Genomic DNA, 54,559 nt, shown 5'->3' with positions numbered 1-54,559 from the left:
TCACCGACCGCCAGCGCGCACGCCTCGACAAGGCGATCGCCGCCGACGAACGTCACGACGAGGTGCTCGTCGCCTGGCTGTGTGCCCAACAGCTCCGGTCGGCCTACAAGGCCACGAGCCCGGTCGAAGGCCGGCGGATCGCCGAGAAGGTCCTCGCCAGCCTGCCGACCTGCCCGATCCCGGAGATCAAGCGACTCGGGAAGACCCTCAAGCAGTGGCGGGAAGCGTTCCTGGCCTACTTCGACACCGGCCGCGCCAACAACGGCGGCACGGAGGCGATCAACGGCCTGATCGAGCTCCACCGCCGCATCGCCCGCGGCTTCCGTAACCGCGAGCACTACCGGCTACGCATGCTGCTCATCGGCGGCGGGCTCACTCACCCCCACCTCAGGTAGGAAGAGCCCTGTTGCACGATCCGGGCCGCGTAGAGCTTCTCGATGGGACTCATCTCTGCTCCCGGTACAGCGCGAATCGCTTCGTCCACCGTGAGGATGAACTCGCGTGTAATCGGGTTGTCCCCCACGACGTACACGGGGTAGATCGGCACGTAGTAATTCTTCGCGATCTTGTTGAAACGGATGACTGGGAGGTTCAGCTCGAGCGCTCGACGGAGCTTGAGGTTCTTCCCGCCATCCGGTCCCTTCTGATAGCTGTACGTCAGCAGTCCGCCCGACTCCCGGTCAGCGTAGGGGCCATCGGGACTGGTGACGATCGCGAGAGTCGCAAGGAAATCCTTGGGATTCCAGATGCCACCTTTGCCCGGATCAAAGAGCCTCTGGCGTGAGCCATCTGGCAGCTCGAAGTCCGCAAGCTCAGAGAGTGGAATAGCTCCGCCTCGCTCCTCCGCGCGAACGCGCAGGGCGGCAGCTATGACTTCCCGCCGCAGCAACTCGGCGTCGACGGCAGCGTCCATGGCCTGAGACTAGTGTGACCGATGGCGCCAGACCTTCGTTCCGACCCAAGGGAGCGGCGTCGAACCTGAGCCAACTCGGCCATCAGACGGGCCGGTGCCACCCCCTCGAGCAGGCTGAAGTAAATCACCGCAGTGATCACCGAGACCAGCCCCCGGCGTCGGCTGACCCCTTCGTTCCGTTCCATCGGAACGAAGCCTTCGAGGCTCGTCGCTGCGCTCCTCACACCTCGGGCAACATGCCCGGTGAGAAGGGAGCGTCAGCCCAGCACCAGGGTGATCTGCTGCGCCACGAGGGCGGGACGTTCCACCCCTTCGATCTCGACGACGTACTTGGTCGTGATCTGCACGCCCTTCTCGAGCTGCTTGACCCCCTCGAAGGTCGCCGTCGCACGCACCCGAGACCCGACGGGCACCGGGTTGGTGAAGCGGACCGAGTCGCAGCCGTAGTTGAGCTTCGCGTCGCCGAACTGCAGGTCGAAGATCTGCTGCGCGAAGACCGGGATGAGCGACAGCGTGAGGAAGCCGTGCGCGATCGTCCCGCCGAAGGGGGAGTCCTTCGCCCGCTCGACATCGACGTGGATCCACTGGTGGTCGCCCGTCGCCTCGGCGAACTGGTCGACCTGCTCCTGGGTGATCGTCAGCCAGTCGGACGTGCCGACCTCCTGGCCTTCGAGGGCGAGCAGGTCGTCGAGAGAGGTAAAGGTGCGCATGGGTCGAGTATCGGGGATCAGCGGCCAGCCGGGAGAGCCAGGACCGCCTCGTCGGCGAGCTGCGCCCCCGCCCCTTCGTAGACCTGGAGGACGACGTCCGCGCCGGCGTCGGTGAGCTGCCGGACGTGATCGGGGTAGCGGGCCATCGCGGCGACGGTCCCGGTGAAGCCGGTGCCGCGCAGTACCCGCAGGACGTCCAGGCTCGTCTCGTGCGACGGGAGCGCGACGACGATCATCTCGACCCGCGACCCGCGGAGCGACTCCCACAGACGCAGGTCGCTGGCGTCGGCCTCCAGGACGCGCCACCCCTTCGCCGCCAACGCCGAGATCCGCTCCTTGTCCTGCTCCAGACCCAGCACGCTCACACCGTGCTCCTTCACGAGCTGGCGAGCCGCGCTCTTGCCGACTCGGCCCATCCCGAGCACGAGCGCCCGCGCGTCGCCGAAGTCCACCTGCCGGCACTCCTCGTGCAGCCGGTCGGGCGGCGGGTCGCTCGGGAGGATCTTCGCGTACGTGTCCGCCAGGCGCTCCGAGCGGTTCGCCGCCGCCGAGAGGACGAAGCTCAGGGCGACCGCGAGCGCCCCGATGGTCAGCCAGTCCTCCGTCACCCACTCCACGCTTACCGCGACGGCGAGCACGATGAGCCCGAACTCGGAGAAGTTCGCCAGCGCCAGACCGGCCCGGCTCGTCGTGTGCCGGCTGATCTGCGACATGCGCAGCAGCAGGCTGTACCCCAGCCCCTGCAGCGGCACGAGCACGAGCAGCAGCACGGCGTCGAGCACGTGCTCGGGCTGGGGCACCCCGGTCATGCCGATGTCGATGAAGAAGGCGACGAGCAGCAAGTTCTTCACCGGCGACAGGTGCCGTGTCAGCTCCGTCGCCGCCGGGTGGCCGGCCAGGAGCAGGCCCATGATGAGGGCCCCCAGGTCGCCCTTGAGCCCGACCGCGTCGAAGAACGCGTACCCCGGGACGAAGGCCACCACCACGCCGAAGAGCACCTGCATCTCCCCGTGGCCGATCGAGGCCCACACGCGCCGCAGGACCCGCGAGATCGGCCAGACGAGCAGGAGCGCCGGCACCCACGGCGAGGGCAGGTCCGCGCTCGACGCGACGATGAAGGCGACAGCCGCGACGTCCTGGAGCACGAGGACACCGATGGCGATGCGGCCGTAGAAGGCCTGCGACTCGCCCCGCTCCTCGAGGATTTTCACGACGAGCACGGTGCTCGAGTACGAGAAGGCGAAGCCGATGATGAGCAGCGCCGGCCACGGCAGCCCGTCGAGGAAGGGCAGCCCGAGGAGCATGAAGAGCTTGAGCAGCCCCGCCCCGACGACCGTGAAGATGAGCATGTGCGCGGTCGCGGTGAACCACACCTCGCGCCGCAGCAGCACGCGCACGTCGAGCTTGAGCCCGATCGTGAAGAGCAGCAGCGTCACGCCCAGGCTCGCCGCGGTGTCCAGCCCGGGCAGCTCCGGCGCGTCCATGCCGGCGAGGACGAACCCCGCCGCGAGGAAGCCCACGAGCGGCGGCAGCCGCAGCACCATCGCGACCAACGCACACGCGAAGGTCACGAGCAGGTAGGTGCTGGCGATCTCCATGGCGAGGACATTATGTCACACGACGAAGGGGTGCCGATCGAGGCTCGCTGGCGCTCGCACCTTCGGTCTCGAGGCTCGTCGCTGCGCTCCTCGCGCCTCGACCAGCATGATCAGCAAGGCCGATAGCCTGAACGCATGAGCGATCTCGCGGGCGTCGTCGAGCGGCTTCGCGTCGACGCGGCGGACGGGTCGCTGGCCGATCTGTGCGTGCGCCTGGGTGTGGACCTGCTCGTGCTCTTCGGCAGTGCGGTCGACGACCCGTCGGCCGCTGGGGACATCGACCTCGCCTACGGCCGGCTCCGTGGCGGGCCGAACGCCTCGCACCTCGACGTCGTCAATGCACTGGGAGAGAGGTACGGCGACCACGTCGACGTCATGTCGCTCGACGACGCCGGCTCTGTCGCCCGCTACGAGGCGCTCCACGGCGTCGACGTGCTCGTCGAGCTCACCCCGGGTCGCTACGCCAACGCCCAGATGGCGGCCTTCGGCGAGTACTGCGACACCCAGCGCTTCCGCGACCGCGCGCTCGAGACGCTGACCCGATGAGCCCGCGCGACTTCTCCAGGGAGGTGCTCCAGGTCAGGCTCGGCCTCATGCGCGAGCTGCTCGACGACCTGGACGCGATGGGCGACGTCACGGTGGGGTCGCTGACGCAGGACCGCATCACCCGCCGGGCTGCAGAGCGCATCCTCACCCAGCTCGTCGACCTCGCGGCCGATATCAACACGCACGCCGCGACGAGCCTCGGCGGGCTGCGACCGACCGAGTACCGCCAGAGCTTCGACGCGGCCGTCACCGCCGGCCTCATCGAGCAGGAGCTCGCGGATGCCCTCAAGTCATCGGTCGGGATGCGCGACGTCCTCATCCACGAGTACGTGGCGACCGATCTCGAGATGGTCGCCGCTGCCGTGCCCCTCGCCCGACGCGACTAGCGGTGGAGATACTCGATTGGGGCGGCCTTGTATGGCTATTCGGCTTTTCACCGCGGGGAGTGCAGGACGAGGTAGCCGCAGCCTTCGATCTGAGGGCACCGCAACTCGAGTCATGGCTGAAGTCACTCAACATCGTCAGGAACGTCTGCGCCCACCACGGCCGCCTGTTCAACAGGGCATTCGCGCTGAGGCCGAAGTTGCCCCCGGCGCACAGAGCCAGGGAGCTCGATGTCTCGGCTGACTTCACCAGGAGCTTCGGTCAGTTGACTCTGGTGCAGTACTTGCTGCGTGCGTCCGGCGAGCGGACGACCCTGTTGCCCGCGGTGATGAGGTCCTATCCGGACGTCACCAGGATCCCGGTCACCCACATGGGCGCACCGCGAGACTGGCCGCACCTCGATCTGTGGAGATCGTGACTCAGAACGACGGCCGAGGGCAGTAGCCCATGCGGCCCGCCCCTGCGGCAAGATGACGCAGACAGTCGTCGTCTTGCCGTGAGGGGTCCTGTTGAGCACGCTCGGAAGCTTCATCTGGTCAATCGCTGACCAGCTGCGGGGGCCGTACCGGCCGAACCAGTACGGCAACGTCATCCTCCCGCTGACGATCCTCCGGCGCCTCGACTGCATCCTCGCTCCTGACCGCGAGACCGTCCGTGATCTGGCGGCCAAGTTCGACAACCCCAACCGGCTCAAGGTCGAGGTGAAGAAGGCGACCGGGCGGACCTTCTACAACACCTCGAACTACTCCTTCGCCAACCTGCTCAAGGACGCCGACGGGCTGGCGGACAACCTCAACGACTACATCGACCGCTTTTCCCCGGACGTCGACGTCTTCGAGTACTTCGACTTCAAGAAGGAGATCGTCGCGCTCGAGAAGGCCGAGCTGCTGCGCGAGGTCGTCAGCTCCTTCGCGGCGATCGACCTGCACCCCGACCGGGTCTCCAACTCGGACATGGGCGACGCCTTCGAGTACATCATCCGCAAGTTCAACGAGGCCGCGAACGAGACCTCCGGTGACCACTACACGCCCCGCGACGCGATCAAGCTGCTCGTCGACCTGCTCTTCGCCGAGGAGGACGCTGGCCTGGGCGAGGCAGGCATCGTGCGCACGCTCTACGACCCCACGGCCGGCACGGGCGGCATGCTCTCGCTCGCCCAGGAGCACCTGCTCGCGCAGAACCCCGACGCGCGGCTGAGTCTCTTCGGGCAGGAGTACAACCCGCAGTCCTACGCCATCTGCAAGTCGGACATGCTCGCCAAGGGCAACGACCCCACCAACATCGCCTTCGGCAACACCCTGACCGAACCTGCCTTCACCAATCGCCAGTTCGATTTCTGCATGTCCAATCCGCCCTACGGCGTGGACTGGAAGCAGTACGCGAAGACCGTCAAGGAGGAGCGCGAGCAGGCTGGCCCTTTCGGCCGCTTCGCTCCGGGCCTGCCCGCGACGTCGGACGGTCAGATGCTCTTCCTGCTCCACCTAGCGCACAAGATGCGCGATCCGCAGGACGGCGGCGGCCGGGTGGGCATCGTCATGAACGGCTCGCCACTCTTCAACGGCGCTGCCGGCTCCGGTCCCTCCGAGATTCGACGGCACCTGCTGGAGAGCGACCTCGTCGAGGCGATCGTCGCGCTGCCGACGAACATGTTCTTCAATACCGGCATCGCGACCTACATCTGGATCCTCGACAACTCCAAGGTGGACGAGCGCAAGGGCAAGGTCCAGCTCATCGACGGCACGTCCTATTGGACGAAGATGCGCAAGAGCCTCGGCTCGAAGAACCGCGAGATCAGCGACGCGGACCGCGCCAAGGTCCTCAAGCTCTACGACGACTTCGAGGACGCGGACCCAGAGCACTCCAAGGTGCTCCGCAACGAGGACTTCGGCTACTGGACGATCACGGTCGAGCGGCCTCTGTTGGATGACGAAGGGGAGGTCGTCACCGACCGCAAGGGCAGGCCCAAGCCGGACAGCAAGAAGCGCGACACGGAAAGCGTCCCCTTCACCTACGGGCTGGCCCCCGACGATGACGATCGCTCGGTGAGGAGCGACGAAGGAGCGTCTCGAAGCGAGGTCATCGAGGCCTACTTCGACGCCGAGGTCGTGCCCCACGTCCCCGACGCTTGGATCGACCACGCCAAGACGAAGGTCGGATACGAGATCCCCTTCACCCGCCACTTCTACAAATATGTCCCACCCCGGCCTCTCGCCGAGATCGACGCGGATCTGGAGAAGCAGGTTGCCAAGATCCTCGAACTGTTGCGCGAGGTGGAAGCCTGATGCGCGAAGGCAATCGCTGGGGCGTCGGCCGGATCAAGTGGGACGCGACGATGGCAGCCGGCGCCACTCCCCCAACGGACGATCTCGACCTGTGGTTAGACGGAGATGACCCGGGCGGCACCCCGTTCGTAGCTATCGCGGACATGAGTCGCCGCGAGCGGGTGACGAGCACGGCGAAGTCATTGTCGCCAGAAGGGTTGGCCTCGCGAGGTATGCCGATTGGGGAACCGGGAACGCTTCTCTTCGCGATGTACGCGAGTGTCGGCGAGGTTGCGTTTCTCGATCGCCGGGCAACCTGGAATCAGGCGCTCTTGGGCATCACACCAAATCCTGAGAAAATCGATTCTCGATTCCTTCGATACGTCCTGCTGAACATGAAGGACGAGCTCCTGCGGGAGGTCCGGAGCAACACACAGGCCAACTTGAACGCTGGCCAGGTGGGCAACATCTGGTTTCAGCGTCCCAAGGTGGAGGAACAGCGGGCCATCGCTGACTACCTCGACCGCGAGACCGCCCGCATCGACACGCTCATCGAGGAGCAGCAGCGCCTGATCGAACTGCTCCGAGAGCGGCGGACTGCGGTCATCTCGACGACTTTCGAGTCGGGTCCTGCGACGGTGACTACCAAGGTTGGCCGGCTTCTGGCGTCCCGGCCTTCATACGGAGTGCTGGTGCCGAGGTATGTCGATGAGGACGCCGGAGTTCGGTTCGTCCGAGTCGGTGACATCCTGCATCTCAGTTCAGAGAGGCCCATGCGGGCTATCGAATGCGAGCAGTCGGATGAGTACGCCCGAACCAAGGTTGCCGGCGGCGAGGTCCTCTTGGGTGTCGTGGGCAAGATGGGTCAAGCGGCGCTTGCGCCTGCGTGGCTTGCTGGGGCAAACGTGGCTCGGGCGGTTGCGGTGCTTCGGTGCAAGGACCCGTCGATCGCCCCACTGCTTTGCGCCTGGTTCGGGTCGGACAGTTTTCTCCATCAGGCGCAGTTGGCGACCAGTGGCGACAGCATTCAGCCGACTCTCGGGATGCAGGATCTCGCGAGGTTCGAGATTCATCTACCGACAGACGCCGACGCGCCAGTGGTGCTCGCCGATCGCTTGGCGAAGATTGACGATCTCATCGCGGGGACGGAGCGGTTCATTGAGCTGTCGCGGGAACGGCGTGCGGCGCTGATCACAGCGGCGGTGACAGGGCAGATCGACGTACGAGAGGTGGCGTGATGGCTGACCACAACGAGGTGGTCTTCGAATCCGAGATCTGTGCGCATCTCGAGGCGCACGGCTGGCTGTACTCCAAGAGCGACCAGGGTTACGACCGGGAGCGGGCGCTGTTCCCGGCCGACCTCTTCGCGTGGTTGGAGGAGACGCAGCCGACTCCCTTCGCCAAGGCGTTGAAGGCTGCGGGGTCGGAGGCGAAGTTCCTCGACGTCCTCGCCACCGCTCTCGACAAGCCGCTCGAGCACGGCGGCGGGATGCTCAACATCCTGCGCAACGGTGTGCAGTTCGTCGGTGGCGGGCGGTTGAAGATGGCGCAGTTCCGCCCCGACACCACGCTGAACCCGACGACCGTCGAGCAGTACGCGGCGATGCGGGTGCGGGTGATGCGTCAGGTGCACTTCTCGACGGCGGACCAGCGCAGCATCGACCTGGTGTTCTTCGTCAACGGGCTGCCGGTGGCGACGGTGGAGCTGAAGACTGACTTCACGCAGTCGCTGGACGAGGCGGTCAGCCAGTACAAGAAGGACCGCCACCCGATCACCAACGGCCGGGTCGAGCCGCTGCTGTCCTTCGGCCACCGGGCCCTTGTGCACTTCGCGGTCTCCAACGACCTCGCCGCGATGACCACGCGGCTCGAGGGCGACAAGACGCACTTCCTCCCCTTCAACACCGGCAACGAAGGCGGCGCCGGCAACCCGCCGGCCGCGGACGGCACGTCCTCGACGGCATATCTGTGGCAACGCGTGTGGGAGAAGCACGCCTGGCTCAACATCATCGGCCGACTGATGATCCTCGAGACCAAGGAGGAGTGGGACGTGGCGACGGGGACTTCCCTTCGCCGCACGTCCATGCTCTTCCCCCGCTTCCACCAGTGGGAGGCCGTCACCAACATCGCTGCCGCCATCGAGGACGAGGGCGTGGGACAGCGATATCTCATCGAGCACTCGGCGGGGTCGGGCAAGACGAACACGATCGCGTGGACCGCGCACCGGCTGGCGCGGCTGCACGTCAACGACCAGAAGGTCTTCGACTCGGTGATCGTCGTCGTCGACCGCACGGTCCTCGACGGGCAGCTGCAGGACGCGATCCGGCAGATCGACGGCGGCAAGAAGATCGTGGCGACGATCAGCCCGGAAGACGTGCACAAGGCGGGCGCGACCTCGAAGTCGAACCTACTGGCCAAGGCGCTGAAGAACGGTGAGCTGATCATTGCGGTGACGGTGCAGACCTTCCCGTTCGCGCTGGATGAGATCCGCAAGGACTCGGCGCTGAAGGGCAAGAAGTTCGCGGTGATCGCTGACGAGGCGCACTCCTCGCAGTCCGGGCAGGTCTCCGCGAAGCTCAAGGCGGTGCTCACGGCGGAGGAGGTCGAGGACATCGAGGAAGGCGGGCAGGTCGATGTCGAGTCGGTCCTAGCCGCAGAGATGGGGGAGCGGGCGGAGTCGCCGAACATCTCCTACCTGGCCTTCACCGCGACGCCGAAGAACAAGACGCTGGAACTTTTCGGCCGGAGGGTCTCGACAGGCTCGACCGGCGATGGCAGCGGGAAGCCGGTGGAGTTTCACCTGTACTCGATGAAGCAGGCCATCGAGGAGGGGTACATCCTCGACGTGCTCAAGGGGTACCAGTCCTACGACACCGCGCTGAAAATCGCCGGCAAGGCCAACGCCACCGGCGAAGGGGAGGTCGAAGAGGGGACTGCGCGCAAGGGGCTGATGCGGTGGGTGCAGCTGCACCCGACGAACATCAGCCAGAAGGTGCAGATCATCGTCGAGCACTTCCACGCCAACGTCGCGCACCTGCTCGACGGCAAGGCCAAGGCGATGGTCGTGACGGACTCGCGCAAGTCCGCGGTGAAGTACAAGAAGGCGATTGATGCCTTCATCGCCAAGCGTGCCGCGGAAGATCCCTCGTACAACTACCGCACGCTCGTTGCCTTCTCCGGTGGGGTGACGATGGATGAGAACGAGGTGTGGACTGTCGAGTGGGGGCCGGCGCCGAGCAAGGACGACGAGTTCACCGAGGCGAACATGAACCCCGGCGCCGGCAGTGACCTGGCGGCGGCGTTCAAGGGCGACACGCACAAGATCATGACGGTCGCCAACAAGTTCCAGACCGGCTTCGACCAGCCGCTGCTGTCGGCGATGTACGTCGACAAGCGCCTGTCCGGGGTGACCGCGGTGCAGACGCTGTCGCGGTTGAACCGCACGCACCGCACCGCTGGTGGGGAGCAGAAGCGCAAGACCTTCGTCATCGACTTCGTGAACAAGCCGGAGGACATCCGGCAGTCCTTCGAGCCGTACTTCACGGCGGCTCGCCTCGAGACCGAGACCGACCCCTATGTGGTGGTGCACCTGGCGACGAAGCTGGCGCACGCGGGGATCTACACCGAGGACGAGGTCCGCAAGACCGCCGAGCTGTGGGTTCGGCGCAAGGGCAACAACGCGCTGACCGCGGCGGTCTCTCCGGGGAAGACGGCGTTTGCGAAGCGGTACGAGAAGGCGCTCGAGACCGACGACAAGGTGTTGCTCAACGAGCTCGACCTCTTCCGCAAGGACGTGTCGACCTACGTGCGGCTGTACGACTTCATGAGTCAGATCGTCGACTACGGCGACCCGTACATGGAGATGCTCTCGATCTACCTGCGGCTACTCGAGCGGGTGATCAAGGACGAGTCCTGGTCGGCCGACGTCGACCTGTCCGACGTCGTGCTCGTCGGGGTCAAGCACACCAAGGCTGCTACCGCCGACATCTCACTCACCGGCGACGGGGAGCTGAAGGGGATCAGCGCCGCCGGGTCCGGGTCGAAGAAGGAGCCGAAGTACGTCGCGCTCCAGGTGGTCATCGACCGGATGAACGACCTGTTTGGCGCGGAGTCCTTCGCTGAGTCGCAGATCCGGGAGTTCGTCAACGGGCTCGTCGAGCGGCTGCTCGACTACCCCGACCTCGTGGCGCAGACGCGGGTGAACTCGAAAAAGCAGTTCATGGAGTCGCAGGACTTCCAAGCCGCTGTCACCGAGGCGGTCGTGGAGAACCAAGACGCGCACAACACCATGGCGGACTACTTCTTCAGTGATGGGCCCGGCGCGCACGGCGTGGTTGTGGCGCTGGCGGACGCGTTCTACGAAACTGCCCAGGAAAGCGGGGTCCACACCTGAAGACGTGCAACTGCTCAAATCGCCACCAGTCCCGTGGCGCCGCGGCCTGCCGTGCACCAGTCACAGCGTCATCCCGGTTGTCGGCTCGGACGGCTACGGTTGAGCATCGAAGTGTTCAATCAAGTGAGGGGCCCAAGCGTTGTCAATCGAGCCGAGCAAAGCCGACGCCCGAAAGGTGTTCGTGATCCACGGTCGAAACGAGCCAGCTCGTCGGGGGCTCTTCGCCTTCCTGAGGTCAATCGGTCTTGACCCCATTGAATGGTCAGAAGCAATAGCGATGACCAGTAGCGGATCGCCGTACATCGGGGAAGTGCTCAACGTAGCCTTCAGCGCCGCACAAGCAGTGGTCGTCCTCCAGACTCCGGACGACGTGGCCCATCTCCATGAAAGCCTTGCTCCTCCCGGGGACCCTGAGACGACCCCTCAGATGCAACCTCGACCGAACGTCCTCTTCGAGGCAGGCATGGCCCTAGCTCGGGATGAGGATCGTACGATCATTGTCGAACTGGGGCGCGTGAAGTCCTTCAGCGATATCCATGGACGTCATGTGGTGCGTCTCGACAACGGCGTGGGCAAGCGACAGGAGCTGGCGAACCGTTTGAAGACGGCTGGGTGCGCCGTAAGGACGGATGGCACTGATTGGCACCACGAAGGAGACCTCACGCCCCCACCTGCGCCAGGTGGGGGACTGCCACTAGGGCGCAAACTCCCTTCGTCGCAAACTGATGGCCAGCCGCGCCTCAGGGCAGAGCTCTCGTCGTCAGGTAAGAACAGTCAACGCATGACCATCACGAACCATGGGCCGGGTGACGTCTACAGCTTGGACTTTGAGATGCCGGACGACCACACCGCGGGTCGCGAATGGCGCGAGGATGGATTTCCAGTGCCGCGATTGCCTGCAGGGAAGTCGGTCTCAGCCGCGCGGATGTTGCGCCTGTCGTCCTCGCTTCCGGCGTACTTCACGGTAATTATTACGGGCAAGACAGCGGACGGCGTTGAGATCCGACAGGAGGAGTTCGTCAATGGACGATGAGTACGAGGTCGAGATTTCTATCGAGATCCCAACTGACTCTGATGGGTTCATTCGTCGTGAGTGCCCGACCTGCACCCGACAGTTTAAGTGGCATGACGGGCCAGCCAACCAGGAAGCCGAACAACACCCATCGCCGAGCGCCTACTGGTGCCCCTTGTGTGGCCAGCCGGCAGGCGAAGACTCGTGGTTTACGCCCGAGCAACTGGACATAGCGCAGCAGAAGGCCATGCCTCAGATCATGGGGATGGTGAACGACGATCTGGACTCCATGTTCAAGCGCATGAAGGGCTTCACCTTCCAGCGGGGCAGCCAAGAGGCGCCAGACGAGTCGTTGCCGTTGACTGAACCAGACGACATGGTCATCGTCGCTTCGCCATGCCACAGTTTCGAGCCAGTGAAGGTTCCGGAGGACCACGCCGGACAGCTCCACTGCCTCGTGTGTGGCACACCCTTCGCTGTGTGAGTGAGCTTCCCGTTTAGGACCTGCGGTTGCGGACCACTCGTGTTCCGTAGTTGGGTGCGCAAGCGATGAGTGAAACAGCCTGCAAAAACCCATTGTTATGAGGCTCTTCCCAGATGAGGGTGTAGTTCGGCCGGGCGCGTCGGTCCGCAGATAGACGTCGAGATCTCCCGACGATGGAGGTTCCTACGCCATCCATCCGAAAGACCTCGACGTGACCGACGCTACCCCGCCGGCCGGCTTCGGCCGCCCCTGACCTGACCGCCTTCGCGTCTTATCCCAATCGACTCTGATCGGGTCTGCTGATCCTCTCGACGAGAACGCAGCGACATCACAGCCACCCAACCCCGACCGTCCGGGAAGCCGGGACACGCACATGGCCTGTGCGGCGGGCGTGTCGAGTGGGTCGTCCAGGGGCGACGCAGGAGCGTCGACGCGACGTGCTGAGAGGTGGTTCCAGTCGCGCACTAGGACACCGGCTACAGGCATGGCGAGAGGTCAGGAACGGTGTCGCTCCCTGCGCAGGAGGGAGCGCAGAGTCTCGGCGTTCGCGTAGCCGACTCGTAGCGCGATGTCGGCGGAGGTGAGGTCCGTGGTTGCTGAGAGGTGCCGAGCTCGTTCGATGCGAAGCCGTTGGACGAAGCCGAGCGGAGTGAGGTTGAGCGCCGCACGGACTCGTCGTTCGAGGGTGCGCCGGCTGGTGCCGAGTGACTGCGCGACGAAGGCGACGTTGAACGGTTCGTCCAGGCGGGCGCGCACGAAGCGTTCGAACTCGACGACGATCGGGTCCTCGTGCCGGAGATGTTCGTAGGCGACGAAGGCCGCCTGCGACGGGCGCTCGTCGATGATGAGGAGCTTGGCGACATGTTGGGCCAGGTCGGGGCTGATCGATCGCACGAGTGAGAGGGCGAGGTCGATGTGGGCGAACGCGGCGCCGGCGGTGACGAGGTTCCCGTCGGCCACGACCATGGTGTCGAGATCGAGGGCGACGGTCGGATAGCGCTTCAGGAACTCCGGCCCCAGGAACCAGCTGGTGGTCGCCCGCCGATGATGCATCCGTCCGGTCTCGGCGACGGCGAACACGCCGGTGCACGCCGCGGCGATCCGGGTGGTCGCCTCGTCGAGGCGCCCGAGCGAGGCGATGACCGAACGAGCATCTCGGCTCTGGAGGGCGTCGTTGGTAGCGGCGGCCGTGAGGGTTCCAAGCGCAGGGACGACGACCACGTCGAACTCTGCGGACTCCGACAGCGGGTGGTCCACCGACAGGGTCATCGATGCCGTCGTGGTCACTCGCCGTTTCGGTCCGAGGATGGCGAGTTCGATCGGGTCGATCCGCGGGTCGACATCGCCGCGGGCTCCGTCGGCCACCCGCACGATGTCGATGATCGACGCGATAGCCGAACCGAAGCAGCCGTCGATCGCGATCAGTCCGATACGCATGACGTAAACAATAGCAATACTGCCGTATACGCCACTCCCCACCGGCCCTCGCTCGTCATACGCTGAACTCGTCCCACGAAGAACCCCGATTCAAGGAGAGTCCCTCATGTCCACACCCGCATCACTTCCGTATGCCTTTGTCGCCAAGATCGTCGCGGCCGATGGACAGCACGACGCGCTCGCCGATCTGCTCGCCGGCGCTGTCGCACTCGCCAACGAAGAAGTAGGAACGATTGTCTGGTTCGCGGTCAGGACCGACGCCGACACCTTCTGGATCTTCGATGCATTCCCCGACGAGGCCGCTCGCGACGCCCACGCCAACGGCGACATCGTCGCAGCCCTGATGGCCAACCAGCACCTCCTCGGCGCAGCACCCGAGATCCTGCCGGCCGACGTCCTCGCGTCCAAGCTCCCGTAGTCCGCCAACGCACGAGACGATCGCGCCCCGCCGAGCCGTCGCCAGGTCGCGACGCAACGCCATGCTGCGTTGCCGAGCGGTGCGAGGCCTATCGGCACACGGACAGGATGCCGGCCGCGAGCGCTCAGCCGGCGAGGGGTCCGTCGCAGAGGAGAGCGACGTCGGTGTCGGGCAGAGCCGTGAGGCCAGCGCATCGCGCGACCACCAGAACCGAACAGCCCCTGACCTGCATTTCCGCAGGTCAGGGGCTGTTCGCCGGAGCCGCCTGTCGGAATCGAACGGACGACCTCATCACGTCGGCTTTGCGTCTATCGCTTGATGCGCCCACGGGGCGAACGAGCCGCTGACCGGGCCGAACTATGCGATCTCGGCGACCACGACGACGGCGAGCACCATCGCGACCGCGGGGGCATGACGTGCCGCCACCGCGGACAATCCGGATCATGTCGGGTTCGGTGACACGCGCTTGACTCGGCCGTGACGCACTGTGAGTGTGAAGGAGTCAGAAGTTCACCACGCACAACCATTGGAGACTCGCCATGAAGGCTGTCGTCTATCAGGGGCCCAGGGATGTCGCGGTCACGGATGTTCCGGACGCGAAGATCGAGCGCCCCACCGATGTGCTGGTCAGGATGACAACGACCAATATCTGCGGCTCGGACCTGCACATGTACGAGGGACGGACCTCCTTCGAGGAGGGCCGCACCTTCGGCCACGAAAACATGGGGGAGGTGGTAGAGATCGGTAAGGGCGTGGAGAAGGTCCAGGTCGGCGACCGGGTCGTGCTGCCCTTCAACATCTCGTGCGGGTTCTGCAAGAACTGCGAGCGCGGGCTCACGAACTACTGCCTCACCACCCAGCCTGACCCGTCTGCCGCCGGTGCGGCCTACGGTTTTGCAGAGATGGGCCCGTACGGCGGCGGCCAGGCCGAGCTGCTCCGGGTGCCCTTCGGCGACCACAACGCACTGCGCCTGGGCGAGGACGCGGAGGAGAAGGAGAATGACTACGTCATGCTCTCCGACATCTTCCCCACCGGTTACCACGCCACCGAGATGGCTGGCGTGATCCCGGGCGACAGCGTCGTGATCGCTGGAGCCGGTCCGGTGGGTCTGATGGCTGCGCTGTCCGCGACGATCAAGGGCGCCGCGAAGGTCATGGTGGTCGATCGCCACCCCGACCGGCTCGCGCTGGCCGAGCAGATCGGAGCGATCGCCATCGACGACTCCAAGACCGACCCCGTGCAGGCTGTGCTGGACGAGACCATGGGGCTCGGAGCCGACCGTGGCTGCGAGTGCGTGGGCTACCAGGCCCACGACCCGCAGGGGAACGAAGACCCGGCTGCCACCTTGAACATGCTCATCAACTCGGTGCGTTTTACCGGCGGGATCGGCACCGTCGGCGTGTTCGTCCCCGAGGACCCGGGGGCCAAGGGCGAATTGGCCAAGCAGGGCAAGGCGGCCATCGACTTCGGCACCCACTGGTTCAAGGGACAGACCATGGGCAACGGTCAGTGCCCGGTCAAGAGGTACAACCGCCGGCTGCGTGACCTGATCGCGGCTGACAAGGCGAAGCCGTCCTGGATCGTCTCCCACGAGATCTCGCTGGACCAGGCCGCCGACGCCTACAGGAACTTCGACTCCAGGTCCGAAGGCTGGACCAAGGTCGTCATCAAGCCGGGTATGTCCGACGGAAAGAAGGCAAACTGACATGGCAGCAGATCTGCAGGGCAAGAGAGTCGCGATCCTCGCCGCGGACGGGGTCGAGCGCGTCGAACTCGAGCAACCCCGCGAGGTTCTGGACAAGGCCGGCGCTCGGACCGAGGTCCTCTCGCTCGATGAGGGCGAGATCCAGGCCCGCGAAAACGACCTGGACCCGGCGGGGACGTTCGGCGTCGACGGGCTGGTGGCTGAGGCCTCGGTGGCCGACTACGACGCCTTGGTGCTTCCGGGCGGCACGGTGAACCCCGACCAGCTCCGGGTCGACAAGGACGCTGTCGCCTTCGTCCGGGACTTCGTCGAGAGCGGCAAGCCGGTGGCGGCGATCTGTCACGGACCGTGGACGTTGATCGAGGCGGGCGTGGCCACCGGTCGCACCCTGACGTCCTTCCCGAGCATCCGCACGGATCTGCGCAATGCCGGCGCGAACGTCGTTGACGAGGAGGTCGTGGTCGACAAGAATCTCATCACCAGTCGTTCGCCGGAGGACCTGCCGGCGTTCTCCGCGGCGATCGTGTCCCAGCTCGATGGCACCACGACGAAGGAAGAGCAGCAGTCATGAGTGTGACCAAGGGACTGCTGGTCAGGTTCGACGCGCTGCCCGGCAAGGAGGACGACGTGAAGGAGTTCCTTGACAGCGGCCGTGCGCTTGTCGGGGAAGAGCCGGCGACCACTGCGTGGTTCGCGATCCGCCTCGGGCCCTCCTCCTTCGGGATCTTCGACGTGTTCCCCGACGACGCCGGACGTGACGCTCACCTGTCCGGTGCTGTTGCGGCAGCTCTCGGCGAAAACACCGGCACGTTGTTCTCCGAACCGACGATCGAGAAGCTCGACGTGTTGGGCTCCAAGCTTCCCGCCTGACACGACAAACCGGGATTACTGACCCCGACATGAGGGGCCGCTGCGCGCGGTGACTTCGGGCTGACACAGTCCGTTGACGTCGTGGCAGCGGCCCCTTCTCATGCGGCCTATCGCACATCCCTAACAGATCGAGGAACCGCGATGACAGGAACTGACAACGACGTTGCCACGACGCGTTCACCCGAGGTAGCAGTGATCGGGGGCGGGATCGTCGGTCTGTCGACGGCGTACGCGCTGCGGGAGCAGGGCGTTCCGGTCCGCTTGTACGAGGCCGGTGTGCCCGGCACGGGTCAGTCCGCAGGCGAGTCGCGGATCTTCCGGCACGCCCACGACGACCCGCGACTCGTCGCTCTCGCGCGCGAAAGCCGCGGCGTATGGGATGAGTGGGCCGAACACTTCGACGTCGAGCTGGTCTCATCAGATGGTGTCGTGGCGATCGGCGACAGCGCCCTGGCGCGGCTGCGGGTGCTCGACCAGGTCGGCGGCGTGGAAGCGCACGAGATCGATGCCGCCGAGCTCGCCCAGCGAATGCCGCTGCTCGCTGGGTACTCGGGGCCAGCGGTGCTCGACGAGTCGGGCGGCGCGATCCGCACCCGCACCGCGATCACGGCACTCGCGGGTGGCCTCGCAGATGCCGTCACCACCTCAGAGGTCATCTCCATCGATCCCCGTGCCGATGGGACGGTCGAGGTGCGCAGCGTCACCGACCGGGCTGTCTACTCCAAGGTCGTCGTGTGCGCCGGCCGCGAAACCGCCCGCCTGGCCCGCAGCGTCGGCCTGTCGCTGCCGGTTCGCCTTGCCGCACACGTCCGGCTGACCTTCGACGTGAAAGCCGCCGCCCCGGCACGAGTCGCGTGCCTGCAGGACAGCAGCGGCGTCTTCGGCGAAGTCGGCGTGTACGCGACCCCGCTACCGGGTAACAGCAGTTATTCGGTCGGACTCAGCGAAACCGTCGGCGTCCGCGACGACGGAACGTTCATCGACCCTGCGGCGATTCGATCGCTGGACGAGCGCGCACGCGAATACGTGGCACGGGCGCTGCCCGGTCTCCACCCAGAGCCGCGCGATTTCCTTCACTGCTGGGTGACCGACCTCCCGTGGAGCGAGGACGGCGTGGCCGTGTGGGAGGCAGGCTCTGTCTTTTTTGTGGCCGGTCACAATCTGTTCAAGCAGGCACCTGCGCTGGGTCGCGCTCTTGCCCGGGCTGCGACCGGCGGCGGTCTCAGGGGCGAGCTCACGCCCGACGCGCGCCTCGGCGAAGCCCAGGACTAGTGGCCGTTGACCCACGGATGCGACGCCAGCGCTAGCTGGGGCGAGGTGGTGGAGTTGGTCCGCGGGCAGGGGCAAGGCCACCATCGCCCACGAGCTGATGATCAGCCTCAAGACCGTGCGCAACCACGTCTCCAACATCTTCGCCGAGCTCCACGTCTCCGACCGCTCCGCCGCCATCGGTTAACTGCCCGAAACGAGGGGGGTGCCATGATGCGTGGATGCCTGACCCACGGACACTTCTCGACGCAGAGCGAAGGGAGACCCTCGCTCGTCTCGCGACCCTCACCGGTGACTTCGACGCGCTCGTCGAGGCCAGCGAGGGGAGCAACGCCGACGACGAGCACGACCCGGAGGGGGCGACGATCGCCTTCGAGCGCTCGCAGGTCGATGCGCTCGCTCGGCAGGCGCGCGAGCACCTCCGCGAGATCGACGCTGCTCTGGCCCGCCTCGACGCAGGCGACTACGGCACCTGCGAGCGGTGCGGTCGCCCCATCTCGGCGGGTCGGCTCGAGGCGCGACCCACGGCGCGGACCTGCATCGATTGCGCTGCCCGCTGATCGCAGGTGGTGCGGATCAAGGACATCCCGTGCGCGAGCACGCGGGATGCCTGTGTCTCATGGGCCAAGCGGCCCATCATGCCTCCGGGATCTCCCGGCCAAAGCTCTCCAGCGTGATGTCCTCCGGCTCGGGGCCACCGCGCTTGCCGGTGTCGAGGCCGTCGATGGCGGCCAGCTCGGTCTCGGAGAGCTCGATGTCGAAGACGTCGAAGTTCTCGGCGATCCGCGCGGGGGTCACGGACTTCGGGATGACCTGGCGGCCCTGCTGCAGGTGCCAGCCGAGCATGACCTGCGCGGGCGTCCTGCCGTGTGCGTCCGCGATCGAGCGGATCGTCTCGTTCTCGAGTGTGCTCGTGTGGCCGGAGTCGCGGTAGAAGGTGATGCCGCCGATCGGGGACCACGCCTGGCTGACGATCCCGAGCTCGTTGTTGCGGTCGAGCAGCGCCGACTGGCGGAAGTACGGGTGCACCTCGATCTGGTTGACGGCCGGCACGACCTCGGTCTCCGCGAGGAGCCGGTCGATGTGCTCGTGCATGAAGTTCGAGACGCCGATGGCGCGCACCCTGACGTCGGCGAGCAGCCGCTCCAGCGCTCGGTAGGCGCCGATCGTCGTGTCGAACTCGCCCGGCAGAGCCTGGTGCAGGACCAGCAGGTCGATCTGCTCGACGCCGAGCTTGCCGGCGCTCTTGTCGAAGGAGTGCAGCGTCTCGTCGTAGCCGTAGTCGCTGATCCAGATCTTCGTCTCGACGAAGACCTCGTCGCGGGCGAGACCGAAGCGGCGGATCGCCTCGCCGACCTCGCGCTCGTTGCCGTAGGCGGCGGCGGTGTCGACATGCCGGTAGCCGACCTCGAGCGCGGCCTCGACCGCCGCGATGGTCTCGTCCGGCGGGGTCTGGAAGACGCCGAGGCCGAGGGCAGGCATGGTCACGCCGTTGTTGAGGGTGATCGTGGGGATGCTCATGGTCTCGACGCTAGCCGGAGAGGTCCGGGAGGCCGCCGAAGGTGCGTGGTCGGGCATCGGTGTCCTGCTCGCGGGTGTTGCGCTGCTGCGTGGATCACGCTTCGGGACCACCCGAGCCCCTTGCCGAGGGGCTCACAGCCGCTGACTCCCTGCCCTCTCGGGCTGGCCACGGGTGTGTGCGCTCAGCCGCGCAGCTTCGCCGCGCTCCGCTCGGGTGCCAGGTCCAGCCGCCGCAGCAGTTGCGCGTTGAGCGCGACGACGATCGTCGAGAGCGACATCAGGATCGCGCCGACGCTCATCGGCAGGACGAAGCCGATCGGGGCGAGCACGCCGGCGGCCAGCGGCACGGACAGCAGGTTGTAGCCGGCAGCCCACCAGAGGTTTTGCTTCATCTTGCGATAGGTCTCGCGCGAGAGGTCGATGACCGACAGGACCGAGCGCGGGTCGGAGCTGGCGAGCACGACTCCGGCAGAGCCGATCGCGACGTCGGTGCCCGCGCCGATCGCGAGGCCGACGTCGGCCTGCGCGAGGGCTGGGGCGTCGTTGACGCCGTCGCCGACCATGGCGACCTTCCTCCCTTCGTCCTGCAGTTGCGCGACCTGGGCTGCCTTGTCCTGCGGACGCACGCCGGCGAGGACGCGGTCGATGCCGAGCTCGGCGCCGACGGACTCGGCGACCGCCTGCGCGTCGCCGGTGATCATGACGACCTGGGCGCCGACGGCGTGCAGCGCGTCGACGGCTTCGCGGGACTCGGGGCGGATCTCGTCGGCGAGGCGCAGCGCCCCGATCACGTCACCGTCGGCGAGGACGTGGAGGATGATCGAGCCCTCCTCCCGCCAGGCGTCGGCGACGGGCAACTCACCGAGAGAGTGCTGCTCGAGCAGGTAGGGGCCGCCGACCTCGACGGTCTCGCCGCCGACCTCGGCCCTGACCCCGACCGCCGGCGACGAGGTGAAGCCGCTCGCGGACGGCACCGTCAGCCCGCGGCGCTCGGCCGCGCCGACGATGGCCCGGGCGAGCGGGTGCTCGCTGTCGGCCTCGGCGGCCGCTGCCAGCGCGAGGACCTCCCCTTCGTCGCGCCCGTGGGCCTCGATGCCGGTGACCGTGGGCTCGCCGCGCGTCAGCGTGCCGGTCTTGTCGAAGAGCACCGTGTCGACCGTGCGCATCGACTCCAGCGCGAGCCGGTCCTTGACGAGCACGCCTGCGCGAGCGGCGCGCTCGGTCGCGATCGAGACAACGAGCGGGATCGCCAGGCCGAGTGCGTGGGGGCAGGCGATGACGAGGACGGTGATCGTGCGCACGACCGCGTCGTCGGGCAGGCCGATGAGTGTCCAGACGAGTGCGGTGATGATCGCCGCGCCGAGGGCGAACCAAAAGAGCCAACCGGCCGCGGTGTCTGCGAGGCGCTGGGCCCGTGACGATGAGGACTGGGCGTCGGCGACGAGACTCTGGATGCCGGCGAGCATGGTCTCGTCGCCGGTCGCGCTCACCTCGACCCGCAGGCCGGAGTCGGTGGCGACGGTGCCCGCGACGACGGTGTCGCCGACCTCGCGCCGCACCGTGCGCGACTCGCCGGTGACCATCGACTCGTCGATGCTCGCCGATCCCTCGACGACCCGCCCATCGGCGGGGACGGACGCGCCGGGCCGGACCACGACGACGTCACCGACCGCGAGGGACGAAGGGGGGACCGTCACGATCTCGTCGCCCTCCACGCGCTCCGCCTCGTCGGGCAGCAGTGCGGCGAGCGAGTCGAGGGCGGAGGTCGTCTGGGCCAGGGAGCGCATCTCGATCCAGTGGCCCAGCAGCATGATGACGACGAGGAGCGCCAGCTCCCACCAGAAGCTCAGCTCGTGGTGCAGCAACTCGAGGCTCGCGCCACACGACGAGACGAAGGCGACGGTGATCGCCAGCGCGATGAGCAGCATCATCCCGGGCCTGCGAGAGCGGATCTCGTCGACGGCGCCGGTGAGGAAGGGGCGTCCGCCCCACGCGTACATCACGGTGCCCACGAACGGTGCGATCCACGTCGTCCAGCCGTGGTGCGGCAGGTCGTAGCCGACGAGGTCGGCAAACATCGGGTCGAAGCCGACGACCGGGACGGCCAGCACGAGCATGATCCAGAAGAGTCGGCGGAACTGCGCGACGTGGTCGCCGTGCCCCGCGTGCCCACCGTGGTCGCCGTGCCCACCGTGCCCGGCATGGGTGTCGTGCTCGGCGTGCTCGTGGTGCAGGTCCTCGTGCATGTCGTGGTCCGGTTGGGCGGTGCTCATGCCCAACGAGTATACCCCATATGGGTATGTTCCCAGCCGGCGGTTGTCCACAGCCGGTCCATGAGAATCCGTTGAATCAACAGGGGTTGAGGGGGTTCCCGGCGACCCCATGTCGAACATATGATCGAAGCATGTCAGTGGCGACGCAGTGGGAGGGTCTGGGGCTTGTGTCGGGTCTGCGGGACTCGGTGCGAGCCCTGACGATCGCTGCCCTGGAGATGCCGGACCTGTGGCAGGCACCGGAGGAGGAGCTGGCGGAGGGTCTGGCTGCGATCGGTCGGGCGAGGGCGGTGCTCGAGGCGGCCGAGGTGGCGTTGGTGCGCGAGGGCATCGCGCGGGGTGTTCCGGAGCGTGAGTCGTGGTCGGAGACCGACTGGGTCGGGGTGAGCGAGGGTCGGTCCGCTCCGCGGCCGGCGGTGCGCCACGTGACGTCTGTGGTGCGGGTGGCCAGGGCAGGTCTGCGGGCCGGAGCCGCGCTCGTCGACCGCACGCACGACGAAGGGGGCAGCGTCCCCCTTCGTCCGGACGCACCTGAGCAGGTGGCCGGCGAGGTGCAGCCAGAAGCAGAGGAGTGGGGCGATCGGCCGCCGCCGGCCGGCCTCGCCGGGGTGCTCGCCGATCTCGAAGGTGGCCACCTGCCGCTGGGCAAGGCCGATCAGCTGGTGCGCTTCCACGAGGGGATGTGTCGGGTTGCCGACCCCGAGCTCCTCGAGGCGGATCTGGGGGTCCTGCTCGGTGCGGCCCGCGACGAGGTCGTGCGCACCGGCCCGGGTGGGCGCGTCTCGGGTCGGGTTCCGGGGCTCGACGAGCGCAAGCTGGCGGCGGCGATCACCCAGACGACGCGGATGTTGAGCCCGGCCAGGGATCTGGCGGCGGATGACGAGCGGGCGCGGTCGGCGCGGTCGTTGACGAGCCACACCGATGCCAGCGGGCTGACGCGTTACAAGCTGGTGCTCGATGCGGAGGGCGCGGCGATCATCGACGCGGCGGTGGCGGGGTTGTCGAAGCCGGTCCCCGGCCCTGACGGCGAGCGTGACCCGCGGCCTGCGGCGCGGCGTCGCGCGGACGCCCTGGTGTCCATCGTGGGTCGTGGGGTGTCCAGCCCGGGTGAGGTGGGCACGAGTGACAAGGCGCAGGTGATGGTGACCATCGCGATGTCCTCGCTGCTGATGGCCACGGACAGCACGTGCGGAGTCTGCGGGTCTCAGGGGGTCGGCGGCAGCGGTGTCGCAGGGCAGTTGGGTGCTGGTGGTGTGGCCGGTGGCGGTCACGCCGGCGGGGTCACGGCCTCAGGGGCGGTGCTCTCGCCGTCGAGCGTGCGCAAGCTGGCCTGCGAGGCCGGGGTGATCCCGGTGATGCTCGGCAGTGGTGGTGAGCCGCTCGAGCTGGGGCGCGCGACCAGGTTCTTCACCCTTGGGCAGAAGCGGTTGCTCTGGTTGCGGGACGGGGGGTGCACCTTCCCGGGGTGCACGATGCCCGCGCACTGGACCGATGCGCACCACGTGCGGTACTGGTCTCTGGGTGGGCGCACCGACATCGGCAATGCGGCGTTGCTGTGCGAGCGGCACCACACCCGCGTGCACCAGCAGGAGCTGGCGTGCACGGTCCGTGACGGCGGGGTGACCTGGCACCTGTAGCCACCCCGCCCCGCGCCCGACCCCGCGGTCGGGCGCTGCGGCACGCCCCCGCGGCCCTGAGTTGGGGGCCCGTGAGATCGCATTTCCTTCAGGTCGTGCGGAGTTGGGCGGGGGAAGCCGCATTGCCCAACGGCAATGCAGGGGTGCGGGCATTCGGGCTGGCCGGCCCCCCTGCCCACTGCCCCCTTCGCTCGCGGCGCCCCTGCGGTGGCGGTGGGGTGCGGCCGGCCGCTCTCCGAGCTTGCCGACCTCGGGAGGGCGACCCCGGTCGGGTAGCCGTCGGCGTGCGCCGACGCGCTGGTCGAGGCGAAGGGGGAGCCCGCTTCCTTCGTCGTCTTGTGGATCGTCATGCCGGCGACGCTCAACAGATGCTGCCGGAGGCGCGCCGCGTGCTGGCCGAGGCCGACCGCTTCACCACCTACGTCCGCAGTCGTCACGGCCGCCTGCGGATGGGTTATGCGTGGGCTGCGCTGCGTCGGCATCACGGCGTCGGCGACCGCCGACCACGACCCGGGCCGGGCGTCGTCTACCGCCCGGTGGCCGACGGTCCGCAGGATTCCCGTGCGGCTGGCCTGGTGGCGGGACGCGCGGCCGCGCGGTCCCGACGACTTCGTCGACGCGGTGACGGCGCGCTACGTCGGGGCCTGACGGGCCGAAGGGGGCCGCAGCCCGAGCAGCCGTCCACAGACCGGATGCGTGGTGGCCGGGCGTCCACAGCCGGTGGTCGTCGTCGGGCAGTGACGGGGGAGCGGCCTACGGTGGGGACATGCCGATCCTCCCTTCGCCCTCGCAACGGGGCTGACCCGTGGTCTGGGACGTCGACGACGCCGCGTGGGTGCGCGGGCTGAGCGATGTCGCCATCGTCGAGGCGACCGACCCGGGGTCCTTCGAGCGGGGCGTCGACTACGCCGAGAGCGGCATGGTGCAGCAGGTCGCCACGCTCAACCGTGGCCGGGTCCTCGTGGCCCGGGTGTCCGGCTCGGGGCGCGAGGCCTACCAGACGATCGTCTCCCTGCGCGGGGACCCGGCCGACGCCGTCGTCGAGTGGGGCGCGCGCTGCAGCTGCCCCGTGGCGCACGACTGCAAGCACGCGGTGGCCGTCGTGCTCAGCGTCCGCGACGCTCTCGGGGGCATCCAGCAGGTCGAGCCGAGCCGACCGTGGGAGGACGCGCTGGCCTCCCTCACCACCGAGCCGCCACCGGAGTCGCTGGACCAGGGGTCTCCCGTCGCGCTCGTCGTCGAGCGGGTCCAGTCACCGGTGCACACGTGGGGGCGTGAGCGCGCACCACGCGTGCGGGTGCGTCCGACCCGCCGCACCAAGGCGGGCCACTGGGCGAAGAAGTACTCGTGGAGCGAGCTCCTCCAGCCCAACTCCTTCACCGCGGCGGCGGTCCGCGAGGACCACCGCAGTGCTCTCACCTCCCTCTTCACCCTCCACGAGGCGCGCACCGGCGCCCGCCGCTACTCCTACGGGTCGGGCGGCGACGTCCACCTCGACGTGCTCGGGCCCGATGTCTGGACGGCACTGCGGCGGGTGCGCGACGCGGGCGTCGCGCTCATCGCGAGCGAGGCCGGCGATGAGGTCGAGATGCTCGACGAGGCGGTCGAGGTGGTCCTCGACGTGACGGCCGTCCACGAGGGGCTCCTGCTGCGCCCTTCGATCGACGGTGCCGGCCCGGACGCCGGTGATCTCCAGCTCGTCGGCGAGCCGGCGCACGGAGTCGTCTGGACCGAGGCGGGCGACGACGGCGAGCGGGTGCGGCTGGCGCGCTTCAGTGCGGATCTGACACCCGAGCTGGGTGAGCTGGTCGCCGGCCGTGACATCGTCGTGCCCGAGGCAGATGTCGAGCGCTTCGTCGCCCTCTTCCTCCCCCGGCTGCGGGAGCGGGTCACCGTGATCTCCTCCGACGACAGCGTCGACCTGCCGCAGCCCGAGCCGCCGCAGCTGTACGTCCACGTGCGTCGTGACGGCCACGGCGTGCTGCTCGACCTGGGCTTCGCCTACACGGCGGGAGGGCACACCCATGTCGTCGGTGCCGACGAGCAGGGGTCGCTCCCTCGCGATCGGCGGGCCGAGCGCGCCCTGCTGGAGGGCCTCGAGGCGCTCGCCGACCTGCCGGGCGCGAGGATCCGGTCTCAGCACGGCTGGCGACTGCGCTCGCCGATGCGGCTCCACGGGCCCGCGGCGGTTCTCGCCCTCACCGAGGTCGTGCCGCGGCTCGACGACGACCCGCGCTGCATCGTGGTCGTCGACGACGACGTGTCGAGCTTCGAGGAGCTGGACGCCGAGCCCGATGTGTCCCTCCACCCGGCGAGTGACGACGGCGGCTCCGACTGGCTCGACCTGCACGTGCGCGTCACCGTCGGCGACGTCGAGGTCCCCTTCGAGCCGCTCTTCGCCGCGCTCGTCGCCGGCGACGAGATCATGCAGCTCGAGACCGGTGAGTGGTTCCGGCTCGGCCACCCGGTCCTCGACGATCTGCGGGCGCTCATCGAGGAGGCGCGGGCACTCGTCGAGCCGGAGGCGGGCGAGGTGCGGCTGAGCCGCTACCAGGTCGACCTCTTTGACGAGCTCGCGGCGATCGCCGACGTCGAGGTCGAGCACGCCTGGCGCTCGGGTGTCGAGACCCTCCGCGAGATCGACAGCCGCCCGGTGCCCGAGGCGCCGGCCTCCCTGCAGGCGACCCTGCGGCCCTACCAGCTCGAGGGCTATCACTGGCTGAGCACGCTCTGGGACGCCGGTCTCGGGGGCGTCCTCGCCGACGACATGGGCCTGGGCAAGACCGTGCAGACCCTGGCACTGCTCGCCCGCGCCCACGAGGCGGGCGAGCTCGACCGGCCGGTGCTCGTCGTCGCCCCCACGAGCGTCGTCGGCACGTGGGCCAGCGAGGCCGCGAAGTTCGTCCCCGACCTCGTCGTGCGCACCCTGCCGCACACCCACCGCCGCCGCGGCGAGTCCGTCGCCGAGGCGGTCGACGGCGCCCACCTCGTCGTCACCTCCTATGCGGTGCTGCGCATCGACGCCGCGGAGTTCGCCGAGGTCGGCTGGCGTGGCGTGATCCTCGACGAGGCGCAGTTCGTCAAGAACGACCGCTCCAAGACCCATCAGGCCCTGAGGCGGCTGTCCGCCCCCTTCGTCCTCGCGGTGACCGGCACCCCGCTCGAGAACTCGCTCATGGACTTGTGGTCCCTCTTTGCGCTCGCCGCGCCCGGGCTCTACCCGCGTCGGGACCGCTTCGGCGACCTCTACCGCAAGCCCATCGAGTCCGGCGAGCAGCCCGAGCTCCTCGACCGGCTGCGCCGCAGGATCCGCCCGCTCATGCTGCGTCGGACCAAGGAGGAGGTGGCGATCGACCTGCCGCCCAAGCAGATTCAGGTTCTCCCGGTGGAGCTCTCCTCGACCCACCGGCGCATCTACGACCGACACCTGCAGCGCGAGCGCAAGCGGGTGCTCGGGCTGCTCGACGACCCCGACGCCAACCGCGTGGCGATCCTTGCCTCGCTGACTCGGCTGCGGCAGCTGAGCCTCGACCCCGGTCTCGTCGACGGCGAGCGCCGCGGCCAGGGCATCTCGGCCAAGCTCGACGTGCTCGTCGAGCACCTGGGCGAGCTGGCCGTGGAGGGCCACCGTGCACTCGTCTTCAGCCAGTTCACGGGCTTCCTCGCGATCGTGCGCGAGCGGCTCGAGGGCGAGGGCATCACGACGAGCTATCTCGACGGGGCGACGACCGACCGCGCGAGCGTCATCGACGCATTCAAGCAGGGTGAGCAGACCGCCTTCCTCATCAGCCTCAAGGCCGGCGGTGTCGGCCTGACCCTCACCGAGGCCGACTACGTCTTCGTCCTCGACCCGTGGTGGAACCCCGCCGCCGAGGCGCAGGCCATCGACCGGGCCCACCGCATCGGGCAGGACAAGCCGGTCATGGTCTACCGCCTCGTGTCGACCGGCACGATCGAGGACAAGGTCGTCGAGCTGCAGGAGCGCAAGCGAGATCTCTTCCAGCGGGTCGTCGACGACGGCGGCGAGCTGTCCGGGGCGATCACCGCTGCCGACATCCGCGCCCTCCTCGAGCCCGACGGGTGAGCCACCCCCCTGCAGGGGCTCACCTGTCGGTGGGGGCACGAGATCGCCTCCGACGTCGGGGACCCACCAGTCCGTATTGTCCTCGGCAAATGCGCGCGGGGTCCGTATTTCCCTAGGGAAATACGGGGCAGGGTCAGGCGCGCAGCACCTTGTCCATCGCCTTGCCCTTGGCCAGCTCGTCGACGAGCTTGTCGAGGTAGCGGATCCGGCGCATCAGCGGGTCCTCGACCTCCTGCACCTTGACCCCGCACACCGATCCGGTGATGAGCTCGGAGGCCGGGTTGAGTTGCGCCTGGTCGAAGAAGTCCTCGAAGGTCGTCCCCTCGGCCAGGTGCCGCTCGAGAGCCAGCTGGTCGTAGCCGGTGAGCCACCGGATGACCTCGTCGAGCTCGTCCTGGGTGCGCCCCTTCTTCGCCACCTTGGTGACGTAGTGCGGGTAGACGTCGGCGACGGCGGTCGTGAAGATCCGGTGCATGTGGCCAGCCTAGGTCGGGATCCGCAGGGCAGCGGTGGTGCCGACCGGGTGGCGCGGTCGGCGTGAGGGCGCCACGCGCAGCCCGTCTGCAGCTGGCAAGGCCGGGCGTCGGGGCACGGTGAGTCGATCCGCTGGGGCCGGGCGGAGAGCCCCTCGGCCGCACCGCGGTCGAGCTCCCCGGTGGCCACGTCGAGTCGCTGGGTCAGCCCGTCGAAGGTCACCTCGACCACGAGCTCGTGGTCCTCGTCGTCGGCGACGAGCACCGGGGTGGCGTTTCCCCCCTTCGATCCTGTACACATGTACATGTACGGATGTACAACAACGAAGGGAGGGGCCGTGGGCTCCACGCAGGACCGGCCGGCTCCGGGGCGGCGCGACCCCGAGGGGCGGCGCCGCGCGATCATCGATGCGGCCGCAGAGCTGATCGTCGAGGGCGGCGCCTCCTCGCTCACCCACCGCGCCGTCGCGGCCCGCGCCGGGGTCTCGCTCGGCTCGACGACGCAGTACTTCTCCTCCCTCGACGAGCTGCGCGAGCTGGCCCTGCAGTCGCTCTCCGACCTCATCGACGCGGGCCTGGCCGAAGTCGAGGCGCAGCTGCTGCCGCTCGACGACGCCCCCGAGCGACTGGCGCAGGAGATGCACGCCTTCCTCAGCGACGAGCGGGCGGTGCGCGCCGACCTCGAGCTCGTCCACTCCGGGCTCGGCGACGACCCGAGACTGCGCGAGCTCGCGCTGCGCTGGACCGACCGGCTCGTCGAGATCCTCGCCCGTCACCTCGACCCCTACGTCGCCGAGGCGATCGGCCTCTACCTCGACGGCGCCACCCTCCACGCCGGGCTGCACGACGAGCCCGTCTCCGCCGAGACCCTCGCCCGGGTCTTCCGCGCCCTCATGTCCGCCCCCACCACAGCCACCACCACGACCGAAGGGAGTGACCCCCGATGACCACGACCCCCACCTCGACCGCCGCCTCCACCCAGGTGTCGACCCGCCGCGCCTGGGCGGCGGTCGCCGTCCTCAGCGCGAGCCTGCTCGTCATCACGATGGACATGACGATCCTCAACATCGCGCTGCCGGACATGGCGGCCGAGCTGCGACCCACGGCCAACCAGCAGCTGTGGATCGTCGACGTCTACTCCCTCGTCCTCGCCGGGCTCCTCGTCCCGTGGGCGGCGGTCGCCGACCGATGGGGCCGGCGGCGCATGCTGCTGCTCGGCTACGCGATCTTCCTCGTCAGCTCGCTGCTCGTCCTCGTCGCCGACACGGCCGAGGCGGTCATCGTCCTGCGCGCCCTGCTCGGCATCGGCGGCGCGATGATCATGCCCAACACGCTCTCGCTCATCCGGGTGATCTTCACCGACGCCGCCCAGCGGGCCACGGCGCTGAGCATCTGGGCTGCGGTCTCCGGTCTCGGGGCGGCGGTCGGGCCGCTGGTCGGCGGATTCCTCCTCGAGCACTTCTCCTGGCACGCGGCCTTCCTCGTCAACGTGCCGCTGATGGTCGCGGCGATCATCGCCGGCCTGGTCGTGCTGCCCGAGTCCCGGGTCGAGGGCGCCGGACGGTGGGACGTCACGGCCGCCGTGCTCGCCCTCGTCGGCATGGTCGCCTTCGTCTGGTCGGTGAAGTCCTTCGGCAAGGAGGCGAGCTTCACCCACCCGCCGGCCCTGCTGGCCCTGGCGATCGGCGTCGGCGCGCTCACCGTCTTCGTCCGGCGCTGCCTGCGCAGCGACTCCCCGCTGCTCGACGTCGGTCTCTTCCGCAGCCGGCCCTTCTCCGCCGGCATCATCGCGGCGCTCGGCACCACCTTCGCTATGCTCGCCGCCATGCTCCTGCTCACCCAGTGGTTGCAGCTCGTCGAGGGCGCCAGCCCCATCGAGTCCGGCATCAAGCTCATCCCCGTCGCGCTCGCCGGTGCGGTCGCCTCGCTCGCCGCGCCGCCGCTGGCGCGGGTCGTCGGGGCCCGGACGGTGCTCGCCTCGGGACTGGGGCTGGCCGGGATCGGTCTGCTCGCCGTCGGGCTGGGGCCCGACGAGGTGACCTACCCGCTCGTGCTCACCGCCATGCTGCTCGTCGGTGCCGGCACCGGGTCGCTCGCCATCGCCTCGGCGATGGTCATGATGGGCTCGCCCGAGGACAAGGCCGGCAACGCCGGCGCCCTCGAGGAGACCTCCTACGAGCTCGGCGGCACCCTCGGCGTCGCGGTCCTCGGCAGCGTCTCGGCGCTCGTCTACCGCACGCACCTGCAGGACTCCGCGGCGCTCCAGCAGGCCGGCCCCGAGGCCGCCCGGCACGCCGAGGAGTCTCTCGGCGCGGCCGTGGCGACCGCCGACGAGCTCGGTCTGCCCCGCCTGGCTGCCGACGCGGGCGAGGCCTTCACCGCCTCGCTCCAGGTCGCCGGCGTCGCCGGGGGCCTGCTCATGCTGACCGTCGCCGCCACGGTCTTCGTCCTCACCCCGCGGGGGACCGACATCACCGGCGCCGCCCACTGAGCGGGGTCGGAGCCTACTTCGACGCCTCGAGCAGCCGCTCGAGCTCCTCCGGGGTCATCCCCTCGACGAACTCCGCGCCCTCCTCACGAGCGTCGACCTCGACGGGCTGCTCGAAGTACCGGTCGTACTGCTCCTGCGCCGCCTCCGGGCCCTCCTCCCAGTCCTCCTCGCTCGGGGCGGACTCGTAGTCCCCGAAGTTGTCCTCCCACTCCTGGACCTCCTCCGGCGTCATCCCGTGGTGGTACTCCGGGTCCTCCCACCACCAGAAGGTGTCGGCGTCGTCGATCGCCTGGTGCTGGGCCGCGTGCCGCATCTCGTGGTAGACGGTGTGCAGGATCATCGGGTCGTCGAGGATGTTGGGGTTGATGTAGACCTCGTTGGCAAACCACCAGTCCTCGAGCCAGGCGCCGTTGCCGCTCATGTCCTCGTCCCAGTTGATGTCCGGCATCCCCGTGCCGTAGTGCTCGGCGCGCTCCTTGATGATCTGCTCGACGATCGCGCGCCGCTCGTCCTCGCTGTAGCCCTCCCAGGCCTCGCGGACCTCGGGCGGCAGGTCGCCGTACTCCTCGGGGTCGCGCGACTGCCCCTCGTCGGCTGCGCCTCCGGGGCCCGAGCCCCGGGGCGGTGGGTCCGCGGGCACGCCGCTGCCGCCGCCAGTCCCTGCGCTGCCGTCCTCCTGCTCGCCCGCATTGCGCTCGGCGATCGAGGAGGCCTCTTCGAGCGTGCGGGCGGCCCGCTCCAGCCCTTGGGCAGCCGCGGGCCAGTCCGACCCGATGAAGTGTTCGCAGTCGGGGCCGGACCACACCTCGGCGAGGACCCGGGATAAGGCGTGCCCGGACGTCACCAGCCCGTCGAGGTCGCTGCTCGACCGCTGCAGCGACCGGGCGATCTCGTGCAGGCGTGCGGCGTCGGCGCCGTGGCTGACTGGGCTCATCTGGCGCCCGCCGGGTCGAGGACGAACCACGTGACCTGCCCGTCGGGGCTCTCGTGGCGGTCGAGGACGCGCCCCTCCTCACGACGGGTCGACTGGCTGCCGACGCGGACCTTGCGGGTGCGCAGGATGTCGTACTCGTCGGCGACCCGCAGGACCGACCACGGGCGCTCGTGGGAGCCGTCGCCGGTGGCGAGCACGCTCGACACCGACAGCCGCGACATCCGGGCCTCGCGCTCGGAGGCGGCGTGCTCGCCGAGCGCCGCGAGCGCGAAGGACAGCAGCCGGTGCGCCGACGGGTTGAGCGCCGCACCTGGCATCTGCTCGGTGATGCCCGTGACGACGGCCACGTGGTCGCCGCGGCGCAGCAGCGGCGCCATCGCCGAGTGCAGCTCGAGGTCCGGGTCGAAGCTGCTCGAGCGGGTGACCGCCTTGCGCAGCGCGTGCAGTCGCTCGTCGTCAGGGTGTCGTACGTAGTCCCTGACGAGGTCGCCGAAGGTCTGCGCCCCGGCCTCGGTGTCGTGGTCCATCGTGTCTCCCGGTGGTCGTCGTCGCGTCCCAAACTAGGGCGCGCCGACCCCGCCTGCCCAGGGGAGCACTCCCCGCTGCGGCGGACCGGAGCGTCGGCGAAGATGGTCGTGCCCACCCCGCCGACAGGAGGCTCCCGTCATGTCTCGCACTCCCTTCGCCCTGGTCGCCGTCATGCTGCTGCTCGCCCTCACCGCGTGCGGCGGCGCCGAGCCGGACGAGGGCGGGACGAGCGGGTACCCCTTCCGCCTGCGCATCGAGCCCGGCGCCGGCGGCGACCCGGTCAAGCTCCTCGCCGTGGAGGGCCAGAGCGTGGACCTCGGCGCAGGTGACGAGCCGCTCACCCTCACCGTCGAGACCGTCGAGGGGGACACGGCGACCGTCACGACGAGCGAGCCGGTGACCTCCGACGGTGCCGAGGTCTCCCACGTCACCGTGACGAAGGGAGAGCCCGTCACCTTCACCGCCGGTGACGAGCAGTGGACGGTGACGTACGAGGAGATGTCGGTCGAGTAGCGCCGAGCCGGTAGCGTCGGTCGACGTGAGCGGCACTCCCTTCGACCAGGCCCTGCAGGCGGCGCGGCACGACGACCCCTCGGTGCGGCAGCGCGCCGCGCTGTGGCTCGGCACCCACGCGGACGAGACGGTGGCCGCCGACCTCGTGCGACTGCTCGTCACCGAGCCGGACTTCTACGTCCGCGAGACCCTGACCTGGGCCGTCGTCACCCGGCACACCTCCACCTACCCGTTGCTCGTCGAGGCGCTGCGCGACGACTCCCTCGCCGAGGGGCCCGGCCGGGTCCAGGTGCTCCACGCCCTGAGCAAGATCCGCCGGCCCGAGTCGGTCGCCGAGATCCTTCCCCTGGCCGACGACGAGGACGACGCGGTCGCGGCCAAGGCGTGGTGGGCGCTGGGCCGCATCGGCACCCCGGGCGCCGTCACCGCACTCGTCGACGCCCTGGGGGTGGAGGAGGAGTTCCGTCGCCGCGAGCTGACCCGCGCCCTCGAGCAGGCCGGAGAGGCCGCGGTCGAGGGCCTCGCCGGCCGCCTGTCCGACCCCGACAGCTCCGTGCGCCGGCACGCCGCCGAGGCGCTCCTGGGTATCGGCGACCCCGCGGCCCGCCCGGCCGCCCCGGAGCTCTTCCACGTCGTGGCGACGGACGACAAGGAGGTCGTGCTGCCCGCCGTCGAGGCCCTCGCCGCCCTCGATCTGCCCGAGGTCGACGACGTGCTGCGTCGTCTGCGCGACGGCGACGACGCCTGGCTGTCGATCACCGCTGGGTGGTTGCTCACGGACCGGTCCGGCACCGCCTGAGCCGCCCGGGTTCACGCTACAATGGGGCGCATGCGCTCCCGGACCCTACTCCTCCAAGCCCTGATCGGCCTGCAGGCACTGCTCGTGGCCTCGCCGATCGCGACGATCGACAACCTGCTCACCTCGCCGCGGGCCGTCGGGGCCCAGGGGCGGCGTGCAGACCTGCCGACGACGATCGCGTTGGGCCTCCCCTTCGTCGTGGCGCTGCTGCCCGTCGCCATGGTCGCGGTGGCCGTCGCCCTGCACCGGCGCACCCCCGGCTCGCGGCGGGCCGCCGCCGTGCTCTCGGTCGTCGCCCTCGTCGTGGCCCTCGCGCCCGGCCAGCGCGGCATGACCACCGCGGCCCCGATCGTCCACGGCATCCCGCTCGCGGTCGTCGCCGCGGCGACCCTCCTCGTGCTCTGGCGTTCGCGCGCCGAGAGCACCCGCGACCTCGGCCGCTCCCGCGCCGGTCGGGTCACCGTCGCCCTGCTCACCGTCTGGGTCCTCGCGCTCGCCGCGCTCGGGGCGAGCAGCCGCACGATCCCCGTCGGGCCGCTGTCGAGTGCCCTGAGCACCGACCTCGACGTCGACCGGGTCACCCCGCAGGGCGAGCTCGAGGGTGAGCCGGCCGAGCAGTCACCGCAGCTCGCGCCCAACCCCGACAGCAACATCCACGGCGACGCCGCGATGACCGACGCCTACACCGACCGCGACGTCCTCGACCCGCGGCAGGCCAAGGTCATCCGACGTCACCTCGGCGGGGTGTGCGCCTCGGTCCTGCGCGACGAGCACGAGCGCCTCGTCGCGGTCTGCGTCAACGCCACCCGCGTGACGCTCAACGTGCTCGACCCCGACACCCTCGACGTGCTCGCCCGCGAGCACGTGGCCGACCGGCCCTTCCGGGCCGACTTCGCGACGAACTTCGCGGGAGGCGGCTACGCCGTCCTCGACGCCGACCAGCGCGTCGTCCTGCCGACCTCCGACGGTCGGATCACCCGGTGGCGGGTCGCCGACGACGCGGGCGACCCGCAGATCGCGCCCGTGGACGAGTTCGACATCAGCGACGGTCTTGCCGACGGCGAGGGCATCAACTCCGCCGTGCCCGGCACCGACGGGCGGATCTGGGTCGTCGGGCAGCTCGGCTCGGTCGGTCTCCTCGACCCCGAGACCGGGCGCGCCGGGTGGACCCGGTTCGAGGCGGCGGACATCGAAAACTCCTTCGCCGTCGGCGCCGACGGCCGGGCCTGGGTCGTCACCTCCCGCGAGCTCGTCGCCCTGAGCGGGGAGACCGGCACACCGCGCGTCGTCTGGGAGCAGACCTACGACGCGGGGTCGCGGCGCAAGCCGGGGCAGACGAGTCGGGCCTCGGGCACGACTCCCACGCTCATGGCCGGCGAGCGGCACGTGGCCATCACCGACAACGCCGACCCGCGCATGCACGTCGTCGTCTACGACACCTCCGCCGGGGCGGGGGACAAGGAGGTCTGCCGCGTGCCGGTCTTCGCGCCGGACCGCAGCGCCGGTGACAACTCGCTCATCGCCATCGGCCGGTCCCTCTTCGTCGAGAGCAACTACGGGTACAACCTCTTCGACGCGACCTTCGGCCGGTCGACCCAGCCGGGTCTGACCCGCATCGACGTCACCGACGACGGCTGCGAGGTCGTGTGGGCCAACGACGAGATCCGCATCCCGTCGACGGTCTCCAAGGGGACCGCGTCCGGCGTCATCGCGACGTACACCAAGGAGGAGTCGGCCGCCGGCATCGACGCCTGGTACTTCACCGCGGTCGACGCGACGACCGGCGAGATCATGTGGCGTCGCCTCGCGGGCACCGGCTCGATGGTCAACAACCACTACGCCGCGACGTACGTCGGCCCGGACGGCTCGATGCTCGTGGGCGTGACCGGCGGGCTCGTCGCCCTCGTGCCCGAGCAGCCCTAGACATCCCACGGGGCGGCACGCATACGGTGCCGGTGTCGTCTCAGCGGCCGGGGAGCAGGTCGGTCCGGCCGAAGGCCAGGGCCGTCGCCCGCGCCGAGGGCGCTCCGGCGTCGAGGTCGGCGCCGCGCTCGAGCAGTGCGGTCACGACCTCGACCTCGCCCTTGAAGACCGCGCCGGCCAGGGGTGACTGACCGCGCGCGTTGAGGGCGTCGACGTCGGCGCCGCGACGGGCGAGCTCGCCCACCAGGCTCGCCTGCCCGTGGTAGGCGGCGAGCATGAGCAGGGTGTTGCCCGCCTCGTCGGCCAGGTCGACCGGGGCGCCGGCATCGAGGTAGGGCACGAGGCCGTCCACGTCGCCGGCCCGCGCGAGGTCGAGCAGGCGGTGGGCGAGCGCGACCGCCTCGTCCTGCGGCTGGTCGGCCCCGGTGGCCTGGGCGTAGGCGTCGTCGACGTCGCTCATGCGCCCAGTCTGCCCGGCGTCAGCCCTGCGAGGGCGGCTGGCCGCCACCGCCCATGCCGCCACCCGCGCTGGGCTCGGTCGTCGTGTCGACGTGGACCGCCAGGCTGGCGGTGTACCCCTTCGAGACGCTCCCGGTGATCGTGGCCAGCTGCTGGTCGAGGCTGTCGGCGAAGATCCCGTCGTCCTCGACCGAACCGACGCCCTCGAGGTTGCGGGTCGACCCGTCGTACTCGTCGCGGGCGTAGACCTGGGTGAGCATGTCCTGCGGGAAGGCGACCTGCGAGGTCGCGATGACGTTGTCGACGTCGGTCGCGGAGTCGACGTCGGGGTAGACCTCGAGGTGGATGTGCGGCCACCGACCGGAGTAGCAGCCCGGCACGATGGTCGTGAAGCTCACCCGGCCGTCGTCGTCGGCGACCTGCACCCCGCGCAGCCAGGTCTGGTCCTCGACGCCCTGGGTGTACATCGAGTAGCGGCCCTGCGCGTCGCAGTGCCAGATGTAGACGGCCGCCCCGGCGAAGGGAGCCCCCTGCGCCATGTCCGTGACGGTGAAGTCCATCGTCAGCGGGACGCCGTCGACGCGCTCACCGTCGTCGAGGCTCGTCGTGATGTCCTGCCGGACGATGCCCGACTCGGAGAGGACGTTGACGTCGTCGACGGTGCCGTCGGCGGGGTAGGGGCCGTTGGTCTCCTCGGGGATCTCCGTCGACGAGCCGGCGCTGCTCGTCGCGGACCCCGAGGTGGCGCTGCTCGTCGCGGACCCCGAGGTGGCGCTGCTCGTCGACGAGCCCGATCCGTCGGCACCGCACGCGGCGAGCGCCGCCGAGCCGAGTCCGAGCCCGAGGACGCCGAGCGCCCGACGGCGCGTGAGCAGGGTCGCGACGTCAAATCCGGCGCCCTGGTCGACGAGCTCGTCGTCAGGGCGGGGGAGGGCGCGGCCCTCGTAGGTGGGGCGGGTGCGCTGCTGGCGGGTCATGGTCGGCTCCTGACGTGGTGGTCGCTGCACGAGCAACACTCGCGGCTCGCGCCGTGGCGGTGCTGTGGGCTCCCTGTGGCCCTCCTGTGGCGGGTCGGGAGCCGATCAGGGCAGGGGCTCGCCCTTCATGAGGCGGGACGAGTAGACGTTGGTGATCCGCACCCCGTCGAGCCAGGCGGTGAGCCGTGCCGCCTCGGCGGCGAGGGCGGACCTCCCTTCGCCGGGGAGGTCGGTGCCCGGGCACTCGACGACCGAGACGACCCCGTCGTCGTCCTGGACCCAGGCGCCGACGATCCGCCCCTGCCACCACGCGGTCGTGCCGCCGTTGCCCTTGCTGTCGAAGAGCAGGTCGCGGTGGGCGGGGTCGAGGTACCAGTCGCGGCGCTTCCACCCCATCGTCGTCGGGTCGAGGGTCGGCAGCAGCGCGGCCCACGGCCCGACCTCGTCGACCGGGTCGAGGTCGTCCGGCAGGAGCCACCCGGTGCGGCCGCCCTCGAGGTCGACCTCGACCGCGCCGACGTCCTCGAGGGCGGTGCGGGTCGCTCCCTTCGTCGCGCCGAGCCACCACTGGACGTCGTCGAGCGTGCCCGGGCCGTACTGCTCCAGCCACCGCCGGACCAGCTCGGCGTAGCCGGCAGCGAGGTCCGGGACGCTGGGCTCCTCCCCGAGCCACGCGGCCATGAGGGTCCACGCGGGCTTCGACAGGCGCCAGTGGCCGGCATTGGGCCCGCGGGTGATCCGCCCTTCGGCGCCGAGCCAGGTGAGCACGCGGGGTGCGAGGTTGAAGGTGCCGCCGTAGCGCTTGCCCTCGTTGACCGTGATGGCGCCGGTGAGCTCGGGCAGCTGGGCGCGCAGCGTGGCGGCCGTGAGCGCCTCGCCACCGGCCAACCGCCGCTCGACTGCCGCGCCCGCGGTCGCGAGCCAGGCCACGCCGTCGTCGGCGATGCCGTGGCGGGCGGCGTCGCGCGAGACGAGCCGGTGCTGCTCGGACGCGATCCGGCCGCGGGCGACGGCGAGCGCGGCGGGCAGCAGGTCGCGGGGGAAGGCGAAGAGCGTGCGGCGCATCGCCAGCTGCTTGACGATGCTGCGGTCGTCGTAGAGGGCCCCCTCGACGTCGGAGGGGGTGACCCCCGTCGTCCGTGCCCCCACCGCGAGGTGCACGGTGGCCGCCTCCGTCGCGTGCAGGCAGACGACCGCCCGGGCTGCACCCACGACGTCGTCGGCCCGGTGCTCGGGGTGGAGCGCCTGCCGCGTAGCGAGGCGGGCGCGCCGCTCCGCGTCGGTGACGAGCCGGGTCATGGGCGTCGGCCGACCGCGAGGAAGACCGGGTACCCGCGGCCTCCCTTGACGACCCGGCCAGCGTCGCCGACGGTCACGTCGGCGAAGCCCGCGGACTCGAGCCGCGCGGCGACCTCGCTGCGGTCGAAGCCGTGGTGCCCGCCGAAGTCGTGGTCGTGGAAGCTGCCGTCCTCGCGGTCGAGGTCGGCCACCCCGACGTGCCCACCGCTGTCGAGGAGCTCGGCGAAGCCCGAGAGGACCCGGTCGAGCTCACCGACGTGGTGCAGGACGTTGGAGGTGACGACGAGGTCGAAGCGCTCCGGAGGCACCGGCTGGGCCTCGAGGTCGAGGCCCCACACGCGTGTCGGCGAGGGCAGCCTGCCGTCGGCGACCTTGTCGGCGAGCACCCGCCGCATCCCCGAGGAGCTGTCGACGAGCGTCACCTCGGCCTCCGGCAGGTGCGGCAGCAGCGCCGTTGTCACCAGCGCGGTGCCGGCGCCGTACTCGAGGAGCCGGACGCGCGGGCGAAGGGGGACCCTCGCCGCGATCGCCGCCGCCACCTCACCGGACTGCCGCTGCTTGTCCGGGTCGTCGTCCCAGGTCGCCGCCTTGTCGTCGAAGTGCGTCCCATCGTCTGGGTGCTGGTGGTGCCCCTCCTGAGTCTCGTCCATGGGCCCAGCCTGCCAGCCGCCACCGACGGCGGCAGGTGCGCTGCCTCAGCAGCCGCTGCTGCTCATCTCTCGCCGAGGGCGGTCAGCGCCGGTAGAGCCCCTCGATCACGTCGGCGCGCTGCTGGGTGATGACGTGCCGCTTGAGCTTTTGCGTCGCTGTGAGCTCGCCGCTCTCCTCGGTGAAGTCGTCGTCGAGGACCACGAAGCGCTTGATCCCCTCGGCCCTGGACACCAGGGCATTGGCCTCGTCGACGACCTGCTGGAGCTCGGCCTGCGGGTCGGCGGGTCGCTCGCAATCGGGGTCGAGGGTGATGAGCGCGCCAACGAAGGGGCGTCCGTCGCCGACGACCATGGCCTGGGAGACGAGGGGGTGGGTGCGCAGCACGTCCTCGAGGGGGCCCGGGGAGACGTTCTTGCCGCCGGCGGTGACGATGATCTCCTTGGCCCGCCCGGTGATCGTCAGGTAGCCGTCGTCGTCGAGCGTGCCGAGGTCGCCGGTGGCGAACCAGCCGTCGACGATCGCCTCGCGAGTGGCCTCGTCGTTGCCCCAGTAGCCGTCGGTGACGACGGCGCCACGGACGCTGATCGCCCCGTCGTCCGTCACCTGCACCTCGTTGCCGGGCAGCGGCCGCCCGACCGTGCCGACGCGCTGGACGCCTGGGCCGTTGACCGTGATGGCCGCGCACGTCTCGGTGAGGCCGTAGCCCTCGTGGACGGGCACGCCGACCCCGCGGAAGAAGTGCCCGAGGCGCTCGCCGAGCGCCCCGCCACCGCTGATGACGTACTCCATCTCGCCGCCGAGCGCGGCGCGGACCTTGGTGTAGAGCAGTCGGTCGAAGACCGCGTGCGCGAGGCGCAGCGGCAGGCTCGGCCGACCCTCGCCCTCGCCGACGGCGCGGCTGCACGCGAGGGCGACCTGCTCCCCCTTCGTGAAGACGACGGCGGACAGTCGCTGCCCCGAGGCCTTGCTGCGGACGCCGTCGTGGACCTTTTCGAAGACGCGCGGCACGCCGACGACCATGTGCGGGCGGAAGGAGCCGAGCTTGTCGACGATGCTGCCGAAGTCCGCCCAGAAGCCGACCGTCGCGCCGGACTGGGCGGCGATGTAGGCGACCGATCGGGCGAGGACGTGGGCCATCGGCAGGAAGATGAGGATCCGCCGCCCCGGTCGGCCCACCGAGCCGATGGGATGGTCGAGGCACCCGGCGACCTCGGCCGCGAGGTGACGGTGGGTGAGGACCACGCCCTTCGGCCGGCCGGTGGTGCCGGAGGTGTAGACGATGCCGGCGAGGTCGTCGAGGGTGACCGCGTCGCGACGCTCGATGACGCGCGCTTCGGGCACCTGCCGACCGCGCTCGCCGAGGACCTCGAGGGCGTCCTCGTCGATGACGAGCACCTCGACGTCGAGCCCGAGGCCGCGGGCGGTCTCGGCCTGGTCGGCCGTGCCGACGAGCAGCAGGCGGGCGCCGGAGTCGCGCAGGATCCACTCGAGCTGCCCGGCCGAGGAGGAGGGGTAGACGGGGACGGTGCCCGCGCCGACGGCCCAGACAGCCTCGTCGAGCAGCAGCCACTCGTAGCGGGTGTCGGCCATGAGCGCGACCCGGTCGCCGGCCTCCACGCCGCTCGCGACGAGCCCGCGGGCGGCGGACGTCAGGGCGGCGAGGTGGTGCCGTGCCGTGATGGTCTCCCAAGCGTCGTCGACCCAGCGGGCGAAGGACGGATGGGCGGGCTCCTCGTGCGCCCGACGCCAGGGGCGAAGGGGGAGCAGGTCCGCCTGGGTGAGCTCGAGCGGGCCCCCGGTGGCGTGGGTGCGGGTCACGGCCGGTCTCCTCATGGTGCGACTACATGTGTAGAAGGTCAGTGTCTCACGACAGGACGCCGGCCCCCGACCGGTGGGGTCGGGGGCCTGCGTCATCGGGTCGCTCAGAAGCGGCCGTAGGACACGTCGTCGGTCCAGATCTCGCGCTCGGTGACGCCCGTGCTCGAGTTGCCCGCGTCGATGATCTTGCCGTCGCCGGCGTAGATCCCGTTGTGGTACGCAGGGTTGCCGAAGAAGACGATGTCGCCGGGCTGCGGGTCGGAGACCGGGGTGGCCACCGCCTGCTGCTGGTCGGTCGTCCGCGGCAGCTCCTTGCCCGCCGTGTCGTAGACGTACTGGACGAAGCCGGAGCAGTCGAAGCCGGACGGGCTCGTGCCGCCCATGACGTAGGGCGAGCCGATGAGGCTGCGGGCGGTGCTGACGATCGAGGAGTCGGAGGTGCTCGCGGTCGAGATCTCCGCGGTGCCGCCGTCGGTCGAGGCCGCCGCGGTCGCCTGGCCGCTGGTGGAGCCGCTCTCGGTCAGGCCCATCTCGGAGCCGGTCTCCGGGCCCACGACGCCGTCGGCGGCCACGCCGTGCTCGGCCTGCCACTGCGTGACGGCCTGCTCGGTCTCGGAGCCGAAGAGGCCGTCGGCGCTCACGCCGACCTCGTCCTGGATCTGCTCGACGACACCGCCGGTGTCGCCGACGCGGACGATGTCGGTGAAGCTGCTGGAGCTGCTCGTCGAGTCGCTGCTCTGCCCGCCGCCGGCGGTCGAGGACTGCGTCGTCGGGGCCTGCGGCCCGCCGTTGGCGGAGGCGCTGCCGGCGAAGGCGGTCGAGGCGCCGAGGCCGAGGGCGGTGGCCGCGAGGACTAAGGCGCCGACGCGGGAGGCGGCGGCGCGGGCTCGGGGTGCGCCGTGACGCGGGGTGTGGAAGGTGCTCATGCTGTGTCTCCTGGCGCCTGCGGAGTTAGCTGTCGGGTTGGGGTGGAGACCACCCCGTCCGATGGCTCGGCAGGGGCCGAGCCGGTGGACTTCACCCCGAGGCCTCGCGGCCAGAGGTTGGGTCCTCCGCTCCCACCGGTTCTGCAGGGGATCCGTCGGGGTGGTGGGACTCGGCGTGCCCCGACGGTGCCCGACATGCGTCCGGGCCGCGGTCGACCATAGATCACATGGTCACGGATTGGTAACGCGCCCCGGTTGCCCGCCCTCTCCTACCCCGCCGCTCCCACCCCGCATTTCCCTAGGCAGATACGGGCGGGGGTGCGCATTTCCCTAGGGAAATGCGGGCTGGGGTGGCCGTCAGGGGGGTGGGGTGGTCATTTCCCTAGGGAAATGCGGTGGGGTGGCATGACGAAGGGCGGTCCCGACCGTGGTCGGGACCGCCCTTCGTGGCGGACGGCTGGGCCGGTCGGATCAGACGCGGCCGTAGGTGACGGCGCTGGTCCAGATGGCGCGCTTGGTCGTGTCGACGCGCGAGTTGCCGGCGTCGTACATCTTGCCGTTGCCGGCGTAGATGCCCACGTGCCACGCCGGGGCGCCGAAGAAGACGAGGTCGCCGGCCCGGGGCGAGGAGACGCGGTTCGTGGCGCGACGCTGCTGCTCGGCCGTGCGCGGCAGGGTCTTGCCGTGGCGGGCGTAGACGTACTTGGTGAAGCCCGAGCAGTCGAAGCCGGAGGGCGTCGTGCCGCCGGAGCGATACGGGGTGCCGACGAGGCTGGAGGCGGTCGAGAGGACCGAGCTGCTGGAGACCGAGCGGGTCGAGGTGCGCGAGGAGCGGGTCGAGGTCGAGCGGCTGCTCGACGACTTCAGGCCCATCTTGGTGCCCGTGCGCGGACCGACGATGCCGTCGGCGGCCAGGCCCTTGCGCTTCTGCCAGCGCTTGACGGCCGCCTTGGTCTTCGGGCCGAAGACGCCGTCGGCGGTCACGCCGACCTTGCGTTGGATCTGCTTGACGACGGTGCCGCGCGAGCCCTGCTTGACCAGACCGGAGAAGGAGGCCTTGGCAGTGGCCGACTGGGTCGACTGCGTCGCGGGGGCGGCGGTCGCGCTCTGCGCACCGGCGGTGGCGGTACCGAGGCTGACGGCCGCGACGGCGACCATGGTCGCGCCCGCACGCTTGCCGGTCTGGGAGGACGTGCTGGGGGCGCGGTGGCGCCCGGTGTAGAACATCGACATGGCGAACTCTCCTGCGCCTACGGAGTTAGCTGTCGGGTTGAGGTGGAGAAGCACCCCGCCCTTCCGGTCCGAAGACCGAGAGGACTGCACCCCAAGGCACGAGTGCCGTGGATCGGTGGGTCCCCCGCTCCTGCCGTGACGTGTCAGGGGCCATTCGGGCTGGCAGGATTCGGCGACCCGGTGGCAACCCCCGTGTGTGGGGTCGGGAGAAGAGTAGGGCATGTGGACACGAATTGGTAACAGGGCCTGTGGACGGGATGCCCGGGACCTGCTCAGTCCCCGTGCACCGCCCGGTGCAGCTGCGCCATCTCCTCGTCCATCCGGGCCGCCGTGCCGGCCGCGTCGGTGATCCGCTGCCGCAGATCGGCCGGGACGTCCCCTTCGTACTTGTAGAAGATCTTGTGCTCCGTGCTCGCCCAAAAATCCATGGCGACCGTGCGGAACTGCACCTCGACCGGCACCTGCACCGGACCCGAGGAGAGGAAGACGGGGATCTCGAGGATGACGTGCAGCGATCGGTAGCCGTTGGGCTTGGGGTTGGCGATGTAGTCCTTGACGACCCGCAGCGTGATGTCCGGCTGGTCGGTGAGCGCGGCCATGAGCCGGTAGACGTCGGCGACGAAGGAGCAGATGACCCGTACGCCCGCGATGTCGGTGATGTGCTCGCGCAGCTGCGGGATGTCGAGCTCGACGCCCTGACGCGCCGCCTTCTCGAGGATCGACTCGGGGGACTTCACCCGCGTCGAGATGTGCTCGATCGGGTTGTCGAGGTGCAGCTCGGTGAACTCCTCGCGCAGGATCTCCAGCCGGGTCGCGACCTGCTCCATCCCGAAGCGGTAGCCGAGCATCATCCGGGTGAACTCGTCCCGGATCTGCGCGAACCTCCGGATCGCCTCCTCGGGCAGCGCGGCGGCGGGCTCCGTGGGCGGGGGCGCGGCGGTGGGCTCGGTCATGGCGTCTCCGGGGTGGGGTGCGTGACCACCCTAGGCATCGTGTCTGGGAGCCAGCCGAGCGTGGCCTGCACTCCCGCGCGGCGGATACGGTCGGGGCAGACCACCCGAGGAGGGACGATGACCGAGGCCCACGCCCAGACGCTGCGCGAGCTCGTGACGCGGTACCTGACCGAGCAGACTCCCGCCAACCTGGCCGCGCTGCGCCACGCGGTGCGGTCCTCGGGCAGCTTCGACCCCGACGTCGACCTGCGGGGGGTCATCCCGCTGCTCGAGGCGGGGCGCCACCGCGAGGCGCTCGACGCGGTCCACGCCAAGATGCCCGGTGCCGCCCTCAACCCCCTGGCCCACCGCCTGCTCGCCGCAGCGCACGAAGCGCTGGGTGAGGACGACGCCGCCCGTCGCGAAGCCACCCTGCACACGCTGTCCGTCGCGAGCGTCCTCGCCACGGGCGACGGCACGCAGGAGCGCCCGTGGTCGGTCCTGCGCGTCGCCGACGAGTACGACGTCATGCGAGCGAAGGGGGTCACCCCCCGTCGCCAGGCCACGCGCACCGTCGACGGTCGGGTCGTCGACGTGCACGAGGTCGTCGACGGGCCGGACGTGTGGTTCGTCCTCGACCCGGCATGACGGGTTCGACCTCGCTGCTGCCGATCACCACGGAGCGGCTGCTGCTGCGGCCATACACCCACGCCGATCTCGACGCCAGCCTCGCGTACTACGGCGACCCGCAGGTGGCGCGTCACCTGCTCGAGCCCCCGTGGACCCCGGCCATCGCCCGGGAGCGCATCGCCGAGCGCGTCGAGCGGACCGGGCTCGACGGGCCGCGGCGGGCGCTGGCCCTCGTCGTCGAGCACGAGGGGCGGGTCGTCGGTGACGTCGCCGTGTGGGCCAGGGACGCGACCGGCGCCACGTGCGAGGTCGGGTGGTCCTTCCACCCCGACGTCGCCGGGCGGGGTTTCGCGACGGAGGCCGCCGCGGCGGTGCTCGACCACGCCTTCGACCACCACGGCGTGCACCGCGTCGTCGCCGAGCTCGATGCCCGTAACCTCGCCTCGGCCGCGCTGTGCGAGCGCCTCGGCATGCGTCACGAGGCGACCCACCGGCAGGACCTCTTCAGCAAGGGCGAGTGGACCGACACCCTCGCCTACGCGGCGCTCGCGAGCGACCGACCCCGTGAGGTCGGTGACGCGATCGTCGTCAGCGCCGTCGACCTGCGCGATGCCGGAGGGCGGGTGCTCACGGTGCGCAAGCGTGGCACCGCCGCCTTCATGCACCCCGGCGGCAAGCCCGAGCCGGGCGAGACCGCCGCGCAGTGCGCGCTGCGCGAGGTCGAGGAGGAGCTCGGCCTCGTGCTCGACGCGGAGCGGCTCGAGCTCGTCGCCGTCCACCGCACCGCGGCCGCCAACGAGGCGGGCCGACCGCTCATCGCGAGCGTCTTCCGGCACCCTCACCTGTCGCACGTCAGCGGGCCGGTCGTGCACCCGGCGGCCGAGATCGACGAGGTCCGCTGGACGGCCGTCGACGAGCCGCTGCCGGACGACGTCGCGCCGCTGCTGCGCTGGCTCGTCGACCGGGAGACCTGAGGGTCAGCCGGACTCCGAGGCCTCGAGCAGCCGGTCGAGCTCCTCGGGGGTGAGCTCCTCGGCACGGCGACGCTCCTCCTCGAAGGCATCGGCCTCGAGCGGCTGGTCGACATAGCCCTGCGGGTCCTCATCCCACTCGGTGTAGTCGCCCTGGTTGTCGTGCCAGGCGTCCACCTCTTCCGGCGTGACCCCGTTGTCGTAGGTCGGCTCGACGCCGCGCCAGTCCTCCCACCAGCTCGTCGTCCTGTCCTCCACGGCCTGCTGCTGCATGGCGTGGCGGGTCTCGTGGGACGCGGTGTTGAGCACGTCGGGGTTGGCCAGGTCGGAGTCGTCGATGACGACCCGGCCGCGACCGCGGTTCCACAGGTTGGGGTCGTAGTAGGCGCCGGCATCGCCGTCCGCATCACCGAACTTCACGAGCGGGGGTGGGTCGATCCCGTACTCCTCCGCCTGCTCGAGGACCATCTGCTCGAGGATCGCCCGGCGCTCGTCGTCCGTGTAGGTCTCCCACTGCGCGGCGACCTCGGGCGGGATCTCGCCGAGCTGCCCCTCGAGCGGGTCGTCGGAGGGCGGCGGGGGTGCTGCCGGTGCGGTGATCTCGTTTGCGAGCGGCAGGTCCGGCACGCCCAGACCGATCTGCGCCCGCGGCCCGGCGAGGGAGTCGGGCGCGCCCGTGCCGAGCGCGCGCCCGGTGCTCGCGCCCGCGCTGGCCCGCGCCGCGCTCCCGCGCTCCTGGTCGTCGGCCTGCTGCTGCAGCTCGGTCGCCATCGTGCGGCACGAGGTCTCTGCCCGGGCCAGGGCCGACCGGGCATCGGGCCACGCGTGCGCGAAGCCCTCCGCGTCGGGGCCCGACCAGCTCGCGAGCAGGAGGGCCAGCTGTCCGGTGCCGCGCTGGGCGATGTCGTGGATCAGGCCCGCGCTGTCGGCGAGCTGCCCGCTCACCTCGTTCATCCGCTGCGGGTCCCCGCCCTCCGTCACGGCCATGTCTGCTCCCTTCGTCGCGACGGACGCTATCGGGCGGTCACGGCCGGTCTCGATGGGGAGCGCTCCCCACGGCGCGCGGCGCCCGCGCTGGCAGAGTGGGGCCCGACAGGACGAAGGGGAGAGCCATGAAGGTCGTCGACCCCAAGGGCAGGACGTGGCGGGTCTCGAGGCGCTGGATGCCGTGGCGCCGCAGGTCGAGCATCGGGGACTGGTGGCAGGTCCCCAGCGGGTCGGGGCTCGGCGACGACCCGATCAGCATGATCATCGGTGTCCTGCTGCTGATCCTCATCATCCCCATCGCCATCGTCGCCCTGGTCGTCGCCCTGGAGTTGCTCCTGCTGCTGCTCGTCCTGCCCTTCGCCCTGCTCGGCCGGATGGTCTTCGGGCGGCACTGGCACGTCGAGGTGCGTGAGGGCTGGACCTTCGTGTGGGAGACCGAGGCCGGCGGCTGGCGCAGCAGCGGTCGAGCCATCGAGCAGATCGCCGACGGGATGCAGCGCGGGCTCACCCCGTGGCAGGCCGCGGGTCCCGCTGCGGCGCAGGCCTCCCCGCACCCTCCGGGTGTGGGTGGGCCGCCGCCCGGTCAGCCGCCCCCGCCGCCGGGCGTCAGGCGAGGGTGAGGAAGAGCTTTTCCATCGCGGCGCGGTCGTCCTCGTCGACCCCCTCGGGCGAGGAGAGGCACTCTCGCAGGCCCGAGGAGACGATGGCGAAGCCCGCGCGGTCGAGGGCGCGGCTCGCTGCGGCGAGCTGGGTCACGACCTCCTTGCAGTCGCGCCCCTCCTCGATGAGGCGGATGACGCCGCCGATCTGACCCTGGGCGCGGCGCAGTCGGTTGACGACCGGGCCCATGTCCTCCATGTCGAGGGTGACCATGTCTCTCTCCTTCGGGGTCGGTGGGTCAGGAGACCCTGCTCGGCAGCGAGGCCAGAGCGGTGTCGAGGCGGGTGCGGACGTCGCCGTCGGCGCGCACGACGACATTGCTGGGACTGAACTCACCCTGCCTTCGTCCAACCCACCGGCGTTGTGCGCGCATGCCTGCCCGGAGAGGGGCAGCCATGTGGCAACAGCGACGACTGGCTCGGTCTGCGTCCGCCGAGCTGGGTCGACATATACACCCGGGGGTATGACCCTCCGGGCCATGCGCATGGCGGCGAGCCTGCTGCGCTCGGTCGGCCACCCGGACGTCACCGACCTCGTCGGCGCGTACGCGGCCTGGGAGCAGCAGACCGTCGACGCCTGAGCGCCAGAGGTGACCTCACCTCGACCAGAGAGGTGGATGTGGGCGGAGTGAAGGCCCTTTGTCGTCCCGTCTCGACGTCCTGGCGCACTTGTCGACGATGGGCGCGGCAATGACCGCGTCCATCGTCGATATCCACGCCCAGGGGCGAGGGGGTGGCGCGCCCCGAGCCGTCAGCGCCCGAGGGGGCGCGCCACCGGGCTCAGGCCGCGTTTGGTCCTCGCGGGGAGCAGGAGTTGACTGAGGGGGTTCCCCCTTCGTCCAACTCGAGAGGAGCGCCCCGTGCGCACCGTGAAGGCCTGGGCGGCCCCGTCCGCCACCGAACCCCTGACCGCGACGACCATCGAGCGTCGGGACGTCGGCCCCAACGACGTCCTCATCGAGATCGCCTACGCCGGCATCTGCCACAGCGACATCCACACCGCCCGCGCCGAGTGGGGCGACGTGCCGTACCCCATCGTCGTCGGCCACGAGATCGCCGGCACCGTCGCCGAGGTCGGCTCCGAGGTGACGAAGCACGCCGTCGGTGACCGCGTGGGCGTCGGCTGCCTCGTCAACTCCTGCGGCGAGTGCGATGCCTGCCGGGCGGGCCACGAGCAGTACTGCCCCGACGCGATCGGCACGTACAACGCGACCGACCGCGACGGCATGATCACGCAGGGCGGCTACTCGACGCACGTCGTCGTCGACGCCGACTTCGCGCTGAAGATCCCCGAGGGCCTCGAGCTCGACGTCGCCGCCCCGCTGCTGTGCGCCGGCATCACGACGTGGACCCCGCTGCGCCGCTGGGGCGTGCGCGAGGGCTCCAAGGTCGCGGTCGTGGGTCTGGGCGGACTCGGGCACATGGGAGTCCAGCTGGCCGTCGCCCTCGGCGCCGAGGTCACCGTGCTCTCTCAGTCGCTGAAGAAGCAGGAGGACGGCCTCGCGCTCGGCGCCACCGACTACCGGGCGACGAGCGACGCCGAGACCTTCACCGACCTGCGGGGGAAGTTCGATCTCATCCTCAACACCGTGAGCGCCGACCTGCCGATCAAGAAGTACCTGTCGCTGCTCGCCCCCGAGGGCACCCTGGTCAACGTCGGCGCCCCGGCCGAGCCGTTCGAGGTCCCGGTCTTCTCCCTCATCGGCGGCAGCAAGGCCCTCGCCGGTTCCAACATCGGCGGGATCCCCGGCACCCAGGAGATGCTCGACTTCTGTGCCGAGAAGGGCATCGGCGCCAAGATCGAGGTCATCCCGGCCGACAAGGTCAACGAGGCCTGGGACCGCGTCGTCGCCTCCGACGTGCGCTACCGCTTCGTCATCGACGCCGCGACGATCTGAGGCACACACCCTGAGCACGGCAGGTCGTCCCGGGGCTCTGACGACGGATCAACGTCGCGGGATGCACCGGGACGACCTGCTGTGCCGGCACAGCAGGTGCTCGGCCAGCCGAACCATGGTCCGGCTCGGACGAGGGGAAACCCGGACCGGGCCCTGACCTGCTGTTCACCCACGGGGACCGGAGCGTCGCGAGCATGGGGGGCGACCCCCTTCGCCCACCCGTGAGGTCCACCCATGTCCCGCACGCTCCGCCGGCTCGTCGGCATCTCCGCCGCGGCCGCTCTCGTCGCCCTGCCGAGCCTGCCCTCGCAGGCGCTCACGGTCACCGCCGCCGCCAGCCAGGCCGCCGCGACCCCGCTCACCGTCACCGCGGCCCTCGGCCAGCAGGACGGGTCCACCCAGACCGTCCGCGGCTACGTCGTCGGCCAGCCGACCGCGACCGACCGGGTCGTGACTAGCGGCTTCCCCACCGACTACGCCATCACGATCGCAGCGACGAAGGGGGAGAGCGACACCTCGAAGGTCCTCTACGTCCAGGTGCCCTCGGCACTGCGCGCCCAGTGGGGTCTGGCGTCCAACCCCGACCTCATGGGCCAGCAGGTCGACGTCACCGGAGCCCTCGCCCGCTACTTCTCCCACCCCGGGCTGACCGGCACGAGCGCCATCGGCCTGGCCGACGGGACCACCCCCGAGGACCCGGAGGACCCCGGTGACCCAGGCGAGCCGACCGACCCCGGCAGCTACTACGACGGCGCCTCGGGCCTGACCGGCTCGGCCCTGAAGTCGAAGCTCCACGACATCATCAGCAACAACCGGGTCCTGTCCTACGACCAGGTCTGGGACGGCATCAAGGACGTCGACGAGGACCCGCAGAACACCAACAACGTCGTCCTGCTCTACAAGGGCACGAGCTCGCCGAAGTCGAACAACGGCGGCGCCGCCGACAACTGGAACCGCGAGCACGTCTGGGCCAAGAGCCACGGCGACTTCGGCACGTCCAACGGCCCGGGCACCGACCTGCACCACCTGCGCCCGACCGACGTCACGGTCAACAGCGACCGGGGCAACCTCGACTTCGACAACGGCGGCAGGGAGAACGACGAGGCTCCCGGCAACTACTCCGACAGCGACTCGTGGGAGCCGCGCGACGAGGTCAAGGGCGACGTGGCCCGGATGATCTTCTACATGGCGGTGCGCTACGAGGCGGGCGACCGGGTTGACCTCGAGGTCAACGACCAGGTGAACAACGGGTCCAACCCCTACATGGGGCGGCTCTCGGTGCTCAAGCAGTGGAGCCAGGAGGACCCGCCCGACGCCTTCGAGCAGCGGCGCAACGAGCGGATCTTCGACAACTGGCAGGGCAACCGCAATCCCTTCATCGACCACCCCGAGTGGGTCGAGTCGATCTGGTGAGGCTCAGTCGGTGAGGGTCAGCTCGTAGGTCGTGCCCGCGTCCGTCGTCGGGGTGGCGAGCTCCAGCGGGGTCCCTCGCTCCACGCTGAAGTCGTGCTCCGGGTCGAGCAGGTTGATCCCGCCGCCGTCGTTGACCGGCGACATCGCGTCCGTCGTGCGGATCTCGACCTTGTCGTCGCCGACGTCGGTGAAGGTGATCTCGAGGTCGTCGTCGACGCGGAACGTCTGGCCCCCGACCGCCTCGACCTCGGTCGTCGTCTCGGTGGACTCGTGGTCGGGGTCCCAGCCGTTCCAGTCGTTCGCGGTGATGGTCATGGGGACGGGCGGCTGCTCCCGCTCGGCGAGTCCGCACCCTGCCGGGAGCAGGACGGTGGCTGCAAGGAGGACGGCGGTGGGTCGGCGGTGCATCGGTGCTCCCTGGGTCGGTGTCGTGGATGGGACGTGCTGGAGCACGTCCCGGTTCCCTCCCGGCCTTGACCCTCACGCGGACCGCTCGCCTGACCGTGAGGGGCTGCGGTCGCGATCGCGCGGCCGGTTCCTCCCTTCGCCCTCGCCTGACAGGATCGGGACATGCGCTCTCCCGTGCCCGACTACCTGACCGAGGTCGCCGAGGCCTGCTCCGCGACGAAGGGGGGCGAGCCCGCCTCCTACATCCCCGAGCTGGCGAAGGTCGACCCCGACCGCTTCGGCATCGCGCTCGCGACGATCGACGGCGAGGTCTACGCCGTCGGCGACGCCGAGCACGAGTTCACGATGCAGTCGATCTCCAAGGCCTTCGTCTACGGGCTCGCCGTGCGCGACCACGGACTGGAGCAGGTCCTGGAGAGGATCGACGTCGAGCCGAGCGGCGAACCCTTCGACGAGCTCTCCCTCGACGCCAGTGGCCGCCCGCGCAACCCGATGATCAACGCCGGGGCGATCACCGCCCACTCCCTCGTCGGCGAGCCCGACACCGCGCCCCACGAGCGGGTCGAGCGGATCATCCGGTTCCTGTCCGACCTCGCCGGTCGTGAGCTGTCCGTCGACGAGGACGTGTGGCGCTCGGAGGTCGCCACCGCCGACCGCAACCTGGCCATCGCCCACATGCTGCGTAGCCACGGCATCCTCACCGACTCGGCGGAGGAGGTCGTGAGCGCCTACTCACGCCAATGCGCCGTGCTCGTCACCGCGCGCGACCTCGCGCTCATGGCGGCGACCCTCGCCAACGGCGGCGTGCAACCGGTGACCGGCAAGCAGGTCTTCACCGGCGCCCAGGTCCGCCACGTCATGTCGGTCATGCTCACCTGCGGCATGTACGACTCCGCGGGCGACTGGGTCTCCTCGGTGGGCATCCCGGCCAAGAGCGGCGTCGGCGGCGGCATCATCGGGGCGCTGCCCGGGCAGGCTGGCCTGGCGACCTTCGCGCCACCGCTCGACGAGCACGGCAACAGCGTCCGCGGCGTCGAGGCCTTCGCGCGGCTCTCGAGGGACATGGGCATGCACCTCATGCAGGTCGCGCCGCCAGCCCGCTCGGTGATCCAGTCGACGCGGGTCGTCCAGCGCGGCGGCGAGTCCATGCGCACCTACTACCTGTCGGGCACCATCGGCTTCAGCGGCGCAGAGCTCGTCGCGCGCCGGCTCTCGCAGGACCCGCCCGAGCAGCATGCCGTCGTGCTCGACCTCACCGGCGTGCACTCGGTGACCGACGTCGGCCGGCGGATGCTGCTCGAGACGGCGCGCCGGCTGCGCCTCGACGGGCACGAGGTCTACCTCGTCGACACCGACGACGTCATACCCGATGCCGACCCCGGCGACGGGCGGCGCCTCCCGCTCCTGGCCGACCAGTGATGCTGCGCCGACTCATCTACCCCGTCCCCGCGTGGGACCCGGAGGGCGGCCTGCCCGTCGAGACGACGGCGGCAGGCACCCACCTCGTCCACGCGCCGGCCCCCGAGGGCGGTCGCACGATCGTCTACCTCCACGGCAACGGCTCCGACCTGGCCTCGATCAGCCCGCTCGCCGGGCTCTTCGCCCGGCACGGCCTCGGTTTCGCGGCCGTGGAGTACCCCGGCTACGGCCCGGCGGCGGGACGTCCGCACCAGGAGGCGATCCTCGCGGCTGCACGCGACGGGCTGGCGCACCTCTCCCTTCGCGCGGAGCGGACGGTGCTCGTGGGTGAGTCGCTCGGCTCGTCGGTGGCCGCACACCTGGCCGCGGAGGGAGTCCTCCACGACGACGGCGGGCGTGGACGTCTCGTGCTCATCTCGCCCTTCACCTCAATGACCGCGATGGTGCAGCGGGTCGCACGGGTCTTCCCGCGCCGGCTCGTGCCGGACCGGTGGGAGACCGACGGGCTGGTGGGCCGCATCGACGTCCCCACGCTGCTCGTCCACGGCGAGCGTGACGACCTCGTGCCGCTGGTGATGAGTGAGCAGCTGGCACGAGGGATCTCGTCGTCGCAGCGGGTCGTCGTGCCGGGCCGCACGCACAACGACCTGTGGGAGGCGCCGAACGAGTGCCTCGAGGTCGTGGCCCGCTTCGCCGGTCGGGACCTCGGCGACGCCGCCGCCGAGGGGGAGGCCGACGCGGGGCGAAACCCGCTGTCCTGACCTCCTACCCGAGGAGTAGATTGTGTGCTCGATGCAGGTAATTGGCTGGCAGGCTCACGAGACCGGGGTCGAGCGACTGGTGCGCTCGCACGCCGCGATCCCGCACGGGGCTCCGGTCCGGCTCGCCAAGCGCACGTCCAACCTCTTCCGCCCCCGGGCGCGGGCCGACGTGCCGGGTCTCGACGTCACGGGGCTCGCCGGGGTCATCGAGGTCGACCCGACGACGCAGACCGCCCAGGTGCAGGGCATGTGCACCTACGAGGACCTCGTCGCGGCCACCCTGCCGCACGGGCTGGTCCCGCTCGTCGTCCCCCAGCTGCGCACGATCACCCTCGGCGGGGCGGTCACCGGCCTGGGCATCGAGGCGACGAGCTTCCGCAACGGACTGCCGCACGAGTCGGTCCTCGAGATGGACGTCCTCACCGGGTCCGGCGAGGTCGTCACCGCCGGGCCGGAGGGCGAGCACGCCGACCTCTTCCACGCCTTCCCCAATTCCTACGGGTCCCTCGGCTACGCCACCCGGCTGCACATCGAGCTCGAGGCCGTGCCGCCGCGCGTCGCGCTGCGGCACCTGCGCTTCGACGACGCGCAGTCGGCGGCGGAGGCCGTCGAGCGGCTCGTCGCGGCCGGTGAGCACGACGGGGAGCGCATCGACGGGCTCGACGGAGTGGCCTTCGCCCCCGACGAGATCTACCTGACCCTCGCGCGCTGGACCGACGAGACCGGGGAGACGAGCGACTACACGGGCCAGCAGATCTACTACCGCTCGCTCCAGGAGCGCTCGCGCGACCTGCTCACGATGCACGACTACCTGTGGCGCTGGGACACCGACTGGTTCTGGTGCTCGGGGGCCTTCGGCGTGCAGCGTCCTGTGGTGCGTCACCTGTGGCCGCGGAGGTGGCGCCGCTCGGACGTCTACCACAAGCTCGTCGGCCTCGACCGCCGGCACGGCATCGTCGACCGGCTCGACGCTCGCGCCGGTCGACCCCGGCGCGAGCGGGTCATCCAGGACGTCGAGGTGCCCACCGACCGACTGGCCGACTTCCTCGGGTGGTTTGACGAGGCGATCGGCATGCGGCCGGTGTGGCTGTGCCCCCTTCGTCTGCGGGAGGTCGACGGGCAGGCCCGCGCCTGGCCCGGCTACCCCCTCGAGCCGGGGCGCACCTACGTCAACGTCGGCTTCTGGGGCACCGTGCACGTCGGCCCCGACGCACCGCAGGGCCCGCGCAACCGCGCCATCGAGGCTCGGGTGACCGAGCTCGGCGGGCACAAGTCGCTCTACTCCGAGGCCTTCTACCCGCGCGACGTCTTCGACCGCCTCTACGGCGGCGCCAACCTCGCTGCGGTCCAGCAGCGATACGACCCGGCCGGCCGACTGACCGACCTCTACGACAAGGTGGTCCGCACTCCGTGAGCACGATCAAGATCGCCGACGCCCTCGCCGGTATCCTCCCCGCCGACCTGCCGGTACGCGTCACGGCCTACGACGGCAGCGCCGCCGGGCCGGCCGATGCGCCCATCGGGCTCGAGCTTCGGACCGAGCGCGGCCTGCGCTACCTGCTCACCGCGCCCGGAGACCTCGGCATGGCGCGGGCCTGGGTCGCCGGTGACCTCACGGGCACCGGCTTCCACCCGGGCAACCTCTACCCGCTCCTCGACCTGATGAGCAGCACCGACCGGTGGCGCGTCCCCGGCCCGGCGGAGGCACTCGAGCTGGTGCGCGGGCTCGGGTGGGAGCACCTCAACCCGCCGCCGCCCCCGCCGCAGGAGCACCTGCCGCGCTGGCGCCGGGTCGTCGAGGGCCTGCGGCACAGCCGTGCTCGCGACGCGGAGGTCATCCACCACCACTACGACGTGTCCAACCGCTTCTACGAGCTGGTCCTCGGGCCCTCGATGACCTACACCTGCGCCGTCTACCCGACCGCGGAGGCGACCCTCGAG

The 54,559-nt window shown here is 70.2% G+C and carries 53 protein-coding genes, 2 pseudogenes and 2 riboswitches (2 of these 57 cut by a window edge); of the genes and pseudogenes, 34 read left to right on the top strand and 21 right to left on the bottom strand.

Annotation, left to right across the window (positions count from 1 at the left end; all coding sequences use genetic code 11):
* Positions 1–395: the final stretch of an ISL3 family transposase gene (locus tag AB4Y78_RS09115; RefSeq protein WP_418268663.1), read on the top strand. The gene continues 964 nt to the left of window position 1, outside the view; the window shows 395 of its 1,359 coding nt (coding positions 965–1,359); its start codon lies off the left edge, out of view; its stop codon occupies positions 393–395.
* On the opposite strand, the gene AB4Y78_RS09110 is transcribed toward AB4Y78_RS09115, so the two are convergent.
* The 3 genes from AB4Y78_RS09110 to AB4Y78_RS09100 form a co-directional block, all read right to left on the bottom strand.
* A complete protein-coding gene (locus tag AB4Y78_RS09110) occupies positions 377–913 on the bottom strand; it encodes a hypothetical protein (protein WP_072625960.1) in 537 nt (178 codons plus the stop codon). The two genes, AB4Y78_RS09115 and AB4Y78_RS09110, sit on opposite strands and share 19 nt — an antisense overlap.
* A 257-nt stretch (positions 914–1,170) precedes the next feature.
* Positions 1,171–1,623, bottom strand: coding sequence for a MaoC family dehydratase (locus AB4Y78_RS09105; RefSeq protein WP_072625959.1), 453 nt, complete (start codon positions 1,621–1,623; stop codon positions 1,171–1,173).
* 17 nt (positions 1,624–1,640) lie between these two features.
* A complete protein-coding gene (locus AB4Y78_RS09100) occupies positions 1,641–3,221 on the bottom strand; it encodes a cation:proton antiporter family protein (protein ID WP_072625958.1) in 1,581 nt (526 codons plus the stop codon).
* A 135-nt stretch (positions 3,222–3,356) separates the two neighbouring features.
* On the opposite strand from AB4Y78_RS09100, the gene AB4Y78_RS09095 reads away from it, so the two are divergent.
* From AB4Y78_RS09095 to AB4Y78_RS09055, 9 genes and pseudogenes are all read left to right on the top strand, one after another.
* Entirely contained in the window at positions 3,357–3,767 is a 411-nt protein-coding gene (locus AB4Y78_RS09095) for a hypothetical protein (RefSeq protein WP_072625957.1), read from the top strand.
* Positions 3,764–4,153, top strand: a complete 390-nt coding sequence (hepT, locus tag AB4Y78_RS09090; RefSeq protein WP_072625956.1) for a type VII toxin-antitoxin system HepT family RNase toxin — start codon at positions 3,764–3,766, stop codon at positions 4,151–4,153. Before AB4Y78_RS09095 ends, hepT begins: the two co-directional genes overlap by 4 nt.
* Positions 4,154–4,155: 2 nt before the next feature.
* On the top strand, positions 4,156–4,569 hold the full coding sequence (locus AB4Y78_RS09085) for an Abi family protein (protein WP_072625955.1): 414 nt from the start codon (positions 4,156–4,158) through the stop codon (positions 4,567–4,569).
* Positions 4,570–4,660: 91 nt separating this feature from the next.
* A complete protein-coding gene (locus AB4Y78_RS09080) occupies positions 4,661–6,433 on the top strand; it encodes a type I restriction-modification system subunit M (RefSeq protein WP_441713409.1) in 1,773 nt (590 codons plus the stop codon).
* On the top strand, positions 6,433–7,650 hold the full coding sequence (locus AB4Y78_RS09075; RefSeq protein WP_072625953.1) for a restriction endonuclease subunit S: 1,218 nt from the start codon (positions 6,433–6,435) through the stop codon (positions 7,648–7,650). Before AB4Y78_RS09080 ends, AB4Y78_RS09075 begins: the two co-directional genes overlap by 1 nt.
* Complete coding sequence (locus tag AB4Y78_RS09070) at positions 7,650–10,805, top strand: type I restriction endonuclease subunit R (RefSeq protein WP_441713408.1); 3,156 nt, start codon at positions 7,650–7,652, stop codon at positions 10,803–10,805. The genes AB4Y78_RS09075 and AB4Y78_RS09070 overlap by 1 nt, the downstream gene beginning before the upstream one ends.
* A 175-nt stretch (positions 10,806–10,980) precedes the next feature.
* Positions 10,981–11,355, top strand: a pseudogene (locus tag AB4Y78_RS09065) (TIR domain-containing protein); the annotation flags it as partial.
* Positions 11,356–11,586: 231 nt separating this feature from the next.
* A complete protein-coding gene (locus tag AB4Y78_RS09060; protein WP_441713414.1) occupies positions 11,587–11,838 on the top strand; it encodes a hypothetical protein in 252 nt (83 codons plus the stop codon).
* Positions 11,828–12,301 carry a hypothetical protein gene (locus AB4Y78_RS09055; RefSeq protein WP_441713407.1) on the top strand — a complete coding sequence of 158 codons (474 nt, stop codon included), beginning with the start codon at positions 11,828–11,830 and terminating at the stop codon, positions 12,299–12,301. The genes AB4Y78_RS09060 and AB4Y78_RS09055 overlap by 11 nt, the downstream gene beginning before the upstream one ends.
* 495 nt (positions 12,302–12,796) lie before the next feature.
* Here AB4Y78_RS09055 and AB4Y78_RS09050 read toward each other — a convergent pair whose 3' ends face one another.
* Positions 12,797–13,738, bottom strand: a complete 942-nt coding sequence (locus tag AB4Y78_RS09050; RefSeq protein ID WP_441713406.1) for a GlxA family transcriptional regulator — start codon at positions 13,736–13,738, stop codon at positions 12,797–12,799.
* Positions 13,739–13,844: 106 nt separating this feature from the next.
* Between AB4Y78_RS09050 and AB4Y78_RS09045 the strand changes: the two genes are divergently transcribed.
* The 7 genes and pseudogenes from AB4Y78_RS09045 to AB4Y78_RS09015 all read left to right on the top strand — a co-directional run bounded on the left by AB4Y78_RS09045 (position 13,845) and on the right by AB4Y78_RS09015 (position 18,561).
* Positions 13,845–14,156, top strand: a complete 312-nt coding sequence (locus AB4Y78_RS09045) for a putative quinol monooxygenase (RefSeq protein ID WP_421009278.1) — start codon at positions 13,845–13,847, stop codon at positions 14,154–14,156.
* A gap of 539 nt (positions 14,157–14,695) precedes the next feature.
* On the top strand, positions 14,696–15,862 hold the full coding sequence (locus AB4Y78_RS09040) for a glutathione-independent formaldehyde dehydrogenase (RefSeq protein WP_040881699.1): 1,167 nt from the start codon (positions 14,696–14,698) through the stop codon (positions 15,860–15,862).
* 1 nt (position 15,863) lies between these two features.
* Positions 15,864–16,433, top strand: coding sequence for a type 1 glutamine amidotransferase domain-containing protein (locus AB4Y78_RS09035; RefSeq protein WP_441713405.1), 570 nt, complete (start codon positions 15,864–15,866; stop codon positions 16,431–16,433).
* Entirely contained in the window at positions 16,430–16,732 is a 303-nt protein-coding gene (locus tag AB4Y78_RS09030; RefSeq protein WP_441713404.1) for a putative quinol monooxygenase, read from the top strand. The genes AB4Y78_RS09035 and AB4Y78_RS09030 overlap by 4 nt, the downstream gene beginning before the upstream one ends.
* Before the next feature lie 141 nt (positions 16,733–16,873).
* A complete protein-coding gene (locus AB4Y78_RS09025) occupies positions 16,874–18,004 on the top strand; it encodes an NAD(P)/FAD-dependent oxidoreductase (RefSeq protein WP_441737060.1) in 1,131 nt (376 codons plus the stop codon).
* Positions 18,005–18,071: 67 nt separating this feature from the next.
* Positions 18,072–18,188 (top strand): annotated as a pseudogene (locus AB4Y78_RS09020) (LuxR C-terminal-related transcriptional regulator); the annotation flags it as partial.
* Positions 18,189–18,222: 34 nt separating this feature from the next.
* The gene (locus AB4Y78_RS09015) at positions 18,223–18,561 is read left to right on the top strand and encodes a TraR/DksA family transcriptional regulator (RefSeq protein ID WP_007929433.1); all 339 of its coding nucleotides are present in this window, start codon (positions 18,223–18,225) and stop codon (positions 18,559–18,561) included.
* Between the two features lie 76 nt (positions 18,562–18,637).
* Here the strand turns inward: AB4Y78_RS09015 and AB4Y78_RS09010 are convergent, their stop codons facing one another.
* Entirely contained in the window at positions 18,638–19,522 is an 885-nt protein-coding gene (locus AB4Y78_RS09010; protein WP_441713402.1) for an aldo/keto reductase, read from the bottom strand.
* Between the two features lie 182 nt (positions 19,523–19,704).
* The gene (locus AB4Y78_RS09005; protein WP_441713400.1) at positions 19,705–21,795 is read right to left on the bottom strand and encodes a heavy metal translocating P-type ATPase; all 2,091 of its coding nucleotides are present in this window, start codon (positions 21,793–21,795) and stop codon (positions 19,705–19,707) included.
* Positions 21,796–21,926: 131 nt separating this feature from the next.
* On the opposite strand from AB4Y78_RS09005, the gene AB4Y78_RS09000 reads away from it, so the two are divergent.
* From AB4Y78_RS09000 to AB4Y78_RS08990, 3 genes are all read left to right on the top strand, one after another.
* Positions 21,927–23,432, top strand: a complete 1,506-nt coding sequence (locus AB4Y78_RS09000) for an HNH endonuclease signature motif containing protein (RefSeq protein ID WP_441713399.1) — start codon at positions 21,927–21,929, stop codon at positions 23,430–23,432.
* Positions 23,433–23,888: 456 nt separating this feature from the next.
* Positions 23,889–24,080, top strand: a complete 192-nt coding sequence (locus tag AB4Y78_RS08995; protein ID WP_441713398.1) for a hypothetical protein — start codon at positions 23,889–23,891, stop codon at positions 24,078–24,080.
* A 157-nt stretch (positions 24,081–24,237) separates the two neighbouring features.
* Positions 24,238–27,516 carry a DEAD/DEAH box helicase gene (locus tag AB4Y78_RS08990; RefSeq protein ID WP_441713397.1) on the top strand — a complete coding sequence of 1,093 codons (3,279 nt, stop codon included), beginning with the start codon at positions 24,238–24,240 and terminating at the stop codon, positions 27,514–27,516.
* Between the two features lie 133 nt (positions 27,517–27,649).
* Here the strand turns inward: AB4Y78_RS08990 and AB4Y78_RS08985 are convergent, their stop codons facing one another.
* On the bottom strand, positions 27,650–27,991 hold the full coding sequence (locus AB4Y78_RS08985) for a DUF2200 domain-containing protein (RefSeq protein WP_441713396.1): 342 nt from the start codon (positions 27,989–27,991) through the stop codon (positions 27,650–27,652).
* A 336-nt stretch (positions 27,992–28,327) separates the two neighbouring features.
* On the opposite strand from AB4Y78_RS08985, the gene AB4Y78_RS08980 reads away from it, so the two are divergent.
* Together AB4Y78_RS08980 and AB4Y78_RS08975 are read left to right on the top strand one after the other, a co-directional pair.
* On the top strand, positions 28,328–28,936 hold the full coding sequence (locus tag AB4Y78_RS08980; RefSeq protein WP_072625904.1) for a TetR/AcrR family transcriptional regulator: 609 nt from the start codon (positions 28,328–28,330) through the stop codon (positions 28,934–28,936).
* On the top strand, positions 28,933–30,480 hold the full coding sequence (locus AB4Y78_RS08975; protein ID WP_441713395.1) for an MFS transporter: 1,548 nt from the start codon (positions 28,933–28,935) through the stop codon (positions 30,478–30,480). The genes AB4Y78_RS08980 and AB4Y78_RS08975 overlap by 4 nt, the downstream gene beginning before the upstream one ends.
* 13 nt (positions 30,481–30,493) lie before the next feature.
* Here the strand turns inward: AB4Y78_RS08975 and AB4Y78_RS08970 are convergent, their stop codons facing one another.
* A complete protein-coding gene (locus tag AB4Y78_RS08970; protein ID WP_441713394.1) occupies positions 30,494–31,414 on the bottom strand; it encodes a hypothetical protein in 921 nt (306 codons plus the stop codon).
* Complete coding sequence (locus tag AB4Y78_RS08965) at positions 31,411–31,941, bottom strand: DUF4919 domain-containing protein (RefSeq protein ID WP_306514549.1); 531 nt, start codon at positions 31,939–31,941, stop codon at positions 31,411–31,413. The genes AB4Y78_RS08970 and AB4Y78_RS08965 overlap by 4 nt, the downstream gene beginning before the upstream one ends.
* A 139-nt stretch (positions 31,942–32,080) precedes the next feature.
* Here AB4Y78_RS08965 and AB4Y78_RS08960 point away from each other — a divergent pair, with 139 nt between their 5' ends.
* From AB4Y78_RS08960 to AB4Y78_RS08950, 3 genes are read left to right on the top strand one after another with little or no spacing between them, the layout of a single operon-like run.
* Positions 32,081–32,455 carry a hypothetical protein gene (locus AB4Y78_RS08960; RefSeq protein ID WP_306514550.1) on the top strand — a complete coding sequence of 125 codons (375 nt, stop codon included), beginning with the start codon at positions 32,081–32,083 and terminating at the stop codon, positions 32,453–32,455.
* Between the two features lie 25 nt (positions 32,456–32,480).
* Positions 32,481–33,254 (top strand): HEAT repeat domain-containing protein, encoded by a 774-nt coding sequence (locus tag AB4Y78_RS08955; protein ID WP_265230278.1) that lies wholly within the window; start codon positions 32,481–32,483, stop codon positions 33,252–33,254.
* 30 nt (positions 33,255–33,284) lie between these two features.
* On the top strand, positions 33,285–35,177 hold the full coding sequence (locus tag AB4Y78_RS08950) for a hypothetical protein (RefSeq protein WP_441737058.1): 1,893 nt from the start codon (positions 33,285–33,287) through the stop codon (positions 35,175–35,177).
* Positions 35,178–35,217: 40 nt separating this feature from the next.
* On the opposite strand, the gene AB4Y78_RS08945 is transcribed toward AB4Y78_RS08950, so the two are convergent.
* From AB4Y78_RS08945 to AB4Y78_RS08910, 8 genes are all read right to left on the bottom strand, one after another.
* Positions 35,218–35,637, bottom strand: a complete 420-nt coding sequence (locus AB4Y78_RS08945; protein ID WP_441713391.1) for an ankyrin repeat domain-containing protein — start codon at positions 35,635–35,637, stop codon at positions 35,218–35,220.
* 19 nt (positions 35,638–35,656) lie between these two features.
* Entirely contained in the window at positions 35,657–36,613 is a 957-nt protein-coding gene (locus AB4Y78_RS08940) for an intradiol ring-cleavage dioxygenase (protein WP_441713390.1), read from the bottom strand.
* A 105-nt stretch (positions 36,614–36,718) separates the two neighbouring features.
* Positions 36,719–37,912, bottom strand: a complete 1,194-nt coding sequence (locus AB4Y78_RS08935) for a winged helix DNA-binding domain-containing protein (protein WP_441713389.1) — start codon at positions 37,910–37,912, stop codon at positions 36,719–36,721.
* Positions 37,909–38,562 carry a class I SAM-dependent DNA methyltransferase gene (locus AB4Y78_RS08930; RefSeq protein WP_441713388.1) on the bottom strand — a complete coding sequence of 218 codons (654 nt, stop codon included), beginning with the start codon at positions 38,560–38,562 and terminating at the stop codon, positions 37,909–37,911. Before AB4Y78_RS08930 ends, AB4Y78_RS08935 begins: the two co-directional genes overlap by 4 nt.
* Positions 38,563–38,644: 82 nt before the next feature.
* Entirely contained in the window at positions 38,645–40,381 is a 1,737-nt protein-coding gene (locus AB4Y78_RS08925) for an AMP-dependent synthetase/ligase (protein WP_441713386.1), read from the bottom strand.
* A gap of 104 nt (positions 40,382–40,485) precedes the next feature.
* A complete protein-coding gene (locus tag AB4Y78_RS08920) occupies positions 40,486–41,307 on the bottom strand; it encodes a C40 family peptidase (protein ID WP_441713384.1) in 822 nt (273 codons plus the stop codon).
* Positions 41,306–41,463, bottom strand: a riboswitch (cyclic di-AMP (ydaO/yuaA leader). It overlaps the preceding gene by 2 nt.
* A 315-nt stretch (positions 41,464–41,778) precedes the next feature.
* A complete protein-coding gene (locus tag AB4Y78_RS08915) occupies positions 41,779–42,540 on the bottom strand; it encodes a C40 family peptidase (RefSeq protein ID WP_282071897.1) in 762 nt (253 codons plus the stop codon).
* Between the two features lie 6 nt (positions 42,541–42,546).
* Positions 42,547–42,715: riboswitch (cyclic di-AMP (ydaO/yuaA leader) on the bottom strand.
* Between the two features lie 97 nt (positions 42,716–42,812).
* On the bottom strand, positions 42,813–43,493 hold the full coding sequence (locus AB4Y78_RS08910) for a GTP pyrophosphokinase (RefSeq protein WP_441713383.1): 681 nt from the start codon (positions 43,491–43,493) through the stop codon (positions 42,813–42,815).
* A 117-nt stretch (positions 43,494–43,610) separates the two neighbouring features.
* Here AB4Y78_RS08910 and AB4Y78_RS08905 point away from each other — a divergent pair, with 117 nt between their 5' ends.
* Together AB4Y78_RS08905 and AB4Y78_RS08900 are read left to right on the top strand one after the other, a co-directional pair.
* A complete protein-coding gene (locus AB4Y78_RS08905) occupies positions 43,611–44,120 on the top strand; it encodes a DUF4919 domain-containing protein (protein ID WP_441713382.1) in 510 nt (169 codons plus the stop codon).
* Complete coding sequence (locus AB4Y78_RS08900; protein WP_441713381.1) at positions 44,117–45,076, top strand: GNAT family N-acetyltransferase; 960 nt, start codon at positions 44,117–44,119, stop codon at positions 45,074–45,076. Before AB4Y78_RS08905 ends, AB4Y78_RS08900 begins: the two co-directional genes overlap by 4 nt.
* 3 nt (positions 45,077–45,079) lie before the next feature.
* Here the strand turns inward: AB4Y78_RS08900 and AB4Y78_RS08895 are convergent, their stop codons facing one another.
* A complete protein-coding gene (locus AB4Y78_RS08895) occupies positions 45,080–46,060 on the bottom strand; it encodes a hypothetical protein (RefSeq protein ID WP_441713380.1) in 981 nt (326 codons plus the stop codon).
* Between the two features lie 125 nt (positions 46,061–46,185).
* On the opposite strand from AB4Y78_RS08895, the gene AB4Y78_RS08890 reads away from it, so the two are divergent.
* Positions 46,186–46,680: a hypothetical protein gene (locus AB4Y78_RS08890; RefSeq protein WP_282071893.1), complete on the top strand. Its 495-nt coding sequence runs from the start codon at positions 46,186–46,188 to the stop codon at positions 46,678–46,680.
* On the opposite strand, the gene AB4Y78_RS08885 is transcribed toward AB4Y78_RS08890, so the two are convergent.
* Together AB4Y78_RS08885 and AB4Y78_RS08880 are read right to left on the bottom strand one after the other, a co-directional pair.
* Entirely contained in the window at positions 46,667–46,933 is a 267-nt protein-coding gene (locus tag AB4Y78_RS08885; RefSeq protein WP_441713379.1) for a metal-sensitive transcriptional regulator, read from the bottom strand. The two genes, AB4Y78_RS08890 and AB4Y78_RS08885, sit on opposite strands and share 14 nt — an antisense overlap.
* 25 nt (positions 46,934–46,958) lie before the next feature.
* Entirely contained in the window at positions 46,959–47,117 is a 159-nt protein-coding gene (locus AB4Y78_RS08880) for a hypothetical protein (protein WP_441713377.1), read from the bottom strand.
* 462 nt (positions 47,118–47,579) lie between these two features.
* Between AB4Y78_RS08880 and AB4Y78_RS08875 the strand changes: the two genes are divergently transcribed.
* Positions 47,580–48,617: an NAD(P)-dependent alcohol dehydrogenase gene (locus AB4Y78_RS08875; protein WP_259909606.1), complete on the top strand. Its 1,038-nt coding sequence runs from the start codon at positions 47,580–47,582 to the stop codon at positions 48,615–48,617.
* 234 nt (positions 48,618–48,851) lie between these two features.
* Entirely contained in the window at positions 48,852–50,030 is a 1,179-nt protein-coding gene (locus tag AB4Y78_RS08870) for an endonuclease (protein ID WP_259909605.1), read from the top strand.
* A gap of 3 nt (positions 50,031–50,033) precedes the next feature.
* Here AB4Y78_RS08870 and AB4Y78_RS08865 read toward each other — a convergent pair whose 3' ends face one another.
* The gene (locus AB4Y78_RS08865) at positions 50,034–50,438 is read right to left on the bottom strand and encodes a hypothetical protein (RefSeq protein ID WP_259909604.1); all 405 of its coding nucleotides are present in this window, start codon (positions 50,436–50,438) and stop codon (positions 50,034–50,036) included.
* A 162-nt stretch (positions 50,439–50,600) separates the two neighbouring features.
* On the opposite strand from AB4Y78_RS08865, the gene AB4Y78_RS08860 reads away from it, so the two are divergent.
* The 4 genes in view from AB4Y78_RS08860 to AB4Y78_RS08845 are tightly spaced (at most 31 nt apart) and all read left to right on the top strand, a layout consistent with a single transcriptional unit that may run on beyond the window.
* Entirely contained in the window at positions 50,601–51,857 is a 1,257-nt protein-coding gene (locus AB4Y78_RS08860) for a glutaminase (RefSeq protein WP_306512543.1), read from the top strand.
* On the top strand, positions 51,857–52,618 hold the full coding sequence (locus AB4Y78_RS08855; RefSeq protein WP_441713375.1) for an alpha/beta hydrolase: 762 nt from the start codon (positions 51,857–51,859) through the stop codon (positions 52,616–52,618). Before AB4Y78_RS08860 ends, AB4Y78_RS08855 begins: the two co-directional genes overlap by 1 nt.
* A 31-nt stretch (positions 52,619–52,649) precedes the next feature.
* The gene (locus tag AB4Y78_RS08850; RefSeq protein WP_265230264.1) at positions 52,650–54,032 is read left to right on the top strand and encodes an FAD-binding oxidoreductase; all 1,383 of its coding nucleotides are present in this window, start codon (positions 52,650–52,652) and stop codon (positions 54,030–54,032) included.
* Positions 54,029–54,559 carry the start of an SAM-dependent methyltransferase gene (locus AB4Y78_RS08845; protein ID WP_259909601.1) on the top strand. Its footprint extends 738 nt past the window's final position, so only the first 531 of its 1,269 coding nucleotides appear in the window; it begins with the start codon at positions 54,029–54,031; the stop codon falls past the right edge of the window. The genes AB4Y78_RS08850 and AB4Y78_RS08845 overlap by 4 nt, the downstream gene beginning before the upstream one ends.

Origin of the sequence: Janibacter sp. RAF52, from assembly GCF_052114035.1 — a bacterium.
GTDB lineage: Bacteria > Actinomycetota > Actinomycetes > Actinomycetales > Dermatophilaceae > Janibacter > Janibacter hoylei.
This window is presented reverse-complemented; position numbering and strand designations above follow the sequence as displayed.

What these genes read in the sequence shown, in the direction of transcription:
- AB4Y78_RS09015 (WP_007929433.1), top strand. Translation starts at nt 18,223, where the DNA reads ATGCCTGACCCACGGACACTTCTCGACGCAGAGCGAAGGGAGACCCTC.
- AB4Y78_RS08895 (WP_441713380.1), bottom strand. Translation starts at nt 46,060, where the DNA reads ATGGCCGTGACGGAGGGCGGGGACCCGCAGCGGATGAACGAGGTGAGC.
- AB4Y78_RS08935 (WP_441713389.1), bottom strand. Translation starts at nt 37,912, where the DNA reads ATGACCCGGCTCGTCACCGACGCGGAGCGGCGCGCCCGCCTCGCTACG.
- AB4Y78_RS08940 (WP_441713390.1), bottom strand. Translation starts at nt 36,613, where the DNA reads ATGACCCGCCAGCAGCGCACCCGCCCCACCTACGAGGGCCGCGCCCTC.
- AB4Y78_RS09005 (WP_441713400.1), bottom strand. Translation starts at nt 21,795, where the DNA reads ATGAGCACCGCCCAACCGGACCACGACATGCACGAGGACCTGCACCAC.
- AB4Y78_RS08900 (WP_441713381.1), top strand. Translation starts at nt 44,117, where the DNA reads ATGACGGGTTCGACCTCGCTGCTGCCGATCACCACGGAGCGGCTGCTG.
- AB4Y78_RS08890 (WP_282071893.1), top strand. Translation starts at nt 46,186, where the DNA reads ATGAAGGTCGTCGACCCCAAGGGCAGGACGTGGCGGGTCTCGAGGCGC.
- AB4Y78_RS09025 (WP_441737060.1), top strand. Translation starts at nt 16,874, where the DNA reads ATGACAGGAACTGACAACGACGTTGCCACGACGCGTTCACCCGAGGTA.
- AB4Y78_RS08865 (WP_259909604.1), bottom strand. Translation starts at nt 50,438, where the DNA reads ATGCACCGCCGACCCACCGCCGTCCTCCTTGCAGCCACCGTCCTGCTC.
- AB4Y78_RS08960 (WP_306514550.1), top strand. Translation starts at nt 32,081, where the DNA reads ATGTCTCGCACTCCCTTCGCCCTGGTCGCCGTCATGCTGCTGCTCGCC.
- hepT (WP_072625956.1), top strand. Translation starts at nt 3,764, where the DNA reads ATGAGCCCGCGCGACTTCTCCAGGGAGGTGCTCCAGGTCAGGCTCGGC.
- AB4Y78_RS09035 (WP_441713405.1), top strand. Translation starts at nt 15,864, where the DNA reads ATGGCAGCAGATCTGCAGGGCAAGAGAGTCGCGATCCTCGCCGCGGAC.
- AB4Y78_RS08930 (WP_441713388.1), bottom strand. Translation starts at nt 38,562, where the DNA reads ATGGACGAGACTCAGGAGGGGCACCACCAGCACCCAGACGATGGGACG.
- AB4Y78_RS08860 (WP_306512543.1), top strand. Translation starts at nt 50,601, where the DNA reads ATGCGCTCTCCCGTGCCCGACTACCTGACCGAGGTCGCCGAGGCCTGC.
- AB4Y78_RS08905 (WP_441713382.1), top strand. Translation starts at nt 43,611, where the DNA reads ATGACCGAGGCCCACGCCCAGACGCTGCGCGAGCTCGTGACGCGGTAC.
- AB4Y78_RS09095 (WP_072625957.1), top strand. Translation starts at nt 3,357, where the DNA reads ATGAGCGATCTCGCGGGCGTCGTCGAGCGGCTTCGCGTCGACGCGGCG.
- AB4Y78_RS08975 (WP_441713395.1), top strand. Translation starts at nt 28,933, where the DNA reads ATGACCACGACCCCCACCTCGACCGCCGCCTCCACCCAGGTGTCGACC.
- AB4Y78_RS09060 (WP_441713414.1), top strand. Translation starts at nt 11,587, where the DNA reads ATGACCATCACGAACCATGGGCCGGGTGACGTCTACAGCTTGGACTTT.
- AB4Y78_RS09045 (WP_421009278.1), top strand. Translation starts at nt 13,845, where the DNA reads ATGTCCACACCCGCATCACTTCCGTATGCCTTTGTCGCCAAGATCGTC.
- AB4Y78_RS08920 (WP_441713384.1), bottom strand. Translation starts at nt 41,307, where the DNA reads ATGAGCACCTTCCACACCCCGCGTCACGGCGCACCCCGAGCCCGCGCC.
- AB4Y78_RS09075 (WP_072625953.1), top strand. Translation starts at nt 6,433, where the DNA reads ATGCGCGAAGGCAATCGCTGGGGCGTCGGCCGGATCAAGTGGGACGCG.
- AB4Y78_RS08970 (WP_441713394.1), bottom strand. Translation starts at nt 31,414, where the DNA reads ATGAGCCCAGTCAGCCACGGCGCCGACGCCGCACGCCTGCACGAGATC.
- AB4Y78_RS08910 (WP_441713383.1), bottom strand. Translation starts at nt 43,493, where the DNA reads ATGACCGAGCCCACCGCCGCGCCCCCGCCCACGGAGCCCGCCGCCGCG.
- AB4Y78_RS08880 (WP_441713377.1), bottom strand. Translation starts at nt 47,117, where the DNA reads ATGGCTGCCCCTCTCCGGGCAGGCATGCGCGCACAACGCCGGTGGGTT.
- AB4Y78_RS08985 (WP_441713396.1), bottom strand. Translation starts at nt 27,991, where the DNA reads ATGCACCGGATCTTCACGACCGCCGTCGCCGACGTCTACCCGCACTAC.
- AB4Y78_RS09100 (WP_072625958.1), bottom strand. Translation starts at nt 3,221, where the DNA reads ATGGAGATCGCCAGCACCTACCTGCTCGTGACCTTCGCGTGTGCGTTG.
- AB4Y78_RS08945 (WP_441713391.1), bottom strand. Translation starts at nt 35,637, where the DNA reads ATGAGCGACGTCGACGACGCCTACGCCCAGGCCACCGGGGCCGACCAG.
- AB4Y78_RS08885 (WP_441713379.1), bottom strand. Translation starts at nt 46,933, where the DNA reads ATGGTCACCCTCGACATGGAGGACATGGGCCCGGTCGTCAACCGACTG.
- AB4Y78_RS08950 (WP_441737058.1), top strand. Translation starts at nt 33,285, where the DNA reads ATGCGCTCCCGGACCCTACTCCTCCAAGCCCTGATCGGCCTGCAGGCA.
- AB4Y78_RS08965 (WP_306514549.1), bottom strand. Translation starts at nt 31,941, where the DNA reads ATGGACCACGACACCGAGGCCGGGGCGCAGACCTTCGGCGACCTCGTC.
- AB4Y78_RS09070 (WP_441713408.1), top strand. Translation starts at nt 7,650, where the DNA reads ATGGCTGACCACAACGAGGTGGTCTTCGAATCCGAGATCTGTGCGCAT.
- AB4Y78_RS08870 (WP_259909605.1), top strand. Translation starts at nt 48,852, where the DNA reads ATGTCCCGCACGCTCCGCCGGCTCGTCGGCATCTCCGCCGCGGCCGCT.
- AB4Y78_RS08855 (WP_441713375.1), top strand. Translation starts at nt 51,857, where the DNA reads ATGCTGCGCCGACTCATCTACCCCGTCCCCGCGTGGGACCCGGAGGGC.
- AB4Y78_RS09040 (WP_040881699.1), top strand. Translation starts at nt 14,696, where the DNA reads ATGAAGGCTGTCGTCTATCAGGGGCCCAGGGATGTCGCGGTCACGGAT.
- AB4Y78_RS08850 (WP_265230264.1), top strand. Translation starts at nt 52,650, where the DNA reads ATGCAGGTAATTGGCTGGCAGGCTCACGAGACCGGGGTCGAGCGACTG.
- AB4Y78_RS09010 (WP_441713402.1), bottom strand. Translation starts at nt 19,522, where the DNA reads ATGAGCATCCCCACGATCACCCTCAACAACGGCGTGACCATGCCTGCC.
- AB4Y78_RS09030 (WP_441713404.1), top strand. Translation starts at nt 16,430, where the DNA reads ATGAGTGTGACCAAGGGACTGCTGGTCAGGTTCGACGCGCTGCCCGGC.
- AB4Y78_RS08995 (WP_441713398.1), top strand. Translation starts at nt 23,889, where the DNA reads ATGCGTGGGCTGCGCTGCGTCGGCATCACGGCGTCGGCGACCGCCGAC.
- AB4Y78_RS09105 (WP_072625959.1), bottom strand. Translation starts at nt 1,623, where the DNA reads ATGCGCACCTTTACCTCTCTCGACGACCTGCTCGCCCTCGAAGGCCAG.
- AB4Y78_RS09050 (WP_441713406.1), bottom strand. Translation starts at nt 13,738, where the DNA reads ATGCGTATCGGACTGATCGCGATCGACGGCTGCTTCGGTTCGGCTATC.
- AB4Y78_RS09110 (WP_072625960.1), bottom strand. Translation starts at nt 913, where the DNA reads ATGGACGCTGCCGTCGACGCCGAGTTGCTGCGGCGGGAAGTCATAGCT.
- AB4Y78_RS09055 (WP_441713407.1), top strand. Translation starts at nt 11,828, where the DNA reads ATGGACGATGAGTACGAGGTCGAGATTTCTATCGAGATCCCAACTGAC.
- AB4Y78_RS08915 (WP_282071897.1), bottom strand. Translation starts at nt 42,540, where the DNA reads ATGTCGATGTTCTACACCGGGCGCCACCGCGCCCCCAGCACGTCCTCC.
- AB4Y78_RS09000 (WP_441713399.1), top strand. Translation starts at nt 21,927, where the DNA reads ATGTCAGTGGCGACGCAGTGGGAGGGTCTGGGGCTTGTGTCGGGTCTG.